Consider the following 56,191-nt stretch of genomic DNA (forward strand, 5'->3'; position numbering starts at 1 on the left):
AGAAGATCCACCAGCCGAACAGGAACACCGTCTTCTTGCGGTGCAGTTCGACAAACTTCGGGTTTCGGGCGATTGCCCCCCAGTCATACTGCCTTTCTGCCATGATAGTTACTCCTTTCGTCGCTAGGTAACAAGAGCCGGGGCGCGGCGTCCCACATCCCGGTATGAATTGAATGTCGGTTTTTCCCTCCTTTCTGTCGTAGTAAAATCTGTCGGAACCACCAGGAATGGCATCGATTGCTGATGGAACTCCGAGGCGTAGAGCACCTGCTTTTTTGTTAACGACTCAGGCGCAGGTCAACTCGGGAGTTCCATGGAATGGAGGGCGAGTATGAAGTGGGCGAAAACCGGTAACGGTCAAAAATGCTGCAAATAAAACAAGTGTATGCTGCAGGTGGTCAACGGTTCGATAACTGTTATGTTCAGCTATTTTAGAAATAAAATGAAGCAAACCAAAGTGTTATCGCAAATTGTACTGATATTGATAATTACTTATGTAAAAATATATAACGCGATTTGATTTATTGCAAGTTTTATTTCGGGTCGAAAGTGAGGGGTGCAGAAAAAAATCGTTCTAGAATGGCACGGGTCGTCTCATGAGGAATTTGATGTATGCATCAATGGTGATTCAGGAGAGAATCAGTGAGGTCTGCGCAGCCCGGTGCTCGGTGGTATCGAAGGGGGGATGATGTCAGGCGGATGGGGATAGGCATCCTGCGGCGGACAGGGGGCTTTCCCAGTGGACGCGGTCTTTGCCTTGCCGTTTGGCCTGGTAGAGGCAATGGTCGGCATGGGCAAGAATCTGGTCGGTGGTGGTGCCGTCGCTAGGGTAGCTGGCAACACCGAGGCTTACGCTGACCGTCTGTACAGCGCTTCTGCCGAGGAGCGGTGTTACTCCCTTACTGATCTTTTCGCGCAGGTTCTCAGCCACCATGAAGGCCCCTTCCAGTCGGGTTTCCGGGAGAACGACGGTAAATTCTTCGCCGCCGTAGCGAAACGAGAAGTCGGCGGCGCGCAGGGAACCGGCCAGGATATTGCCTACCGCTGCCAGAACCTGGTCGCCCTTGGGGTGCCCGTAGGTGTCGTTGAGTTTTTTGAAGTTGTCCACATCGATCATGACGAGGGAGAGTGGCTTCATGTAGCGACGGGCACGGATCAGTTCATGGGGAAAGACCTGCATGAAGTAGCGGTTGTTGTACAGCCCGGTCAGGGCGTCGGTGAGGGCCATCAGCTTAGTCCGGCTGTGGAGGCTCGCATTGTCGATGGCCATGGCGGCAAAGGAGGCGAGGAGTGCAAGAAGGTCAAGCTGCCGATCCTTGAACTGGCGCTCCTTAGTGTCGTAGAGGTACAGAATCCCGACCGGTTTGTTATGGGCTGCCAGCGGGACGCAGACAACGGCCCGGATCCCTTCCCGGCGGAGGATGTCGTCGACCGCTTCGCTGGTGCAGGTTATGTCACTGCGGTAACGGATGCTGAAATCGGACATCGCTTCCTGGGTGAGCCGGTCCCCCTTTCCCTGCAGTGGCCAGCATTCCTGGCGGACCACGTCGCTCGACAAACCGGTGTGAACATGAAGGATCATCCGGTCGCTGCTTTCGTTGTAGACCGCCAGCATGCCGGCCGGCATTCCCGTGAAGCTGCGGGCATTCTCCAGCACTGTCTGGAGAACCTGGTCGATTTCCAGGGTGGAAACGACAGTGCGGGCAACGCCGATGAGGTCGGTGAGATCCTGAATATGGGTTTCGAGCTGTCGCTGCTTTTCTACCATCGGAGGGCGCTCTGCTGGTACTGTTCTGTTGTTGCTCCATCGGGCGGCACATTGGGGAGGATGGCCAGCGTCTCTTCGACGGAGGCGCCGGAAATGAGGAGATGCATGGCGCGGCGACCGAGTTCGGCAATGGTCTCACTGCCGGAGAAAGCGTACGCTTCGGCGAGGATATAGGCTGCAGCACGTGGGTATTTCTGGCGCAGTTCCATGAGTCGAGTCGGCGGCAGACCGCGTTGCTGGTATTCGAGCATGAGGCTTGCCGATTTCTGGCAGGCGGCATAGGTATCTTCAGCGTCGCGCAGTTCCATGAGGCCTGGCAGGTTCTGCCACAAGCTGTGGATCATGGATGAGTTGCTCTGTTCGATTTTTTGTTTGGCCTGGTTCAGGGCAGACTGCCAGGCAGTGGCAGCCTCCTTGATGATGACATGGTTGCTGTGGCCGATGTTCAGGTACCGCTTCGGATCGCAGCCCATCATGCGCAGGTGCTTGGCGGCCAGGGCAGAGAGGGGAGTGAGCTCTTCCAGCGCCACATAGACACTGTTCGACCCTTTGACGATGCAGGCCTTACGGCTTTCCACGTCAACCAGGATCTGATAGTCGCTTTTGGTGAAAATCGGTTTCATGGTGAGCTCTGCCGTTTATGCGGGCCTGTTTCCCGCCCGATGTACTTCTTGATATATCGGCCCCGTGTTGGTGACGGTTAAGCATTTTTTCCGTTATTCGTCAGCACGATGGATGGCAGAATTGCGCAAAATGAAGCAATTGCGCTTGGCTTTCCCGCTGCAGGCTCTTGAGGGGGGCTGGCAATGGCACCCGCACAGATTCAGACCTCTGCGTGTTTGATCCGTTCATGGGGTGGGTGGATTTATGTGCATATGAACAAAATGCTTGACATGGTGGCGCCAGCGCAAGTATTGTGCATATGCAAATAATAAATCCAGGGGAGGTAATACCGATGAAGCTCTGTTTTCCGATCATGAAAAATCAGGGGCTCGATAGTGCCGTTTTCGACCACTTCGGTTCAGCGCCGCTGTATCTGGTCGTTGATTCCGAGTCGGAGCAGTTTTCCGTGCAGGAAAACTGCGACAAGGGGCATGCACACGGTGCCTGCAATCCTGCGCGTGCCGTGCAGGGATTGGGGGTGGACGGCATCGTCGTCGGGGGGATCGGCAGGGGCGCTCTCATGTCGCTCAATCGGGCAGGATACCGGGTGTTTCAGGCAAAGGGGCAACTTGTGCGAGATACCCTGGCAGATCTGAAGACCGCAGCACTGCAGGAATTCTCGCCCGCAAGCGTCTGTGGCGGCCATGCCTCCGGACATGGCGCAGGTCAGGGGCATGGCGGCGGTTGCTGCCACTGAAGCGAAGGGTAACCGATGGCGCGTCCCAGAAAACCACGACAGTGCAGTTGTCCCCACCGGGCAGCCTTTGCAGCGGTATTCAAGCCGGCCGGGACCCCTTTAGGGGAACTGGAAATGGTGGTACTCTACCACGACGAACTGGAAAGTCTCCATCTGTGCGATGGTGAGGGGATGACGCAGGCAGACGCAGGAGCCTGCATGGGGGTGTCACGGGGTACGGTGCAGCGGTTGCTGAGCGAGGCACGGCGAAAGGTTGCCGATGCCCTTGTGCATCAGAAGGCATTGGCGCTGACCCAACGGGAAGTGGCAGTCGATCGGTCTATACCCGATACTGCCACATCCTGAGGGTCAGAGCTGTTGTGTTTGCAGGGAAAACCCGGCCGGTCTTCGTTACTGTCCAAAGGTATAGAATACCGCCAGACCGCCTCCGACCTCGGGGCTGCCATCGCTGAAGCCTTTGGAGAAATAGCCTTCCAGCGAGGTGGTGGTCATGAACTGCCAGGCAAACTTCACCCTTCCCTCGAACGGTGCCGGCGAGCCGTCGGCCGGTGCCGTTGCCCCTTTGGCAAGAACCGCCCCGTAAAAACTGTCGCTGATCTGGTAACCGATGCCACCGTTGTAGTTCAGGTAGTCTTTGGTTGCATAAAGGTCTGACTCTCCCTGGAAGACATAGACCCCTTCCAGGAAAGGCTGCCAGTCACCCAGCCATTTGCTGAGTGCCAGACCGGGGCCTGCGTCGAATTCGCCGGTGCCGAGCCCCTTGTCCCTGTCAGCAGTCGGGAACTTGAGGTACAGGGTGCTGCGTAACCGCGGCAGCAGACCTGCGTCTTCCACCATCACATAGCCTGCGGTGAGGGTAATATCGCCGAGCCCCCCTTGCGAAGAGTCGGGATCGATGGTGCCGGAACCCGATGACTGACTCCCCGGGCCGGAAAGGAAGCGGCCATTCTGGACACCCGCGACCGTGGATGCACCGGCAACTCCGGACCGCCGGTAGGGCATGACGGTGCCATAAACCGTGGCACTGTTGCTTTGATACACATAGGGAATCGTCAGTTCGAGGTCGATCCGGTCAGTGGGGTAATAGTCGACGATCAAGGGTACGGCGAGGAAATCCGTCCGGGTGTCGGTGCCGTAGGTGCCGCTGGCATAATCGAAGCCGGTGCCGACGGAAAAGGGAGCGCCAGCGCCATCCGGTAACGTCCCGGCTTGGGCAGGTACTCCTGCTGTCTCAAAGGCCAGGCAGCAGAACAGCGCAACCAGGGTTACCCTTTTCCATGGAGATGCAATCATGGTCCCTCCGGACAGACATTCCCTGCCTCTGCGAAATTGTAAACGCTCTACCCACCTCATCATTTGCCCTGCCGCATCATCCGCTGGCCATCAGTAGCCGTGCCGGCACCTGCCGGGCTTCCCATGACGCGACGGAACTCCTGGTGTTTCAACATCTCGTGCTTCAATTCCTGGTTCTGCTGCATTTCCTGAGCCATTTCGCGATTGCGGGCCATCTCACGGCGCATCTGCTGATTCTGCATCATTTCCTGCATCATCTCGTGGTTCTGTAGCAGTGTCTGACGCAGCTCGCGGTTTTGCATCATCTGCCGCATGAAGAGCCGATGCTGGAAACACTCGGCACGGAGTTCGCTGTTCCGGAGCATTTCCCTGATCCGCTCCCGGTCCCTGAGCAGTTCCTGGCGCTTGGTCTTGTCCTGGATCTGCTGCCGGAGCTGGAGCCGTTCCTGGCTCATGGTGGTCAGCTGGGTCTGGTCGGCGCTCCAGCCAGTGCCGGCCGACATGAATACGGCCATGATCATTCCCGTTATTACGATTTTGAGTGCCCGCATGGCGTCTGTCCTTTCATTTCCAAGACCGGTTTCCAGCCGCTATCTGCCAACCCTGCCGTTTCGCAATTGCCGCATCTGCATGGGACGTTGACGTTCGGAGGCGCCACCTCCCCATGCGGGCTTACCGGAATCGGCGCGGAGGCGCGACTCGCCTCCGGTGGTGGAATTGCTTAACTGCTGGACAATGAGGTAGGTCTTGCCATCGCGTCCCAGGGCGATGGAGCCTCTGGCGACGATCTCGTCACCGAGTTTGAGGGGAATACCCTTGCTGCGCCAATAATTCTTCGGTCCGAGCACCAGATGAACATATTCGCCATCTTGCTGGAGAACTGCCAGTGCCGGTCCTGTAGTGCCTTCGATGTCGACTCGGGTGAGATGCCCGGTAATGGAGGTGACAGTATTCTGGTCATACCCCGCGGTGAGGTCGAGGCCGCTCTTCTCCCACTCGCTTTCCATGCCGAACCATCCTGCCGTTGCCGGTTGCGGGGAGAGCAGTGCAAGAATGATCAGGGCGAGCAGGATGAATGAGCGGCCTTTTTCCATGGTATCTCCTCGTTAATGCGTGGCTGGTGAGCCGTAGCCTGTCCCGTCCAGGGGCGGTACTACATTGCCGGTACCGTCGCCGGGGCCGAGGCGGCGCGCTGCGCCTTTGTCCGTATCAGTGCTGGTGGTGGTAAGGTCGGTGCTGCTGCCGTCCTTCAGCTGCTGCTTGGTCTGGGTCTTGATCTTTGCCTGGGTCTTCGTTTTCGTCTGGGTCTTCGTCTTTACCTGTGACTTCACCTGGGTCTTGATCTGCTGTCCGCTGCCGCCGACTCCTCCGCTTGCAAAGGCCTCGCAGCTGAACGCCAGGGCACATGCCGCTGCCAGGGTGAATACTGCCAATCTCGCTGTTTTCATGATGTCCTCCATGGGTCGTAAGTGTGGTGCCTCTATTCTACAGCTTCTCACAAATCGTACCAATCAGGGAGGTGCTGCTAACTATACTGAATCGTTGCTCTCTATCGGCCCGGTGCAGGCCTCTTGACGCCAATAATGATGCAGGAATTGCACCTGCAAGAACCGTCTTTGCACCATTGTAACATTATTCGCCGATCAGCCCGTAGCTTTTTAACCGGTACTGCAGGGTCCGCTTGGAGATGCCGAGTTGCTCCGCAGCAAGGCGGCGGTTGTTCCCGCAACTCTGCAGGGCGGCAAGGATGGTTTCGCGTTCGATCTCGTCGAGGACGTTCCCCGGCACCTGTTTCTGCCGCTGCTGCTGCAGCGACTCCGGCAGGTCGGCGGGTTGCAGTATGCCGCGGCCGAGGATGACGGCACGTTCCATGATATTCTGCAACTCACGGATGTTTCCCGGCCAGGGGTAGCTCTTGAGAACGGCAGCCGTATCCCGCGCGATGCCGGTTACCTGCTTGCCGGTGAGCCGGGCAAAGCGGCGGATGAAATAATCGACCAGGGCCGGCAGGACATCGGTTCTCTCCCGCAGGGGGGGGAGCGTCAAGGGAAACACATTGAGCCGGTAAAAGAGGTCTTCCCGGAACTGCCGAAGCTGGACCTCTTCTGCGAGGTTGCGGTTCGTCGCGACGATGATCCGCACATCAGTGCGGATCTCCTTGCTCCCCCCAACCCGCTCGAACGCTCTCTCCTGGATGACGCGCAGCAGCTTGGCCTGGAGGGTAAAGGGGAGCTCTCCGATCTCGTCGAGGAAGAGCGTGCCGCCGTTGGCCAGCTCGAACTTCCCCCGTCGGGCCTGTACCGCACCGGTAAAGGCACCCCGCTCGTGGCCGAACAGCTCGCTTTCCAGAAGATTTTCCGGAATGGCGGCGCAGTTGACCGCCACGAAACTGTGTTCGCGACGGGGGCTCAGCAGGTGGATGGAACGGGCCACCAGCTCTTTGCCGGTGCCGCTTTCCCCCTGGATCAGCACGGTGGCCTGGGTTGGGGCTACTTCTCCCACCAGGCGGCGGACTTCCCCCATTGCCACACCCGCAAAAATCAACTCCTCCGGCGGCAGCCCGGCTGCCTCGGTTTCTTTCAGCGCCAGATAATCGCGCTCGCGACGGGTTGCTTCCAGAGCCTTCCTCACCACCGCCCGCAGCGTGTCGGGGTCCTTGAGCGGCTTGGTGAGGAAGTCGAACACCCCCTCCTTGACCGACGTCACTGCCTCCTCGATGGTGCCAAAGGCGGTGATCAGGATGAACGGGGGGGGCGTCGCATCCGTGCGGATGGTACGAAACAGGTCGAGTCCGCTCATCCCGGTCATCTTGAGATCGGAGATCACCAGGTCGAAGTTCTCCCGTTTCAGCACGGACAGTGCCTCTTCGGCAGACGTTGTCTCGCGGGGGTCATGTCCTTCCCCGGCCAGAATCGTCCGGAGAAGACCACGAAAGGTGGTGTCATCCTCCACGATCAGAATGCGTGCGCCCATCTTGGTTCCTTTCCCATCCGTCACGAAGCTGACGGTAGTACCACCCTGAAGGTGCTCCCCTCACCTTGTGTGCTCTCCACGTAGATGGTTCCCCCCATCTCTTCGGCAAATTTGCGGCAGATGGCGAGGCCCAGGCCGCTGCCGCGCGCCCGGGTAGTGAAAAACGGTTCGAAGATCCGTTTCAGTTCATCCGGAGAGATGCCGTGACCGGTGTCGGTTACGGCTATTTCCGCATGCCTGCCGCGACGGCGGGCATGCACCGAAAGGCGGCCCCCTTCGGGCATGGCCTGCAGTGCGTTCTGCAGAAGGTTGAGCAAGATCTGCTCCAGCCGGTCACGGTCCCCGTTGACCGTCAGATCGCTGCTGTTGCCGTACTCGATGGAGACACCCTGGAGGGCAGCGGTCCTCTCCAGCAGCCCGACGCAGTGGGACAGCAGCTCGGACAACGCAACAGGCTCAAGGATCAGCGGCTCCTGTCGCGCATAGGCCAAAAGGTCGTTCACCAGCCCTTCCAGACGTTGGGCCTCGGTGACGATCAGGTTGGTGAAGGTCTTTTCTTCGTCCCCCTCAAGCTGTTCACCCAACAGCTGCGCGTATCCCTTGATTCCCGAAAGCGGATTGCGCACCTCGTGGGCCAGTATTGCTCCCATGGTGCCCAGTTGTGCCAGGCGTTCCCGGTTGGCCATCTCCTGGCGGTGCAGGCTCGCTCGCCGTGCCGCCCGATAGAGAAAGATGCCCATCACCCAGCCGGTGACCAGCAGGCTTATTACCACGACGATCCCCATCTTTGCCCGACGGACCATGGCATCGGCCCGGTAGGCATGGAGGGCGAGACGGAGTGCCAGGACCTTTCCTCCCAGATGCAGGGGGGTGGTGAGTTCGTAGACCTCCTCGCCGGTGCCGAGGAATACGCGGCTTTCCATGAAGCCATCGTCGACGAAGACCGGCAGAAAGCGCTGGTCTTCCACCACGCTGCCGACCAGGTCGGGGTTGGTATGGAAGAGCCGGGTGCCGTCCCGGTCGAGGATGGTGAAATAGGCGACGTCTCTGCTGTGCAGGCGGCGCAGGATGGCGAGCGAGGGGTCGCGGCTGGCCAGCGATTCGATGGCGGAGGTCAGGGAAAGACCGAGCCCACGCAGGCTTTCAGCCGCAACGGGAGTGGCCGTCCGGTAATTGTGGACAGCGAAAGCCGACAGCAGCAGCGAGAGGAGCACTCCTGCGGCTATCAACCAGATCATGAGCATTTTGTTGCGGATGATCTGCAGCCAGTCATTGATCGGTTGCGTCATGGCAGTACACGTGAGGTCATCTGGTCGTTCCGTCTCCTCAGCTCGTCCTGCGATCCAGTGTCCGGTACTGGATCGCCTCGGAGAGGTGCTGCTCGCGGATCTGTTCGGACCCTTCGAGATCGGCGATGGTCCGGGCCACCTTGAGGATCCTGGTGTAGCTGCGGGCAGAGAGTCCCAGTCGGTCGGTGACCAGCTCCAGCAGGCGATGGCCGGCTGCGTCGGGTTCGCAGTGCTTCTTGATGAACCGCGGCGGCATCTGGGCGTTACAGTGGACTCTGGTGTTGCGGAATCGCTCCTGCTGGAGCGAACGGCACTGTTCCACCCGGCGTCCGATGGCGGTCGAGCCCTCGCCTTCGCTCCGGTCGGCCAATTCCCGGTACTTGACCGCCGGTACCTCGATATGCAGGTCGATCCGGTCCAGGAGCGGCCCGGAGATGCGGGAGCGGTAGCGCTGGATCATGATCGGGGTGCAGGAGCAGGGGTGCTGCGGATCGCCCAGATATCCGCAGGGGCAGGGGTTCAGCGCCGCCACCAGCATGAAGCGGGACGGGTAGGTGATGGAGGTGAGTGCCCGAGAGATGGTGACCCGGCCATCCTCCAGCGGCTGGCGCAGGACCTCCAGGACATGCTTCTTGAACTCGGGGAGTTCGTCCAGGAACAGCACCCCGTTGTGTGACAGGCTCACCTCACCCGGCCTGGGGGAATTGCCGCCGCCGATCAGGCCGATATCCGAAATCGTGTGGTGGGGCGAACGGAACGGGCGTTGGGCTATCAGCGCCGTCTCCCGTTCCAGAAGACCCATGACGCTGTAGACCTTGGTGGTCTCGATGGCCTCCTCAAAGGACATGGGAGGGAGGATACTCGGGATGCGGCGGGCGAGCATGGTCTTGCCGGAGCCGGGCGGTCCGATCATGATGATGTTGTGCCCACCTGCGGCTGCCACCTCGATGGCCCGCTTGGCGTGCTCCTGCCCCTTGACCTCGGCAAAGTCCTCGCCATAGCCTTCGGGCATGCCGAAGAGCCCTGCCACGTCCACCCGGCTGGGGGGGATCTCCCTGGTGCGGTTCAAAAACTCCACCACCTCGGCCAGTTCACCGACGCCGATCACCTCGACCCCTTCCACCACCGCTGCCTCTCCGGCATTGTCAATGGGGAGGATGATGCCGGCAAGCCCTGCCTCGCGCGCGGCCACCGCCACGGAGAGCGACCCGCGCACCGGCTTCACCCGGCCGTCCAGGGAGAGTTCTCCCAAAAGGAGATACTCCTTGAGCCGGTCGGGTTTCACGGTGCCGGTGGCAGCCAGGATTCCGACGGAGATCGGCAGGTCAAAGGCGGTCCCTTCCTTGCGGAGGTCTGCCGGAGCCAGGTTGACGGTGATCCGCCGGCTCGGGTATTCATAGCCGGCATTCTTCAGCGCCGATTTGACCCGGTCCTTGCTCTCCTTGACCGCCCCGTCCGGCAGTCCGACGGTGGCAAACTGGGGGAGCCCCTGGGCGATATCCACCTCCACGTCCACCAGGATGGCATCGATCCCCAGGACCGCGCTGCTCAGGACTTTTGCAAGCATGGCCAAGTCCCCCGGTGCTGTCGGTCTGCTGTAAGTGGCGTTTTCAACCTCACCCCTTCTTGTGGGGGTAGGAATCGACGATCTCCTTGAGCTGTTGCGTGGCAGAAAGGAGCGATGCGATGGTGCTGTCCAGCTGCTGGAGGTCGTCGGAGCTGAGCTGCGTGGCGATGGTGCGCACTTCGGCAATTTTGAGATCCAGCGTTTCGTTGACCCAGTGGGTTTCCAGATGCGTCATGTTTGCCTCCTTGCGTGATGTTTGTGCCGATGATCAGCGTTTGAGTGTGTCCAGGTAGCGATCGGCATCCAGTGCGGCCATGCAGCCGGTGCCGGCCGAGGTGATCGCCTGTTTGTAGATCTCGTCCTGGACGTCTCCCGCGGCAAAGACTCCGGGGACGCTCGTTGCCGTGACATTCCCCTCGTTGCCGCACAGGGTGCGGATGTAGCCGTTTTCCATCTCAAGCTGCCCTTCAAAGAGCTGGGTGTTGGGTGAATGCCCGATGGCGATGAAGCAGCCATGCACCGGGATATCCTTGGTCGAGCCGCTGGTATGGCGGATCCGGATGCCGGTGACCCCACTCTCGTCTCCCAGAACCTCGTCCAGGACGTGATGCCACTCGATGGTGACATTGCCCCCTTTGGTCTTCTCGATGAGGCGGTCGGCAAGGATCTTTTCCGCGCGGAACTTGTCGCGGCGATGGATGACCGTGACGTGGCTGGCAATGTTGGCGAGGTAGAGCGCCTCCTCCACAGCAGTGTTGCCGCCGCCGATCACGGCGACCGGTTTTCCCCGGTAAAAGAAGCCGTCGCAGGTGGCGCAGGCCGAGACCCCTTTCCCCTTGAACCGGTCCTCGGACGGAAGCCCCAGGTATCTGGCCGAGGCGCCTGTGGCGATAATCAGGGCGTCGCAGGTATATTCGCCGGCATCGCCCGTAAGGACGAAGGGGCGCTGTGAAAGGTCGGCCTTGTTGATCTGGTCGAGGAGAAAGGTGGTGTTGAACCGTTCGGCATGCAGGCGCATCCGCTCCATCAATTCCGGGCCCAGCACGCCATTGGGATCGCCGGGCCAGTTGTCGACCTCGGTGGTGGTCATCAGCTGTCCACCCTGCTGGAGACCTGTGAGTAGCGCCGGTTGCAGGTTGGCGCGGGCTGCATATATGGCTGCAGTGTATCCAGCAGGGCCTGAGCCGAGGATCAGGAGCCGGTGGTGTGACGACATGGCAAACCTCCTGAAAGGATTCTCATTCTGTTCAAACTACATACCAGTGAATCCGCGAAAATGCAAGCGGACGAGACGAGAGCGCCATTGACCGCCTGCCAGGGCTCTGATACACTTCTTCTATGACGACATTTACTCTTGAGGAGGCCTTATGAAGCGGTTTTCCCTGATCATGATCGCTGCAATCGCATTGATGACGGGCGTTGCCGAAGCTGCGGACATAGGTTTTATTTCACCAATTGCCCAAAGCACCTTTCGCAGCTTGAGCAAAGAGGCGGGCATGGGGTTGGCCTATCGCTATGCGGCTCCACCGGAATCGCTCGGGATAACCGGTTTCGATGCCGGGGTGGGGGTGAGCCTTATCGACGTCGGCAGCTCCTACTGGAGCAACGCATTCAAGGGGCATTCCGCTCCCGATTACATCACCCTGCCGACCCTGCGCCTGCGCAAGGGGCTTCCCTTCGGGATCGACGTGGGGGCCATGTATGCCGATGTCTCCAACACCAACATCAGGCTCTACGGTGCCGAGATCAGCAAGGAGCTGCTTGAAGAGGGGACGGTTTCACCGGCGCTTTCGCTTCGTGCCAGCTATACCAAGCTGGATGGGGTCGACGACCTGGACATCCAGACCGTCGGGATCGACGCTGCCATCGGCAAAAGTCTGCTCATCGTCACACCCTACCTGGGTGGAGGGATGGTCTGGATCGACAGCCGTGTGAGCGGCAACCTGAAGACACTCGCGCCGACGCTGGAGAATGAAAGGATCTGGCAGCCCCGTCTTTTTGCAGGCCTGGAAGTGAAGCCGCTGCCGATGGTCAGGCTTCTCGGCGAGGTGGAATACGCCCTGCGGCCTATTTACACCCTGAAAGTGGCCATAGGGTTCTAGGAGGCGCATTCACGCACGACCATGCATGCCGACAGCCATTTTGACAACAGTATTGCAGGGCGGTTCTCCTATGCCATCGCCCTGACCGCTCTGACCCTTCTGGCCGAGGTGATCGGCGGGATCTGGACCAACTCCCTGGCTCTGCTTTCCGATGCGGCCCATGTCTTCCTCGACCTGTTCGCCCTGATCCTCTCCCTGGGGGCCATCCGCCTGGCAGCCGTCCCCGCTTCGGACACCCGGACCTTCGGCTGGCACCGGACCGAGGTCTTTGCCTCGTTCATCAATGGGGTCACGGTCTTCCTGATGGCAGCGGGGATCTTCTATGAGGCGGTCCTCCGCTTCATGCACCCCGAGGAGGTGAAGAGCCTCCCCATGTTTGTCATCGCGCTCATCGGCCTGGTGATGAACCTGGTGGCTGCCGGTGCCCTGCACCAGCATTCCCATGACGATCTCAACGTGCGCAGCGCCTTCCTCCACGTCATCGGCGATGCCGCCGCATCGGTGGGGGTCATCATCGGCGGTCTGGTCATGTACTTTACCGACTGGTACCAGCTGGATGCCTGCATTTCGGCGGTGATCGGCTGTATCATCTTCTGGGGATCGTGGCGGGTGATCCGGGAGTCGGTCCATATCCTGCTGGAGGGTGTGCCGCGGGGGATGAGCACTACCGAGGTAAGCGAATCGATCCGCGGGATCGAAGGGGTGAACGACGTCCATCACCTGAATATCTGGACCATCTGCTCCCATATCCTGGCGCTTTCGGCCCATGTCGACGTCAAGCCGGAATTCAAGGGGGAGCAGGCCGGGGTCCTGCGTCACATCGAGGAACTCCTCTTCGACCGGTTCCATATCTCCCACACCACCCTGCAGGTGGAGTGTACCCGGTGCATCGAGGGCCCGATCATCAAGGATATCCGCCATCGTCCGCGTTCCAGTTCCCGTCAGCAGTACAGTCACACCCATGGGCACGGGCACCAGCATCATCCCGGTGGTTGCGACCACGAGCACTGAACAGATGCGCACGTGGCAGGCACACGCCTGCCATATGTCGATAACGGAGCAGTATGGATCTCACCAGTCTCATCCATGAAGCCGAAGATCGCCTGAAGAAGCGGGTACGGCGCACCGAGATGATCCCGTCGCACCATTTCAGCGAAAAACTGGGGGTGCCGATCTGGTTCAAATGCGAGAACCTGCAGAGGACCGGTGCCTTCAAGATCCGCGGTGCCCTGAATTTCATGACCTCTCAGCCTCGGGAAGCCCTTGTCCGCGGCGTCATCACGGCTTCGGCGGGCAATCACGCCCAGGGGGTCGCCTTTTCCGCCGATCTCCTCGGGGTGAAGGCCACCGTCTACATGCCCGAGAGCACGCCGCCGCAAAAGGTCTTTGCCACCCGCGACTACGGCGCCGAGGTCGTCCTCACCGGCCGGACCTTCGACGAGGCCTATGCCGCGGCAGTGGAGGCCGGCGCTGCCAGTGGCGCGCTCTTCGTCCATCCTTTCGACGACCCTCTGGTCATTGCGGGGCAGGGTACCATCGGCAAAGAGATCCTCGAGGATCTGGCCGATGTGTCAACGGTGCTGGTTCCCATCGGCGGCGGCGGGTTGATCAGCGGGATCGCCACCGCCATCAAGGAGACCCATCCCCATGTCCGGATTATCGGGGTCGAGTCGGCCGCTGCCCCTTCCATGCATTTTTCCCTGCAGAAAGGGCGGATCCTGGCGGCTCCGGTGCATGTCAGCCTGGCCGACGGCATAGCCGTGAAGCGGGTGGGGAAGCGTACCTTTCCCATTGTGCGGGATCTGGTGGACGAAGTGGTGCTGGTGGAGGAGGAAGAGATCGCCCTGGCCATCGTGGCACTGTTGGAGCGGACCAAGCTGTTGGTGGAAGGGGCCGGTGCGGTGCCGCTGGCAGCGCTGTTGGGGGGGAAGGTGGCGAATCTGTCCGGCAAGACGGTCTGCGTCCTGTCCGGCGGCAACATCGACGTCAAGACCATCTCGGTGGTGGTGGAGCGGGGGCTTTTGGCCGCCGGCCGCTACCTGAAGCTGAAGGTCGAGCTGGACGACCTGCCCGGTGCCCTGGCCCGGCTCACCGCGGAGATTGCCCTGGTGCGGGCCAATATCTCCATCATCACCCACGACCGCCGTTCCAAGTCGCTTCCCATCGGCAAGACCGAGGTGCTCCTGGAGCTGGAAACCAGGGGCTACGAGCATATCGCGGATGTCATCAATCACCTGAAGGGGGTTGGTTACGAAGTAAACGTCCTCAAGTAGTGCCCATCCGGAAACCAAGTTGCCTTTGCGTCCTATTCCACCTTGACCAACCGTGTCGTTACCGCTTCCTTTGTCACCCTGACCAGCACGAAATGATGGACCGGCTCGCCGGGGAACTTGTCCCGGCCGTGCAGAGAGGCGCCGGCACCGCCGGTGACCACCATGGGATACCCGCGGCTGTTATCCCGCGCGTACTGGTGCACATGGGAAAAGAATGCCGTGGTGGGACGATGGATGGAGAGCATGGCCAGGAGTTCGGGCATGCCGCTCGTGAAGGTGAACCAGTTCCAGGTGGTCGAGTAGGGGGGGATGTGCATGGCAATGAATCGATAGCGACGGGACGAGGCAACGGCGCTTTTCAGGAAGTCCCGTGCCGGTTCCGACAGATCGAATTCGCTGTTGTCCACCGCTGCAAGTACGAAATTCAGGTGCGGTAGATCGAGGCGGAACAGCTGCGGGCCGATCATCTCCCTGAAGAGCTGCGGGTCTCGCTCATGATTGCCGCGCACCACGAACACCGGGATATTCGCCGCCTCCTGGGCAAGGGCGGTGAGAAAACGGGTGAATTCGGTACGGGTGCCACCGTCGGTAACATCGCCGTTGTGCAGGATGAAGAGGGGCTTGAAGGCGCACGATTGCCGCAGCACCTTTCGCAGCATCCGGATGTTTTCCTGGGAATCGCCCATAACCACGAAGGAGAAGTCCGCCGGATCGGCTGTTTTTGCGGTATGGGCGAGGAGTTCCAGCGAACGCTCGTGGAGTGTGGAGGCATCTGCCGGCGCAGCGACGGCTGCCATGAGCATGCACCAGATCAGGGTGCAGGCAAGGAGTGGTCGGCATCTCAGCATTAAGGTCTGCATGGGTGGATCCTCTGTGCCGGTTCAAAACCCGAGACGGTGCAGGTACTCCCTGGTGAGCGGTGCTGTATCCTGGTCGGGAAGGGCCATGAAGCGGTGCAGTTCGTCAACCGTATCGAGATCGAAATCGCCGGGGAGCAGGGTGGACCGCAGCCCGGCGGCCGCTGCCCGCGCCAGGCTCTCTTCGAGAACTGTGGCGCTGCTCCAGGGGATTGCCCGGAACAGTTCCGGGTGCTGCTGTTTCATGGCCAGCAGGTAGTAGCCGCCGTCATCGCTGGGGCCAAAGACCAGATCTGTCTCTCCCTTGGCCAGCAGACTGAATGCTGCGACGACCCGCGCGGTTGCCAGGTGCGGGGTGTCGGTACCGATTACGGCAATGGATGAAAAACCATTGCCGAATGCCTCGCCAAAGGCGCTCTGCAAACGTTCTCCCAGCCCTTCACCCTGTTGCCGCACCAGGCGCACCTCCGGGGCCAGCTCCCGGAAATGCTTCTCCTGTGCGCCTCCGTCATAGCAGAGGATCCGCGTAATGCCTGCCAGCGATCTGGTGGCGGCCAGAGTGTCCAGGAGCATGCATCGATAGAGGTTTGCCGCTTCTTCGGCGGTCAGCGGGGGCGAAAGACGGGTCTTTACCGCACCGGGAACCGGCCATTTGGCGAATATCAACAGTGCCGACAAAACGTTAGAAACCATTTATTATGCATTCTGGGGGATAGACGGCTTCTGGTGGTCAAAACATGCGCAAACGTGCGCCCCGTCTGCTTCCAACGTGTTTGATTGTTGTGAAAAGAAATAGATTTTTCCACAGTTTAGGCGTTTGTTCACAGGTTTATCCACAGGGCGGGAATTTCCGTCATATGCCCGTACTGCATTACCGCATGTCCCGTTCAATCTTGGCAAAGGCGGAATGCTTGTGGATCGATTCGAAGTTTTCCGCCGCCACGCTGAACCAGGTGATACTCTCCAGTGCCGAAAGTCGCTGGGTAACCTCCCGCACCATATCCTCCACGAACTTGGGGTTTTCAAAGGCTTGTTCGGTAACGAACTTCTCATCTTCCCGCTTCAGCAGGGAATAGACCGGGCTCGAGCCACAGCGCTCCACCAGCTCGATCAGGTCTTCGATCCAGATGAATTCGCGGTAGCGAACCTCGACGCTGACGATGCCACGCTGGTTGTGGGCGCCGTAGTCGGAAAGCTCCTTGCTGCAGGGGCAGAGCGAGGTCACCGGCACCTGGATACCCAGCACGAAGTCGAAGCGGTCCGACAGGGTGGCGCTGAAGCTGCAGGTATACTCCATCAGGCTGCGGGCCCGGGAAACCGGGGCGCGCTTTTCCACGAAATAGGGGAATTCCATCTCCAGGTGGGCCGTTTCGGCCCCGAGCTTCTTTTTCATGTCTGCGAGCATCGCTTCCAGCTTGTCGATGCCGATCTCTTCGCGGTAGGCGTTGAGCAGTTCGATGAAGCGGCTCATGTGGGTCCCCTTGAAGTGATGGGGGAGGTCCACGTACATATTGATGCGCGCCACTGTGTGCTGGAACTTCCGGTTCTTGTCCATCACCACGATGGGGTAGGAGATGTCCTTCACCCCCACCTTGTCGATGGGGATGCGGCGGGTGTCCCTGGTAGTCTGGACGTCGCTCAGCCGAGAGTCGTTCGCGTTCTTCTTCAGTGGTGTCATATCGCCGGATTCCGGTTTTTTCGCTCCCTGTTTCACGGTGTGCGCCCTGCGTATTGCGCCGGGTCGGTCATCCCTGCCTCGGCAAAACCCTTGAGGCGCAGCCTGCACGAATCGCAGAGGCCGCAGGCGAGGCCGTCTGAGTCTGGATCGTAGCAGGAATGGGTGCGGCCGTAGTCGACCCCCAGCTCATGCCCCCTCGTGATGATCTCTGCCTTGGTGAGGCTGATCAGGGGCGTATGGATGACGAAGCGCCCGCTCCCTTCCACCCCGGCCTTGGTGGCCAGGTTGGCCATGGTCTCGAAGGCGGCGATGTATTCCGGACGGCAATCGGGGTATCCCGAATAGTCCAGGGCGTTAACGCCGATGAAGATGTCGAAGGCCGACAGCACCTCTGCCCATCCGAGGGCAAAGGAGAGAAAGATGGTATTGCGGGCCGGCACGTAGGTGACCGGGATATCGTTGCCCACTCCCTCTTTCGGCACCGCCATGTCCGAAGTGAGGGCGCTCCCTCCTACCTGGCGGTAATCGAATTCAACTACCAGATGGTCCCTGGCGCCGAAATGGCGGGCATTGGCCCTGGCCACGTCCAGTTCATGGCTGTGGCGCTGTCCATAGGCAAAGCTCATGGCATAGGGCTCGTATCCTTGTGCCCTGGCAATGGCCATGCAGGTGGTGGAATCCAGCCCACCGCTGTAGAGTACGACGGCTTTCTTGGTCATATGTTACCCTTCTCCCGCTGTGAGGATTGACGGCAAACGCAGCAGGAGCAGCGTATCAAGAGCGGCACGATAATGCAACGGAGGATGTGCACAAGAGATTCCCCGGATGAAGTACGGGGTGACCTGCAACGGGAGGCGCATAGTTTTATTAGAATATTTTCCTTAAAATCGCAACCTTTCTTTTTCGTGTTGAATCATAATCCGAAACCGGTGCGGCATGCAACTGCCCGGAACAAAAGGAGCCCCCGCGTCTGGTGACTGCGGGGGCTCTGTCTGTGCGACGATCGGGTGCGCCCGATTGTGCTGGCTCCAGTCCTCTGGATGGCTATCCCCGGTACTCCGAGCTGTCAAAGCCGAGCAACGGGAAGAAGATGACCGGCAGGAAGAACAGACCGACGCCAAAGAGCGGTCCCTTGCCGAATCGTTCCGCCAGGGCAAGCATGGCCAGCAGGTAGATGACGACGCTGACGATGGGGATGAACATGAGGATGAGCCACCACCAGGGTTTCCCGGCAATAATGAGCAGCAGGTAGAGGTTGTAGATCGGGATCAGGCATTTCCAGCCAGCCACCCCTGCCTTTTCGAAGACCTTCCAGTTGCCGGCTATCACAAGGATAATCAGGGCAAGGATGATGAAGGCCGCGAGATAGAGCACAGTCGAACTTATTGCCGCCAGGTTGGGCAAATTCGGTGCCGGCTGGGGGAGCGACTGCCGTTCCTTCAAAGGCGGCGGAAGCGGGGACGGGGTGGTCGATGCCGGCGGTGGTTTTACCGGTGCAGGCTTGGTAACGGCTGGGGCGGGAACCGGTTTTCCTGGTTTCGCAGGTTGCTGTGCCGCCGGCTTGGCCGTGGCTGTTGTGCCGGCTGCTGTCGTTGCCGGTTGTGCAGCGGCCTTTGTCGTGGGTCCCTTTTTGTGCTCTGCAGCTGTTGGTTGTGCCGGGATTGCTGCCTTTGGTTCGGCGTTCACGGCCTGTTTTACCGATGCGGCATGCTTGACGGTCTTTTTCTTCTGCAGGCGCAGGGTTTTCTTCAGGTCGATCTCGTCCTTGCTGAAGGGGACCACCACGTCACGGTTCACCTTGACAAAGACATCATTCCCCTTGCGCCAGAACGATTCGCATTCCAGGATGCTGCCATCCTTCAGAAAGACCTGCCTGGCATGGCCGACGCCAGCCATGGCGAACAGGCATAGCAGGGTAAGAGTGGCTATTCCACGGATTATGCGCATGATCTTCTCCTTGGCTGAGTGCATGCTTTCGTAAATACTAGAATCTTTTCGGTCCGGGAACGAAAGCCTTTAGCCGGGGAGGCGACGTCGTTTCTTTCCCCTGCTTTGTCAGGGGTTGCGCGGTTTCTCTTCCTTTTTCTCAAATTTGATGGCGATCCCTTTTACATTGGTGCAGGTGTAGGAATAGACGTTGTAAATGGGGATGAAGCCGTACAGGCTGCTCGATACGGTTACGTTGAGCAGGGCATCGGCGTTATGTCTGTTGAGAGCGTCCTCAACAGCAGTGGAAAACGACGAATCGCCAAAAGGGAGCACAGCCAGGACGAAAAAGCGGCAAGCCTGACCTTCTGCCGGGCCGATCTCGGTGTAGGGCTGGCTGTTTCGCAGCAGCGCTCCCGGATCTCCCGTGCTTCTGGTGACCAAGCCCAGGTTCCCCACCGAAGTACAGCCGACCAACGTCATGAATGCCGTTGCCAGAAGCAGTAGTTTTGTCACGAACGAGTCCTTTCTGGATTCATTGTATCTCATCAACAAAATGAGGCCCGGTTGGAAATCCTCTATCAAAACAGGTAGTACAGTGCCAGTGCTCCACCGGCGGAATGCGTAGGACCGTAATGGGTTGTAGAATCCTTGCGGTCGAAACTTCCAGCCACGCTAACCCCGATTGATGGAATCAGGTAGAGGTTGCCATACATCTGCAAGTAAGTGGCAAGGTTGATCCCGTATTCGTCCGTGTTTTTCAGGTGGTCGTTGTTGGTAAGGAAATTAACCCCTGCCTCCACGACAGCGGTGACCCTGTTGGTGATGCCCTGCTCAACTCCAGCCATGATGGCGTGGGTGTCAGACGCGCCATGATTCCTCAGCACTGCTGCGTAGTAAGCGTAGACACGGGTATTTGGGGAGGCTTTGCTGCTCAGGGCCAGGTAGGGGGAGACGTTGGTCGTCCCGGTGCCGCCGTGGTCTGAGTCTTCCATGTCGAATTTCAGGTCCAGACCGGTGACCAGGGTGACCGGTGCCGTCTCTTCGTCGACCATCCGGTATCTGGCGCCTACAGTCAGGTCGCCGAGTCCGTCGCGCTTCGAACTTACGGAACTTGCCGGTGTGGTTTCAAATTTGTACGAGGAGTTCTGTGAGAGGAGATAGGGAATGGATGCCGATATCTGCAGGCCGTGTCCCAGTCCGGTGGCGGCGGAACAGGATGCTGAGGTGGTGTTGATTCTGGCAGTGCCGGATGGATATATTTTGGCATTATCGGAAAAATCGTACGAGGAGTAGTTGTAGGATATCGCAGTCGAGACTTCTGATTGTCCCAGATCGAGCACATCGGTAATGAGCAGTTTCTGTTCTGCATAGGCAGGTGCAGACATAAAGACAAGGGCAGATAGCATCACAAGGCTCTTTTTCATGTTGTCTCCGTTTCGTTTAAATGAATGTGGCAGTCCACCACACTGAGTTCAGTGCCGTACAGCATGCGGGATGTCGCTGCTGTCAATGTCGTCGAAGTGCTGATGCGCAGAAATCGGCTGGGGTGTGCTATCGGGGCGCATGATCCCGGCAAGGCTCGCCACAGCAGCCCACTCCATGGATTGATATCCCGTGAAGGCGCTACAGATCTGTGTATCCTATTCGGTTGGCAAAATCAATATGTATAACAAATGGTTACAGCGATTTTGGTGTAAAGAATATTTACACATGTAAAAAAATTTTACATGCGGGGTTGAAAAAAGCCCCCGGTTGCGTAACAGCCGGGGGCTTTTTGACAGAAGAAGAGACATCCGATTGTCAGACCTGGGAGAACTGCAAACGAACTGTTGTCAGCCCCGGCCCTACACGCTCTTGCCGGGTTCACTCCTTCTTCGCAGCGGCTGCAGGGAATGTGCTGATGGCGCTCGCCATGGCCTTGAGGGCATCTTCATCGGTTATATCGGGGAATACCCGCTGTTCGATGTGCACAACCTCCGAGGTTTTTGCGTCGATGACACACATCATGACAAGAGTCCCTGAGTCGGGAGCGAACGCAGATGGATCGTAGATGTGATGAAATCCCGTTCCTGCTGCCTGCGAATAGCCTGCTGTGGCGGCCCCCAGGAGGGAGAACAGGACATTTCCCACCTGACGCCCGGTGGTTTCCGTTATGCACTTGCTCCAGACATAAAGGAGATAGGGTTTGTCGTTTCCCTGCTGACTTCCGAGTCTCCCCAGGAACGATCCGAACCCTTCCACGTTGGTGGTTATGTACGGTGGGAGGCTGTAGTACGGCAGTCTGTTCGCGTCGAGTTTCAGGACATACTTGTTGAAATCCGGCGTAAGTGCCTTCCAGTCGGTTTTCAGCGGGGCGTCTATGGCTGCCGGATGGATGTGCGATTTGTTGCCGTCAAGGGATTTCAGCACCTCTGCCGTGAGTTCGTCCATTGCTTTTTGCGAGGCTTCCGGAGAGATATCCAGGCTGTCCAGTCTGCCGACGCCGGACCTGACATGGACCTCCACGTGGAGCGGCAAAAGGGAGAACTCTGCCGAGGGCAGGTCGTTTTTGTCGAATGTCGACTCGGGAACTCCGTCGATCTTTTGCAGAGCGAAATGAACCGTTTCTGCCGAGGTTTTGTCCAGATCGTACGAGGCGGAGGTATATCCCCTTTTTTCGGCGATAAGCGTTGCTTTCGTCGTGTCTGCCATGAACGTGATAGGAAGCGTTGTCGGGGTTTCGCAGAGAGGCGTGTCCCTGTAGACCGTGGCACCCTTGACGATGGGGTAGCCCTCCTTTGCTTTGGCCACCACCAGCGCCCCTTTCGGATTGGAATCCACGGCGAAGTTCTTTGTCGTGCCGCAGGCGGACAGCAGCATGGTGAGACTTCCGGCAACGACCAGGGCCGAAGCGTTCCAGTTGAACAGTTTCATTGTGATTCCTCCATTTGTTCATTGCAGAGTTGTACAGAGATACCCATGTAATAGATGCTATTCATGGATCCCTCATGCATATTTCATTTCACGCACGTCTCAGTAGCTACAGGATGAAAAAAGGTTAAAACCTGTTTATCTTGTTTGCATGGCAAAATCAAGAATAATTTCGTTATGTTATGGGCGATGTGTGTAAAGAGAATTTACACTGGGGCGAGGGTTTTGCTCATGAGAAATGAAACAAATCCGGTTACAGTGGTGGCCGATAGCGCTGTCCATGCGCCACCAGCCCCTATCATATTTTCCGTTGCACAGAGACAAAGTCTTGAAATATACCGATGGAATGGTACATATATGTACATGCCCGAGATGATTCAAGGAGTTCCATGACGCGAACAGTCTGTTCATCCTGGATATGCGCAGTTGCAGCCTGCTTCCTGTTCATGCATCCCGGCGCGGTTGCCCGTGCCGCGGCTATTACCTACACCCCCTCTCCCATCGAGCATATGGAAACAGCCGTTACCAGTCATGCCCCGTTTGCCGATCATCTCGCCAAGACTATCGGCCGGCCGGTCAAAATCCGTTACGAGCGGAAGCATGCCGACATCATCCGGCTCTTTCGGGAAAGGCAGATTGATCTTGCCCAGATGGGGCCACTCCCCTACGTGAAGCTCCGGGAACAGTTCCCCCAGGCCGTTCCCCTGGCCATTTTCAAGGAAGCGGATGGACGCTCTTCCTATAACTGCGCCCTGGTGTCCGCGTTCGACGGTCCGAAACGGGTGGGCGAACTCCGCGGGTCCATTGCCCTTGTGCAGCCCCTCTCGACCTGCGGCCAGTTGGGGATAGATTACATCCTGGGACGTCACGGAAAAGGTATCGGGCAATTCCCGCATGAATACCTGGGCAATCAGGACAATGTGGCCCTTGCCGTCATCAGGGGGGAATATGCCGCCGGGGGGATCAAGTCATCGATAGCTGCCAAATACGCCACGCTCTCCTTGCGGATCATGGAGGAGACGCCACCATTCCCCGGGCTGGTGCTGGTCGGCAACGGGGCAACCCTTTCCCGCGAGCAGCTTGAAGCCATACGGAAAGCGCTCCTGGAACTGTCGCCGGAAAGCAGCAAGAGGTTCATCGCAGGGAGATACGGGTTCGCTCCGGTAGTGGACCGGGACTATCAGGTAATTCGCGACTACTTGGGCGCACGGTAGGTAGAGATGCTGAAATCCAGAACGGGCAGCTACATGCTTCCGCTGTTTGTCTGTATTGTCTCTTGCCTGGTCTGGCTGACGGGATACATATTCCTGCGCCATGAACGCGACACCCATGTGGCGCTCAACCTGGCCAAGCAGACTGCCGCTCAGGAGATCGCCTGGAAGGCCGTGACCGTTTCCCATCGCCATACCATGGATGCCTATTTCCAGACGTATGTCATGAAGCCGGAGGTGCTCGAACTGCTCAAGGCGGCTGATACCAGCGATGCTGCCCGGAAGAATGTCGTCCGGGCCAAGCTGTACCGCCTGCTCTATCCGACCTACGAGCAGCTCAGCCAGCAGGATATCCGCCAGTTCCATTTCCATACGTCCGACAACCGGTCTTTTCTCCGGTTCCATGCCCCGCACAACAGCGGCGATTCCCTTGCCGACACCAGGCCATCGGTGGTCATGGCCAACTCCAGCCTCAAGCCGGTACATACCTTTGAAACCGGTCGGATCATGGTCGGTTTCCGCAACGTTTTCCCCATCGTCTGGAACGGCAAACACCTGGGGAGTGTGGAATTCAGCCAGCCCTTTGAGGCGATCCGGCGGGAGATGCACACCCTCGATCCCGGCTGTGAATATCTGCTTACCGTACATGACCAGGCAATGCTCCCCAAGTTGTTCGAAGAATACAAAGGGCTCTTTGCGCCGGCACGGTTCAGCCGGGAGTGGCTGGTGGAGGACCCCCAGCGGCAGCTTCCAGACAGCCCGCCGCCACTCTCGCCGTCGGTTCAGGCGGTGTACGAACGGCTGGGGACGTCGAAGGATTTCATGGCGCAACTCGCCAGCGGCAATGCCGGCTCCATTGCGCTCCGGCAGGGGAGCACCGCGGTCCGAGTCACCATGCTGCCTCTCAACGATGCCAAGGGGAGCTCCAAGGCTGTCCTGCTCGCCTTTTCCCGATCTCCTGAACTCGACGAGATATATTTCGGCCACCGCCTGCATCTGGCCATGTTCAGTGTCATGCTGCTTCTGGTGGGGATCGCATTCTACCTGTTTCTTCGGAGCGTGCAGACTGTACGAAAGCAGGAACAGCATCTGCGGCTGATTGCCGATACCATGGACGACAGCCTCTATGTCATGGACAAGGACGGTACCATCACCTTTGTCAACCAGGCTGCCGCGCATGTCCTCGGTCTCACCGGCACCGACCTGATGGGCAAGATTGCCCATTATCTATTCCATCACCACGGCTCCGGTGAAAAGACCCCTCTGACCGACTGCCCGATCTACAAGGTCATCCATGCTGGTGAGCGCTACAAAGGGGAAGAGTGGTTCTGCCGGGCCGACGGCAGCCCCTTCATGGTCGAGGTTGCCAGCCAGCCGATGCTGCAGGGGCGCAAGGTGATCGGCTCTGTCACGGTCTTCCGTGACATCACCGAGCGGAAACGGCTCGAATCGCAGTTGACCCTGCTCTCGGTAACCGACCCACTGACCGGCGCCTTCAATCGCCGGCATTTTCTGCAGGCGCTTGAGGCGGAGCTCCACCGTGCGGATCGTTATGGCACGCCGTTTTCGCTGGTCATGCTCGATGTGGACCGTTTCAAACGGGTGAACGACTCCTGTGGCCACGAGGCCGGAGACCGGGTGTTGCAGGAGATGGTGAAGCTGATCAGGGGAAGAATCCGCTCGTCAGACATCCTTGCCCGCTGGGGGGGGGAAGAGTTCCTGCTTCTCCTGGTCAACACGCCGCTGGAAGCAGCCGCGACACTGGCGGAAACCCTGTTGACGGAACTGCGCGGGCATGAGATCGAAGGGGTGGGAACCGTGACGGCAAGCCTCGGGGTGACCTGTCATCTGCCCGAGGATTCGGCTGATACGCTGCTGATACGTGTCGACCAGTTGATGTACCAGGCAAAAGCCTCCGGTCGGGACTGCATGTGCGTGGCTGCGCACGTGGAGCCCTCGCCGATTCCCGGCAGCCGCTCGCCGATCGAATGGGCCGAGTAGCGCTGTAACGCCACCGCTGCATATCCCTGCCCTTATTTCCCGCTACACTGACCCGAAATCAGGACTAGAGCCCGACATTTCCAGGCCGATGCTTCTGATTACCCCATACTCTCCACGATCCGCTCGACCGCCTCGAAATAGGCTGCAGCGTTCACCGCCATGATGGTGTTGTGATCGCCCCGGTCGAAGATCAGCCGCTCCTTAGGCTCATGAGCCCAGTCATAGAGCCGCTCGGCATGGGAGACGTCGACGAGGTCGTCGTTTCGGGTGTGCATGATCAGCACGCGGCCCCGGAACGCCCCGATCTTCTGCTGCTGGTTCAGGTGCCTGTCCACTGCGCTCCTGAGCGAATCCGGCGTTGCGCCGACCTGATACGGTTCGACCCGGACCAGAATCCGTTCCAGAGGGTCTGCCAGGCCGCTTTCGACGATCAGCCCTGCCGCCTGCGGGTAGAGGGATGCGCCGTGGACAGCGTACAACGAGCCGAGCGAACGGCCGAAAAAGATGATCCGTTCCGCAGGGGCTCCGCTCGCTTCGGTTATAAGCCGGACGTCTTCAAGCATGGCGACAAGCCCCGGCTCGCCGCTCGACATGCCGTATCCCCGGTACTCGGCAAGGAGCAGGTTGGCGCCCATGGCAACGATCCGTTCCTCAAAGTCGTCGAGATAGTCGGCTACCGTTTCGCCGTTGCCATGGAAGTGGATGATGGTCGGATAGTCGTCCGAAACGTGGCGGTAACGGCAGCCGAGCCGATAGCCGGGGCCGTTTACGAAGAACGGTTCTGCGAAGCGATTGGGCCAGGGGTAGAAATAGCGGGCCGAGAGAGCGGGATGGTCAAGGATCGGGTCGGTCATGCGAGCAGCTTGAGCAGCACCATGCCGGACTCCTCGTCAAGCTCGCGAATGGCATTCACGTCGAGTATCTCCGTGATGACCGCTTCCAGCACCAGGAAGGTCTCGCTCCCCTCGCGCAGGCAGCCCGATCTTACGCTATCCCCTTTGGCGAACGCACCGTGGAAGTGCACTTTTGGCTGGTCTCCGTGCCAGAAAACGGTTCCGAACCCTGCCGCTTCGTGGCTTTCTGCGAGTTCCCGCCAGACCGGCACCGGCGGCATCTCTTCCGACGCCGGGCCGACGACGTAGCGCCCCCTCCTGATGCCGCCGACGATGCTGAAACAGGCCGCCCTGATCCCTTCTTTGCGGCAGATATCCGCCAGCCCGGCCAGCAGATCGTCTCCATCGTTGAAGCGGGCAATAACGATTCTGCCCGGTTTCCCTACCTGGTACTCCATGGTCTGACCTCTCGCAACAGCGCCTTTCGGGCGGATATGGGGGAGGATCTTCCGATCCCGTTACGTGCGTCCGAACCGTTTACTCGCTCGATCAATTGCCTTTGCCCTCTCGGTTTCCCGGTCGCGCGGCGGCGCAGCCGTGGTGAGCGAGAAGAGGAGGGTCCGCGCGGCCTCGGCTACCTGCTCGACAGCCAGGTCGAAGGCAGCCTGGTTGGCTTTTGAAGGGGTGTTGAATCCGCTGAGCTTTCGGACGAACTGCAGCGCGGAGGCGCGAATCTCTTCGTCCGTAGCCGGCGGGTCGAAGTTGAAGAGGGTCTTGATATTCCGGCACATGCTTCCTCCGTTCTCCACACTGCCGCAATCCGCGATTCGAGGTGCGTGTCAATTGTTGAGACCTGATAATCATATAAAAGGCACCTCCCGGCATAACGAGAAGGCAAAGACTTCCTGATATGCTGTCAAAGAGACCAATCTCTAACATCAGGAGGCGCCCCTTTGGTGTGTGTGACCCCTTTGGTGTGTGTCTTCAGACGGTCACGCCATTTTACCCCGGTTTCAGGTGGGCCATTAGGCACTACCAACGGTGTACCGCAGGTGCCCGGCAAAATCAAGTTGCAAATCAACTGGTTATGGCATCTATAGTGTAAAGAAATTTTACACTCTGCCTGCTGCCCTGCCCGAATCGAAACAGGGGAAGCCGGCGGAGCGCTGCCGGGCAACTCAGTCTTTCCTCGTTTCCTGCATATTCCCGCCATTATTTCCCGCTACACTGATCCCACATTACAGTCTCGGGGTCTGCATCCCCACGGGGGACGCTTGCGTCCGGCCGGAAGAGACCTGCCCCGGACGCAGTGCCAGCACGGCCCGGCAAAAAGGAGAACGTTATGGTCATACACACGATGAAGCGGTTGGGTATCTTCTGTCTGTTTGCGGCGCTGGTGCCCTGCACCGCGGTTTGGGGCGACAACACCGACATGCAGCAGAGAAGGGGAGGAGGCCACCGGAAACCGCCCCAGGAGGCATACGATGCCTGCAAAGGGAAAAACGAGGGGACAGCGGTGGAGGTCACTACCCCACGGGGCACGATGAAGGCGGTTTGCAAATCGATGGACGGCCAGATGGTGGCCGTTCCCGAAGGTGCACCGCCGCCGCGGGACAATGCGGGCGGACAGCAGTAAGAGGGTCTTGTCCTGGAAAGCATGGAGGAGTCGGAAAGGGGCGGCGTCATGAAGCAGCGGGTTATCGCATGTGCAGTGGTGTTGGGGGTGTCGTTGTTCCTGTTGTTCCTGGTGACCGGTCCGTTGTTCAACTACCTGCTCTGATACAACGCCCACAGGTTGTCTTAGGGCTTCATATCCTTCGGCGTGGGCCACCCTCGCATGGCATTACAAGGGGTATATCGTTGAACGATCATTTTGCACCTATTCGTGTCAGGCGGGAGGAAATCTCGGTTTTTAGGGCCGCGAGGGCCGCAGATTTTGCTGATTTTATAATGCGCTTTTCGTCGATGAAGACAGCGGGTTTGATTTCCTTGGCAGTACCTTCGCTCTCTGCGGACAGGTAAAGGTACTGGTTGCGGACATCCCACATCGTGGCATTTGCCATAAAAAGACCATCAGCCTCAGTGCCGGGGATGAAGAAGGGGGTAATCAACAGGAAGTAGGTATAGCCGAGGGCATTATTGTATCGGTCAATGTCGCTCACCCCGTTGACTATTAACACGGCATCCGCTCCGGCACGAGCCGCTGCAAGGCGGATAGACTGATTGTCGCTTTCCTCGACGATCTGGCTACTGATTACGAAAACCTCCGATAGGATACCTTTGCCCTTCAATTCTGCCTCAAGCGACTGCAACGTATCTTTATCTTCACTGAGCCAGTTCCAGTTATTCCCATAACATGAACCTGTCGACGGTGATACGAAATAGATTGCGAGCGTGAATGGGGAGGGCAGTTGCGGTTTCAGTTCGAGAACTCTCTGTATATCTTCCTCTGTGACCCGTTGCTGGTCGGGAATCTGGCCCCGAAGATTCCCACGGTCAAAACCTCGACTTGAGGCGCATGCTGTCAACATGAGTACGAGCAAGACTGCCACTACGTTTCGCATACGATACTCCCTGATCGATGTTATCGGTCGTTCGCTGATGCCGGGCTTTCAGGTTGCCACCCGGGCAGTCCCAGTGGCAGAAAAACGAATAGGCCCATCTCAGCATGGTACTATCATGGGTGTATCGCATCCTATCGGCTAAATCAAGAGTTAAATCAATTGGTTATGTGGTTTTTCGTGTAAAGGAATTTTACACGTGTAAAGGAATTTTACACTTTTTCAACGGAAAGCCCCCGGTCGCTGGAGCGAACGGAGGGCTTTTGAGGGTAACGGACCTGGGGCGAGAGGCTGTGAAGCGCTGCCGGGCAACGATCCGCAGCTTGGGGCTAGAAGAGCGAGAATTTCACGTAGCGCTTGGGGTTGTCCTTGATGTCCTTCACCAGGGCGTTCATGTCGTCCATCACCCGGTTCATCTTGTCGTAGAGCTCTTTGTCGGAGATCAGTTTGCCGGCGGTTCCCTGGCCCTCCTGCAACCGCGTGGTGACAATCTCCAGCGACGTGAGCGAGGTCTCTGCCCGCTCCATCAGCGACATCCCCTTGTCGTAGAACTCCCGTTCCCCCAAAAGCTTGCCGATGGTGCCGTCGGTGGAAGTGAGCTTCTTGTTCAGCTGGCGGACGTCGTCGGCGGCCTGGTTGCTCTTGTCCGCCAGCATCACCAGCTTGTCGTAGAGCTGGCGGTCGCGGATCAGCCGCCCCATGGTGCCGTCGGCCGACTGGATGTCCTTCAGGGTGTTGTCGGCCCGGTCGAGGATGTCGATCAGTTTGTTATATGGTTCGGGGCTGCGGTTGAGCCTGCCCAGGGTCCCTTCCCCCTGGTTGACCGACTGGGCAAAGATCTTCAGCTCGCCGGTGAGCTTCACCAGGTTGTCGAACAGGACCGGGTCCTTGGCGAAACGCCCCAGGGAGCCTTCCCCCTTGTCCACCTTGTCCATGATGCCGTTCAACCGGTCAAAGGCGGAGCCCGCCTTGGCCATGACGTCGTCCAGCCGCGCCACCGGCGTCCCCTGGAGCACTGCCAGGGAGGTCTCGGACACGGTCATGCTCGGGGTGATATCCACGTACTTCTCACCCATCAGCCCCCGGGTCTTGATGGTGATGCGCGAGTCCTTGCCGATCTTCTTCAGCGCCTCCCGCTCCACCTCCAGGACGATCTCCACCTCGTTATTCTCCCGCGGGCGGGCAAAGTGGATCGACTGCACCAGCCCCACGTCCACTCCGGAGAGCCAGACCGGCGCACCTTCCTTGAGCCCGGCCACGTCATCCATGATGACCCGCAGCGTCCCCTTGGGGACGAAGAACTTGGTCTTTTCCCCCATGACGATGACCCCGCCGGCAAAGAAGAGCAGGGCCACCACGATGAAGATACCTCCCCGCAGCTGGGACCAGGAAATATTGTCGCTTCGCTTCATGGCTATGCCTTTAGTGTTTGATCGGCCGTTGCCGGGCCAGATGCGTCACGGCCCGCTCGTGCAGGAGAGGGTCGAGGTTGGTGATCCGGTCGTTGACGAACAGCGACTGCTCCGTCGGGCTGAAGAACTCCCTGATCCCCGGATGGTCGGCGGTCCGCAGTTCCTCCTCCGAGCCGTCGAAGATCAGTTGCGTGTCGTGCAGGAACGAGAAGCGCTGGGACACGGCAAAGGCCGTGTGCAGGTCGTGTGTCACCATCAGGGTGGTCTTCCCCTGCCGTTGCAGGGTCTGCATCAGGCTCCGGATGTTGTAGATGCCGATCGGGTCAAGGCCGGTGGTCGGCTCGTCGAAAAAGATATACTCCGGGTCGGCCGCAATGGCCCTGGCAATGGCGACCCGCTTCTTCATCCCGCCGGAGAGCTCCGCCGGGTAGAGATTGATGGTCTTTTCAAGCCCGACAAAAGAGAGTTTTTCCAGCACGATCCGCTCGATCTCCTTTTCCGGGAGTTCCCCCTCCTCCAGCAGCCGGTAGCCCACGTTTTCGCCAACGGTCATGGAGTCGAACAGGGCGCCGTTCTGGAAGACGATGGCGATGTTGCGGCGAAGCCTGGAGAGCTGGCTCTCCCGCAGGCCGGCAATGGACTGGCTGTTGAGGTAGATCTCGCCGGAATCGGGCTTCAAGAGCCCGAGCAGCAGCTTCAGGATGGTGGTCTTTCCCACCCCCGATACCCCGAGGATGGTCCGGTTTACCCCTTTTCCCAGGGACATGTCGAAGTCGGTGATGATCCTCCTTCCACCCACCGAGTAGGTGACCCGTTCCATCCGTATGCAGCTGTTCAGTTCCGTTCCGACATCCATTGCGTTGCCTGCCTCGCGTCTCAGCGGAAGACGATGAAGATCTTGGTCATGAAGAAGTCGGTCACCAGGATCAGCACCGACGAGAGCACCACGGCCCGCTTGACCGACGTGCCGACCCCTTCGGCACCGCCGCGGGTGGAGAGGCCGATGTAGCAGCTGATCATGACGATGATGAAGCCGAAGACCGCCGGTTTGACCACCCCCTCGATCAGGTCCTGGAAGACCATGAACTGGGGCAGGGACTTGTAGTACATGAGGAGGTTGATGTCGTACCCCATGGCGATCAGGTAGCCGCCTCCCAGGGCCACGGTGTCGGTGACAATGGTCAAAAGCGGCATCGCCACCAGGGTCGCCTTCAGGCGGGGCGTTACCAGGCGCTTGACCACGTCGGTCCCTTCGACCCGCATGGCATCCACCTGCTCGGTGACCACCATGGTCCCCAGCTCTGCGGTGATGGCCGATCCGACCCGGCCCGCCACCATGAGCGACGAGAGGACCGGGCCGAGCTCCTTGATCATGGTGACCGCCACCATCCCTCCCACGTAGCTGGTGGCGGCGAACGGCCTGAGCTGGATCAGCGCCTGCAGCGCCATGACCATGCCGGTAAAGAGGCCGGTCAGGCAGATGATGAAGAGGGAGTCGACGCCGATCTTGGCAAACTGGGTGGTGAACTCGCGGTAGTAGAAGGGAGGGGTGAAGCCGCGGAGCACGGCGCGGGCCGCCAGGGCGAAGAACTCCTGGATCTGCAGCAGCGCCAGCTTAGTGGCACGGTCGAAGATCGCGACGTTCATCGGGATGCGCCGGCCTCGGTCTGCAGGGCTGCCAGCAGCGCCTCGCCCACTTCCTCGATGAAGGTGAAGGTCAGTTCGCTCTTGATGGTTTCCGGGATGTCGTCCATGTCGTCGCGGTTGCGGGCGGGCACCACCAGGGCGCGGACCCCGGCGCGCCGGGCAGCCAGCGCCTTCTCCTTGAGCCCGCCGATGGGGAGGACCCGGCCGGTGAGGGTGATCTCGCCGGTCATGGCCACGTCGCGCCGGGCCGGCTGACCGGTCAGAAGCGACACCAGGGCCGTGACCATGGTGATGCCGGCCGAGGGGCCGTCCTTGGGGATGCTACCGGCAGGGACGTGGATATGGACGTTCCGGTCGGTAAAGGCGTCGTCGGGGATCTGCCATTCTTCCCGGTGCGACTGGACAAAGGAGAGGGCGGTCCGGGCCGATTCCCGCATCACGTCTCCCAAAGAGCCGGTGAGGATCAGCTCCCCCTTCCCCTTCATGCTGGTTGCTTCGACGAAAATGATGTCGCCGCCGCTCTCGGTCCAGGCAAGCCCCGTCACCACGCCGATCCGGTCCGCTTCGGCCGCCACTTCGTTGAAGAACTTGCGCGGTCCGAGGAACTCCTCCACCACGGCCGGCGTGATCTCGGTCCTGGCCGGTTTCCCCTGAGTGATCTCCTTGGTTACCTTGCGGCAGATGGCGCCGATGTTCCGCTGCAGGGTGCGGACGCCGGCCTCGCGGGTGTAGTTGGCGATGATGGCGCGCAGCGCCTCGTCGGTAAACTGCGGCGGCTGGTCGGCCAGTCCGTTCTCGTCCAGCTCCTTGGGGAGCAGGAAGCGGCTGGCAATGGATTCCTTTTCTTCCACGGTGTAGCCGGAGAGCCGGAGGATCTCCATCCGGTCCTTCAGTGCCGGCGGGATCGGGTCGAGCTGGTTGGCGGTGGTGATGAACATGACGTTGGAGAGGTCGAAGGGGACGTCCATGTAGTGGTCCGTGAAGGTGCTGTTCTGCTCCGGGTCGAGCACCTCCAGGAGGGCGCTGGCCGGGTCGCCGCGGAAGTCGAGGCCGATCTTGTCTATCTCGTCCAGCATGAAGACCGGGTTGTTGGTGCCGGCGCGGTAGATCTCCTGGATGATCCGGCCGGGAAGCGCGCCGATGTAGGTCCGGCGGTGCCCCCGGATCTCCGCCTCGTCCCGCATGCCGCCGAGCGACATCCGGATGAACTTGCGCCCCAGGGCGCGGGCGATGGATTTCCCCAGGGAGGTTTTCCCCACTCCCGGCGGGCCGACGAAGCAGAGGATCGGCCCCTTCATCTTCTCCTTGACGGTGCGGACCGCCAGGTATTCGATGATTCGCTCCTTGACCTTTTTCAGGTTAAAGTGGTCTTCGTCCAGCACCTGTTCGGCCAGGTTGATGTCCCGGTTGTCCGTCGTGGCGTTCTGCCAGGGCATACCGGCCAGGTAGTCCAGGTAGGTCCGGGCCACGGTGTATTCGGGGGACGAGGGGTTGATCCGCTCCAGCCGGCGCATCTCCCGGTCGGCGATGGAGCGCACCTCGGCAGGCATGGCCGCGGAGTCGATCTTCTTTTTCAGCTCGCTCAGCTCGGTGTTGCGCGGGTCTTCCTCCCCCAGCTCCTCCTGGATATGCTTCATCTGCTCGCGCAGGAGGTATTCCTTCTGCGATTTCCCCACCCGGCGGGTCACCTCGCTCTGCAGCTCACCCTTGACCTGCAGCCGCTGCACGTCGGCGGTCAGGTGCAGGTAGACCTTCTTCAGCCGTTCGATCGGGTCGATGGTTTCCAAAAGCTCCTGCAGTTCGTCGATGGGGGGGCTGCAATAGAGGGCGACCAGGTCGGCGAGCCGGGCCGGGGTATCGATATAGTCGACCAGCTTCATCACGTCTTCCGGCAGGGGGCGGCCATAGGAGAGGGCGATCTTGAGCAGGGCATTGAGGCTCGACACCAGGGCCTCGGTGACGAGCGATTTCTCCACGAATTCCGAGATCGCCTCCACCCTGGCCAGGGGGAACGGTTTGGTTTCGAGGATCTCCAGCAGGCGGAAGCGGACCAGCCCTTCCAGGGTCACCTTGGCGCTGCCGTCGGCGAGTCTCGTGAGCTGAACCAGCCTGCAGACCGTGCCGACCTCGTGCAGCGCCTCGGCCAGATCCTTGCCCGGCTCATGGCGCAGCTTGCAGATGGCCACCAGCTTGTCGTGCTCGTAGCAATCCTCAAAGAGGGGGAGATCGCCCTGTTTCAGGTAGATGGTGACCAGCATGTAGGGAAAGGCCACCAGCTCGGTCTGGGGATAGAGGACCACGTTCTCCGGAATGGCTATGGATTGGGTCATGGGCATAGTGTAAGGGTAGCGGCTCAGCTCGCTTCTGTCAAGGCTGCAAGCTCTTCCCACTCGGCATAAAGTGCCGCCAGCCGGGCCTCGATGGCAGCATGCTCGCTGCCCGCCTGCTGCAGGGCCGCATAGTCGGCGGCCATCTCCGGGGCTGCCAGCCGGGCCTCCACGTCCTGCAGCGCCTTTTCCTCCTGGCCGATGGCGGCCTCCAGCTCGCCGATCCGTTTGGTCCGCGCCCGCTCTAACTTCTGGCGCTGCTTCTCCTCCTCCCGCTGACGGAGGCGATCCTCCTTGGAGAGCTCGTAGCTCGGCAGCGCGGCCTCGGCTGCGCCCGCCGTTGCAACGGGACCGCTTGCCCGCACCTCGGCAGAGGTCTGCTGGCCGGACTTCTTCGCCAGGAAGTATTCGTAATCGCCCGGATAGGAAGTGAGTCCGCCCCCTTCCACCTCCACCACCCTGGTGGCAAGCCCGTCGATGAAGTAACGGTCGTGGGAAACGAAGACCAGCGTGCCCGGAAAGGAGCGGAGCGCCTCCAGCAGCACCTCCTTGCTGAACAGGTCCAGGTGGTTGGTCGGCTCGTCCATCAGGAGCAGGTTGGCCGGCTTGAGCAGCATCCGCGCCAGGGCCAGCCGGTTCTTCTCCCCGCCGGAGAGGACGCCGACCTTCTTATTGATGTCGTCGCCGGAAAAGAGGAAGGCGCCCAGAATATCCCGCAGCTGTGGCACCATGTCGTACGGGGCGGCAGAGAGCAACTCCTCGTAGGCGCTTTTGGTCTGGTCCATGACCTGGGCCTGGTCCTGGGCGAAATAGTCGAGCGACACGTTGTGGCCGATCCGCCGCTCCCCTGCCTGGTGCGGTTCGCCGTTCAGGATCCGCATGAGCGTCGACTTGCCGGCGCCGTTATGCCCCACCAGGGCGATCCGCTCGCCGCTCTCGATGGTCAGGTCGACGTGGTCCAGCACGGTCTTCTCGCCGTAGCGCTTGACGATGCCGGCAAGCTCCATCACGATCCGGCCGCTCTTGGGCGGGGCCGGGAAACGGAAGCGGATACGTTTACGTTCCGGCGGCAGCACGATCCGCTCCACCTTCTCCAGCTGCTTGATTCGCGACTGCACCAGCGACGCCTTGTTGGCGTTGTAGCGGAAGCGGCGGATGAAATCCTCCATCGCCTCCACCTCCTCGTCCTGGCGCCGCTTTGCCTCGCGCAGCGCCGTCACCCGCTCCTCCCGCTGCACGAGATAATTGCTGTAGGAGCAGTGGTAATCGGTGAGGGTATGGTTCCAGACCTCGGTGATCCGGTGGCAGACCTGGTCGAGGAAGAAGCGGTCGTGGGAGACCAGGATCACCGAATAGGGGTAGCTGCAGAGGTACTCCTCCAGCCAGTTGCGCGCCTCGATGTCCAGGTGGTTGGTCGGTTCGTCCAGAAGGAGGATGTTGGGCTTCTGCAAGAGCAGCCGGGCCAGGGCGATCCGCATCTGCCAGCCGCCGGAGAAGTCCCCGCAATCCCGCTCCCAGTCCTGCCGGGAAAAGCCGAGGCCGCGCAGCACCGTCCCCACCTCCGCCTCCATGGCGTAGCCGCCGCGGATGCGGAACTCCTCCTGGCGCTGGCCGTAGCGTTCCAGGATCGCCGCGTGCTCTGGGGCGTCGTGCGGCACGGTTGCCAGCCGCCCCTCCAGCTCTTTCAGCTCGGTCTCTATCTGCCGCAGGTCGGCCAGCGCCGACAGTGCCTCGTCGAACAGGCTTTTGCCCTGTGAGACGATCCCTTCCTGCGGCAGGTAGCCTACCGTCGCACCCTTGGCAAGGCGGAGCTCGCCGGACGACGCCTCCACCTGGCCGGCGATGATCCGCATCAGGGTCGACTTGCCGGCGCCGTTCTCCCCCACCAGGCCGACCCGCTCCCCCTTGGGCAGATGCCAGCAGATGGCGGTGAAAAGCGGTTTGGCGGCGAATTCCTTGGTCAGGTTGTCGAGCTGCAGCATGCAATACCTCGTTGGGGATCGATAACCGCTCTATTTAGCGGCAATCAGCGTCGGATGTCAATGTTGCAGCCGCTGGACCGGCTGCTGCGGGCCGCTCAGCAGGGTAAGTGTAAAATTTCTTTACACTAAAAATGTTATAACCAGTTGATATGCAACTTGATTTTGCCGGGTGTCTGCGGTACACCCTTGGTAGTGCCCAATGGAGGATGTGCATGTTGAAGGATATGAAGGCGTATGCCCATTTAAAGCCGGGTCAGGACGGGACCAAGCGGCTGGTGGAGCAATACGGCGATGCCTTGCTCTGCGTCCGTTACCGCTTTGATGAAGTGCGCGGCGTGAAGCTGAAGACGGTTGAGATCATCGTCGACGAAAAGCCGCTGCAGTCCCCGCGCTTCAAGCATGATGACCTGGTGCCGGTTCGCGTTGCTTATGACGAGGTGGAGCTGCGGCAGCAGTTGCGCGCCATGCGGGGGCGATGGGATGCGGAAAGGAAGTTGTGGTACGTCCGATATGGATTGATCCGCGGTACTCCGCTGGAAGAGCGGCTTGCGGAGCTGTACGAATAGCTGCGAGATTACCGATATAAGTAACTTAGAAGATTACTTATATCGATAATAAATTACCTATATTGGTAATAAATTACTTATATCGTGAAACTTGCTAATAACTAGTTGTCCGAGGAAATATGAATAGAGAAGATTTTCAGGATCGGTTTTCGAGTGCGACAGATTCGGCTGTCTCTTTTGCGCGGAGCTATGTCTTAAACGAGTTGCCAAACCAAAGAGTATTCCTGATTTTTCCAAATCAGTCCTTCGATGGCAATCCCCTTGAAGCTGACGAGGAAACCTATCCGAGTGACACTCAAATCGATGACAAACCAATTGTTTTTGCGACGGCTGAGGCCGTCGTTGATTATCTCTGGAGAGACTTCAAGGTTCCAGAGTGGATCGACGTAAGTGTTGGAGGAGCAGACGGTGAGCGCACGTATATTCACCTTCTATGCTGTGGCCGATTTACTGCAACTAGCGAGTTACTGTACCACCGCGATGGAGGCGTTTCCCCATTTTCTGTCAAGAGCCCAATCCTTCCACCAGGCTACGATGACGCTGCAGAAGCTGATACTCAGAAATTCGATGTAAATTGGCGAGAAAAGGCAAAGAAGGAATTTCAAGAAAATCAAAAAAACGAGGGCGGATTGCTTCATCGTCTACTGCACTCGACGCAATCATTATTCCGAAGCCAGTGAATGAGAAGAAAACGGCCAACCATCGGCAAGACCCGCCGAGGGCGGGTCAGCCTCACCACCGTTATGCAGCAAGAAAATTAAGGGATAATCTAATGACTGAACTCGACGAAAAATATGAATGCCTCAGAAAAACTTACGCAGACGGCAATCTGGATAAATTGTCTATAGAACAGTTGAAAGATTATCACTCAATGGTAATGACACACGGAAACCGAAACCAACTAAACCAAGACACCTATAATCATTTAATCAATGAAATTAGCAACATAAAAAGACATAAGGAAACCCAAGAGAAACTTAAAGAACTTAAAAAGCCGCATTGGACAGTAAACCCTACTTTTTGGGTCAGTCTTATTGCAATGACAGCCGCCTGTATTGCAGCGTTTTTCACTGTTTTCCCTCGATCTTCTCAACCCGCAAACGGAGGTCAGAAATTTCTTGGGACAAAACAGACCGTTCAAAGTGTTGCCGCCGATTTACAACAGCAGTTATCAAGTTCACAACAAGTATCAAACAAAGAAAAGCAAAAGTAGCAATAGCATAGTGTCTGTCTGAAGATGAAAATTTCATAAAACCTCCTACATGTCCTAACAAAATTCGATCCTAGAAACGAGGTAAACATGAAAAACCATCAGCTATTAATTGCCATTTCGTCATTTCTTGTGCTGACTATTGCGACACCTCTTCTAGCGGCTGACGGATGGTATTTGCTTGTCCCACCGAGAAGTAAGTACGATAAAAATGCCGAATACTTGAGCGGATACAAAATATTAGACAGTAAACCGTTATCTCAGTGGCATCAGCAGGGCGCGTATGACTCTGCTTCTGAATGCGAAGATGTGAAACATAATCTGACCATGATTGAGCAAAATACTTATTCCAAGACATCTGAAAATTATATTGACGCAGTTCGTTCCGAGAAATCGAAAGCTGTGTTGGAGTTCCAACGCGCCAGTGTAGAGGCATTAAACGCCAATGTTTTTGCTTTTATGGCAAGTCGTTGCATTAAAAGTAGCGACCCAAGATTAAAACAGTAGACCGGGATGCCATCCAGAAAGATGCACTCAGTCGGACGCGGAAGAAGCCCCGCGCCGCTGGTGATTTCCCGGCCCGTTGTGTGAATAAAAGGAAAACTATGCCCAAAACTAAGCATGACGACATAGTCGATTATTGGTCGGAGCACCAAGATGAATGCGGATTGAGCGTCGATTGGGCAGAAGCGCATGAGCGTTGTTGGAGATGCGGCTATAAAAGCAAGCTCGAACGTTGCCACATTATTCCAGATTCAATGGCTGGGCCTGATGAACCGTCAAATCTTGTGCTCCTTTGTCATCGCTGCCATAGAGAAGCACCAAACGTGAAGGACCCAAGATTCATGTGGATTTGGATTCGTGCATACGGAACGTCATTTTACGATACGTTCTGGACTCTCCGCGGAATGGAAGAATTTGAAAAGATGTTCAAACGCAAGCCATTTGCCGAATTTGAAGCAAGAAATATTTCACAGGAAGTAATCAGAGCGGCAATGTTTGAAGCAATGCAGTCAGCAACTATTCATTTTGGCGAGGGGAGGATGAATCCTTCCACAATTGCTTGCGTTCTTTATCAAGTTGAAGAAAAGCTCCTCAAATAAGCACACAACCAGGCCCTTGGACGCCGACCGGGGCTGAGAAGCGCCCCGGTGCGGGTCATGGCCCGGCCCGTTGTGCTTAGAAAGTGAAATATGACTCCAATTCAAGAGGCAATTACCGGCAAAGAAGACCTGGGGCAGTTGAATTCTCCATTCCTTGCACTGGCCCAGTTTTATCGCGCCTTCAATGCACGCGATATGGATATGATGTCCGAGAATTGGGCTCAGTCGGACGACATCTCCATGGATAACCCGCTTGGCGGCATCAAACGCGGCTGGGATGAGATACGAGCCGTCTATGAACGTATTTTTCATGGAGCTGCAGAAGTCTCTGTGGAGTATTATGATTACACCATCCACGAGACAGCTGAGATGTTTTATGCCGTGGGAAGGGAGCGGGGGTATTTTCGCCTGGGCGGCACTGAGATTAAACTCGCCATTCGTACCAGCCGTATTTTCAGAAAAGCGGAAGGTCGCTGGCGGCAGGTACACCATCATGGCTCAATCGAAGACCCGCATCTGTTGGCACACTATCAATCCGCCGTAATGGGCAGTACATCGTAACTCGCCTTACCATCGGGTGGCGCGGAAATTCCATACTACCTCAAGTCAAAAGCCCCAGACTGAAAGCGAACTATCCGGATGAACATAACCAACCTCCTGATCCATCTGCACCACAACGTCGATGCCTTTTCCTTCAAGCAGCGCCACCTGGACCAGCTCCGCGTAGCGCTCCCCGATACCCGGATCACCGTGGCCAGCGACAATCGCGATTTCATGGCCCGCCTTCCCGATGCCGATGCCGTCATCGCCTGGCTATTCAAGGCGGAATGGTACGACGAGGCCCGGAAACTGAAGGTGGTGTTCACCCCTGCTGCCGGTCGCGACTGGGTTGACGGAGACCCCTCCGGCAGGGTGGCGACGCGCCACGGCAGCTTCCACGGCCGCATCATGCGTGAAAGCCTCCTGTCGATGATGCTCTACTTCAACCGCCGCGTCGGCATGTCGCTTGACGACCAGCGGAACAGGCACTGGGGCCGGCTGGACTACAGCTCGTGCGTGGCGCTCTTCAGCCAGCAGGTGCTCCTGGTCGGCTACGGTTCGCTGGGCCGGTCGATGGCGGAGCTGCTGCGGGCGTTCGGGGCCGGGGTGACGGGGGTCAGGCGCAGCATGATCGGGTCCGGCGCCGATCCCGTCGTCGAGCGGGTCGTCCCGTTCGACCGGCTGGAGGAGGAGCTGCCCCATGCCGATCACGTCGTGCTGCTCCTGCCGGGCGATGCGACGACCGACGGGATCTTCACGGCGCGGCATTTCAGCGCCATGAAGCCGGGGGCCTGCCTCTACAACCTGGGCCGGGGAAACTGCTACCGGGAGGAGGACCTGCTGCATGCCCTGCAACAGGGACCATTGGCCGGCGCAGGCCTGGATGTGTTCGCCGAAGAGCCGCTGCCGCCCGAATCGCCGCTCTGGAGCCAGCCGAACGTGCTGATCACACCGCACTCCAGTGCCATCAGCCGCGAATATGTCGATCTCTCCATCGAGGAGATGATCGCTGCCCTGCGGGAGATGTGATATTACGGGAATTGATGGCGATAACGCTACGCTGAAGCAGGAGGCAACCATGTCCTACTGGCTGTTCAAGTCCGAACCGGGCTGCTTTTCGTTCGACGACCTGAAGAATCGCCCCGATATGACCGAGCATTGGGACGGGGTGCGCAACTACCAGGCGCGTAATTTCCTGCGCGACCGGGTGCAGCCGGGGGACCTGGTGCTGTTCTACCACAGCAATATCCCCGAGCCGGCCGTGGTGGGTCTGGCGGAGGTGGTGCGAGGAGGCTACCCCGATTTCACCGCCTTTGATCCGGCCAGCGAGCACTTCGACCCGAAGTCGTCCCCTGCCGCCCCGGTCTGGTTCATGGTCGACGTCCGGTACGTGGCGCCGCTGAAACAGCAGGTCACCCTGGAACGGATCAGGTCCAACCCGCTCCTGGCCGACATGCCGCTCGTCAGACGGAGCCGTCTCTCCATCCAGCTGGTGACGGAAGAGGAGTGGCGCATGATTCTCAGCATGGGCGGGATGGAAAGCTGACCGGCTGGCCAAGGTGACAAATGTCCGTAATGCAGCGGTTGCCGGGGGCTAACGCGCCGGAATCGCCCTGCCTGATCCCATTCTCCTGCAGTGCCCGTCAATTCCGCCGCTGTTTTTCATGGATTCACGCCGATTCTCTGGTATAGTTGCTGGTGTTTTCCGTTCATGAGCGCCGTGCGGCGCCTGATATAGAAAGAACCGGTCGAGGGTCGCGGCTCTCCCGGTACCACAGAGAGATTGAAGAGGGAGATTGAATGTCGAAGAAGATGCTGATCAATGTGATGCACCCGGAGGAGGCCCGGGTGGCAATCGTCCAGGACGGCCGGCTGGTCGAGCTGGATATCGAGATCGCCGGGAGCGAACAGACCCGGGGAAACGCCTACAAGGGAGTGGTGGTCCGGGTCGAGCCGTCGCTGCAGGCCGCTTTCGTGGATATCGGGATGAAGAAGCTCGGCTTTCTCCAGATGGGGGAGCTGCACCCCGACTACTGGCAGTGGCGCGACGACGTCCCCGAGGAGCACCGCAAGCGCAGGCCCCGCATCCAGGAGGTCCTGCGCCGTGGCCAGGAGCTCATCGTCCAGGTGGAAAAGGGTGAACGGGACATGAAGGGGGCGGCGCTTACCACCTACCTCTCCCTGCCGGGGCGCTACATGGTCCTGATGCCGGGGAGCGACTCCGCCGGCGTCTCCCGCAAGGTGGAGGCCGAGGGTGAGCGGAAGAAGCTGAAGGAGACCATCGCCAAGCTGGAGATCCCCGAGGGGATCGGCTACATCGTCCGGACCGAGGCGGTGGGAAAGACCAAGACCGAGCTGCAGAAGGATCTGCAGTACCTGCTCAAGCTCAACGCCAGCATCAAGGAGAAGGCGGCCGGGGTCAAGGCGCCTGCAGCCGTCTACCAGGAGACCGACCTGGTGACCCGGATGCTGCGCGATTACTTCACCGCCGAGATCGACGAGGTGCTGGTCGACAGCCAGGAGGTCTACAAGCAGATCAAGGCCTTCTTCAAGGAGACCATGCCCAAGTTCGAGAAGCTGGTCAAGCTCCACCTTGAGAAGCGGCCGATCTTTTCCCGCTACCAGCTTGAGGAGCAGATCGACCTGATCTACGAGAAGAAGGTGCCGCTCCCTTCGGGCGGCTCCCTGGTGATCGAACCGACCGAGGCCCTGGTTTCCATCGACGTCAACTCGGGCAAGACCACCGGCGAGAAGGGGGTGGAGGATACTGCCTACAAGACCAACCAGGAGGCGGCCGAGGAAGCTGCCCGCCAGCTCCGGCTGCGCGACCTGGGGGGGTTGATCGTCATCGATTTCATCGACATGCGCGACCGCAAGCACATGGCCGAGGTGGAAAAGACCCTGAAGAACGCCCTCAAGATGGACAAGGCGCGGGTCACCGTGGGGAAGATCTCCCAGTTCGGCATGCTGGAGATGTCGCGCCAGCGGATCAAGCAGACCCTGGACCAGGCGATCCACCTGGAGTGCCCCCACTGCGGCGGCCGCGGCAAGGTGAAGAACGTGGAGAGCATGGCCCTCTCCTTCCTGCGCAAGGTCCATGGCGCTGCTGCCAAGGGGACCGTTTCCGAGGTGCGCGGCGGGCTGCCGCTGGAGGTCGCCTACTATCTCCTCAACCGGAAGAAGCGGGAGCTGGGGCAGATCGAGGACGACTACGACATTGCCGTCACCATCAAGGGGAAGCCGTCGTTCCTGATGAACCAGCTTGAGATAGAACTGATCAAGCGGGAGCGGCCGGCGCACGACGAGCACCACCACGCCGAGGAGGCCGAGACCCTGCTTCCTCCGGGCGAGCAGCTCTCCGGACCTGCCGCAGCCGGAGAGATCGCCGGCGAGGAAGGGAAAGGGAAGAAGAAGCGGAAGCGGAGCCGGAAGAAGAAGGCACCCGAGGGGGGCGAGGCCGGCACCGATCTGCAGGCCGGGGAGACGGCCGCTGAGCCGTCAGCCGCTTTTGAAGGACCGGAAGAGGAGCATGAGGCCGGGGAAGAAACGGCCGATGCGGCGGAAGAGGCCGAGGGCGCCGAGGCTGAGGGTACCGAGGGTGTCGGCGAGGCGAAGAAGAAGCGCCGCCGGCGCCGGAGGAAGAAGAGCAAGCCCGGCCTGGCCCCGGAAGGTGCTGCTGGCGAGGAAGCAGGAGAAGGGGCTGTTGAGTCCGACGAAGATCAGCCGGCGGATGAGGCTGCCGAGACGGCAGGGGAAGCACCGGCAGAACTGGAGGCCCACGCCGAGGCGAAGAAGAAGCGCCGGCGTCGGCGGAAAAAGAGCACGAAACCTGCGGGCGAGGCAACGGACGCGGCTGAGCAGGCGGGCGAGGAGCTTCCTCCCCCTGCGCCGATCGAACCGTCACCTGTGGTCACTCAGGAAGCGGAGCCGGCAGCCGAACCGGCAAAGCCTGCCCGTCGTCGGGCACCGCGCCGGAAGGCCGAGCCGGCGGCAGCCGAGGTCGTCCCTGTCGCTGCACCGGCCGTAGAGGCTCAGCCGGCGCCGGAAACGGTTGCGGCAGCCGAGCCGAAAAAGGCTGCCAGGCCGCGCCGTGCGACGAAAAAGAAAGCGGGAGAGGGTACTGAGCCCGTGGCAGCCGCAGCCGCTGAAACGCCTGCTGCAGAGAAGCCGAAACCGGTCCGCAAGCCGCGGGCGCGCAAGAAAACCGCTGACGAGGGAGGGGAGTCATGAAACGGACCGTCCTGGCGTTGATGGCGATGCTGATCCTGGCCCAGACTGCGCTGCTGGCCGAAGCGGCAGACTCCGGCCCGATCAGGGAGCTGTCGGTCTATCCTTTTATCCAGTATTTCACCTGGGAGGAGTTCAACGGAACGACCGGCAGCCGACTGCTCAAGGAGAGCGGCCCGCAATACGGCGTCGGCGGCGACATCATGCTGCATCTGGCCGAGGGGAAGGCCGGAGCCATGACCTTCAGGGGGAAGGTGGAGCTTTTCGGTGGCGTGGTGGACTATGACGGCCAGTTGCAGGACGGGACCCCCCACAAGACCGATGTGACCTACTTCGGAACCCAGGAGCAGGCTACCCTCGGCTGGGCTATCCCCTACCGCGATCTCACGGTCGAGCCGTTCGGCGGCCTGGGTTACCGCTGGTGGCTGCGGGACCTGCAGGGGAGCGGCGGCTATACCGAATACTGGTCCTCCCTGTCTGCGCTGCTTGGGGTCAGGGGGAACTACAAGGTCGGCCCCGACACGAGCTTGTTCGCGATGGGTGGAGGGAAATACCCCTTTTACAACCGGAACGATGTTGAGAACTATCCCGGCGTCGGCAGGATCGAGCTGGAGCCGGGGAGCGACTGGTCGGCCATGGCCGAGGCGGGGATACGCCACGAGCATATGAAGGTGTCGTTCTACTACGAAAGTTACCTCTTTCCCCAGTCGCCGGAAGTGGCGCGTTACAACTATGCCAATGCCAGAACCGAGTACTTTGTCCAGCCCAGGTCAGAATCGGAGATCTTTGGCCTGAAATTCGGGTGGATGTTCAAGTAGGATGGGGTTTCTGTGACGACCGTTCTCGCCATAGCCGTCTGCGGCGCCATTGGCTGCCTGGCGCGGTACTGGCTCTCCGGCTGGGTCTATGAAGTTGCGGGCCGGGCCTTTCCCTGGGGGACCCTGGCGGTGAACGTGGTGGGGGCCTATCTCATCGGCCTCATCATGGAGTTTGCCCTCCGGAGCACCCTCATCTCCCCAACCCTGCGCGTTGGCCTCACCATCGGCCTTCTCGGGGGGCTCACCACGTTTTCGACCTTCAGTTACGAAACCTTCCGGCTGCTTGAAGACGGCGAATTCTTCACTGCGGCGGTCAACGTCACGGCCAGTGTTCTGCTCTGCCTGGCATTCACCTGGCTCGGGATCTACTCGGCCCGGCACCTGTAGGGGGTTTGCATGGAACATTTCCGCGGCGAAAAGGTGCTGATGCGGATCTTCATCGGCGAGAGCGATAAATTCGGCCGGCTGCCGCTCTATGAGGCCCTGGTGGAGCTGTTCCGCAAGGAAGGGTGTGCCGGCGCCACGGTCTTTCGGGGGGTGGCGGGTTTCGGTGCCCACAGCGTCTATCACAGCGACAAGCTGCTCCGGCTCTCCACCGACCTTCCCATCGTGGTGGAGGTGGTGGAGAGCCAGGAACGGATCGACGGCTTGATGCCGCGGCTGGACGAGATGATGAGCGGCGGGCTGATAACCATGGAGCGGGTGCAGGTGGTGCATTACAGCCACCGCCATGAACGGTGAGAAGCAAAACCCTTCGGATTCAGGCCCCTTTGATGAGCTGTTCCGCCCGTTCGGTTTCGCTGGGGGAGAGATCCCTGGGCATCTTCGATTCTCCCAGGGCCTTGTAGATCATGTAGCGGGCGCAGGCTTCAAACGAGTGCCTGCAGTAGCTGTTTTGCACCAGTGTTGCCGTTGACGGGCTGTTCTTCATGTTGTCGATGAAATACCTGCATTTTTCGTAATTCACGCATTCGGTCATGCAACTTCCTCTCTCTTTCTCAGTTCTCAGCCTTTTCTGACCAGCTCTGTCGCCTTGTCTGCCTGGTTGGGGAAGAGGTCTGCCGGGACCCTCTCACGGCCAAGGGCCCTGACGACCATCATCCTCGCGCATTTCGAGCTGTCATCCCTGCAGTAGATCGTCTTGAAGATCTCTACCGTCGAGGGCATGTCTGCCATTTTGTCGTTGAAGAAGATACAGGTCTGGGTCAGTTCGCATTCTGCCACGATGGGCCTCCTCATGTCGGGTTAGTCGATTTATTTTTATCGGCGATAACGTAGAAAACTTGAATATGTAAACAATTGGATTTGTCCCGCCCCGCCGGTTCTCGTTGCAGAGCAGGCCGGCTCTGGTATACTTCCTGACACGTAAGGAGCTGCGGTTTGATTGCCGCGGTACTACCGCGGGAGGGCTGCATGTCGTTCGTCGATGGACTCGATCCCCACTGGCTTGAGGAACAGTACAACCGCTGGCAACGGGAGCCGGACAGCGTAACGCCTGATTGGCAGGCCTTCTTTGCCGGATTCGCCCTGGGACAGGAAGGTGCAGGTCCGATTGCCGGTTCAGGACGGTGTCACGACTGCTCGCTCAAGCTTTCCGGCGTCAATTCGCTCATCTATCGTTACCGCGACATTGGCCACCTCCTTGCCTGTACCGATCCGCTCTCCCCCTGCCCACTCTCCCACCCCCTGCTCGACCTGGCCGAATTCGGCCTCTCGGCCGCGGACCTGGAAACGGTCTTCCCCACCCGCAGGTTTCTCAACGAATCCGCGACCCTGGCCGAGATCCTGGCGACTCTGCGCGATACCTATTGCCGCTCCGTCGGCGTCGAGTTCATGCAGATCACCGAGCCGGCCGAGCGCCAATGGCTGATCGACCGGATGGAGCCTGTCCGCAACTGCCCCTCGGTTGACCGCGCAGAGCGGATCGTCCTGTTGCGCCTCTTGACCGAGGCTGCCCTGTTCGAATCCTTCCTGCATCGGCGGTTTCCCGGCCAGAAGCGCTTTTCCCTGGAAGGGGGGGAGTCGCTCATCGTCCTGCTCGACCGGCTCGCCCATCACGCTGCCAGCGGCGGCATGACCGACCTGGTCCTGGGGATGGCGCACCGCGGAAGGCTCAATGTCCTGGCCAACATCATGGGGAAACCGCTGGCCAACATCTTTGCCGAATTTGCCGACAATCTGGAGCATGGTTTCGTGGGAGAAGGGGATGTGAAGTACCACAAGGGGTTCTCAGCCGAGCGGGAATATCCGGACGGCCGCCTTCACCTGACCCTTGCCTTCAACCCCAGCCATCTGGAGGCGGTCGACCCGGTGGTGGAAGGAAAGGCGCGCGCCCGCCAGGATCAGATGGGCCCGGACGGCGCAAAACGACTGCTGCCGGTACTGGTGCACGGCGATGCGGCCTTTGCCGGCCAGGGGATGGTGGCGGAGACCCTCAACCTCTCACAGCTGGAGGGGTACCGGACCGGCGGCACCATCCACGTGGTCCTCAACAACCAGATCGGCTTCACCACCCTGCCGGCCGATGCCCGCTCCACCCGCTATGCCACCGACGTGGCCAGGATGCTGATGGTCCCCATCTTCCACGTCCACGGCGACGACCCTGAGGCGGTGGCGTTCGTGGCGCAGCTGGCCCTGGACTACCGCAACGCCTTTGGCCGCGACGTTGTGGTGGAGGTGATCTGCTATCGCCGTCATGGCCACAACGAGGGGGACGAGCCCTATTTCACCCAGCCCCTCATGTACGAGCAGATCAAGGCGCGGCCGCCGGTGCACAAACTCTATGCCGACGAGCTGGCTGCCGGCGGCGAACCGGAGGAGACGGCCGCGGCCCTGGTGCAGGAGGTTACCGCCCGCCTGGAGCAGGCCATGGCCCAGACCCCGGACCCCACCGTGGATCTCGGTTTTGCCAGCGACTGGCAGGGAATCCAACGCGGCTTTGAGCCGGTTGCCGTACTTACGGCCGTGAAGCAGGAGCGGCTTCAGGCGCTGGCCGAGCAGCTTGCCGTGCTGCCGCCGGGCTTCACGCCCCATCCCAAGGTGGCGGCCCTGTTGCAGCGCCGGCTGGATGCGGTCCGGGCTGGGAGCGGCATCGACTGGGGCAACGCCGAGGCGCTCGCCTGTGCCACGCTGCTGGCGGACGGCATCCCGGTCCGGCTGTCCGGGCAGGATTCCCGGCGGGGCACCTTCAACCACCGTCATGCCGTGCTGCACGACATGGCATCCGATGCGACCCACACCCCCCTTGCCGGTGTTGTGGATTCCGGCGCGGCCTTTCACGTCTACGACAGCATGCTCTCGGAAAGCGCCGTGCTCGGCTTCGAATACGGCTATGCCGTGGCGTCCCCTTGTTCCCTGGTCATCTGGGAGGCCCAGTTCGGCGACTTCGCCAACGGCGCCCAGGTGATCATCGACCAGTTCATCGCTGCCGGCGAGACCAAGTGGGACCGCTCCAGCGGCCTGACCCTCTTTCTTCCCCACGGCTACGAGGGGCAGGGTGCCGAGCATTCCAGCGCCCGCATCGAGCGGTTCCTCCAGCTCTGCGCCGAGGAAAACCTGCTGGTGGCCTATCCGTCGACCCCGGCGCAGCTCTTTCACCTCTTGCGCCGCCAGGTGCTGCAGGCGTTCCGCAAGCCCCTGGTGGTCTTCACCCCCAAGAGCCTGTTCCGCCATCCCGACTGTATCTCGATGCTGGAGGAGCTTGCCTCGGGCGGTTTCCGCGAGGTGATTCCCGATCCGGTTCCGGCCGGGGAGGTGAGCCGGGTCCTGGTCTGCTCCGGCAAGGTCTTTTACGATCTGCAGGAATACCGCCGCGAAGAAGGGCGGGGGGATGTGGCGATCATCCGCGTCGAGCAGCTCTATCCGCTGCGCCGCGACCTGCTGCAGGAGGCGATGGCGCCGCTTTCTCATGTCACGGATTGGCGCTGGGTCCAGGAGGAGCCGGCCAACATGGGGGCCTGGCTCTTCGTCGGACAGCAGCTGGCAGAGGTTGCCGGCAAAGAGTTCCGCTTCGTGGGGAGAAAGCCTGCCGCTGCGCCGGCTGTCGGCTCCCACCGTCTCCATGCCGAGGAGCAGAAAGGGCTCATTGCCGCGGCATTCTCCTGAAAGAGGTCGATCATGGAAATCAGAATCCCCGAAGTTGGCGAATCGGTGCGCGAGGCGCTGGTGGCCAGATGGCTCAAGGATAACGGCGCCGCGGTCCGGAAAGACGAGCCGCTGTGCGAGCTTGAGACCGACAAGATCACCCTGGAGCTGAACGCCGAGGTCGACGGCATCCTTGCCATTGTTGTCCCTGCCGGCCAGACGGTGAAGATCGGCACGGTCATCGGCACGGTCGCCGAACAACCGGTGACGGCGCCGGCGAAAGCGGCTCCGGCCGAACCTCCTCCCGGTGGCAAGCCCCCCCTCTCCCCGGCGGTGCGCAAGCTGGCTGCCGAGCGGGGGGTGGCTGCCGATGCCATCGATGGCACCGGTCGCGGCGGCAGGGTGACGGTGGAGGATCTGCTGCAGGTCGGGTCCGGTGGCAAGGCGCGGGCAACAGAGGAAAAGGGGGCGCCGCCGGCCGTGCATTCCGAGGAGCAGGCAGCCTACGGCGGAGGAGCCGCGGTTTCCCTCCGGCCGGCCGGCGACGAGCAGCGGACCGCCCGCGTGCCCATGTCCCCCATCCGGAAACGGATCGCCGAGCGGCTGCTGGAGGCGCGCAACCGGACCGCCATGCTGACCACCTTCAACGAGGCGGACATGGGGCGGATCAACGAGCTGCGCGCCCGCCACAACGAACAGTTCCAGAAGCGGCACGGCATCAAGCTCGGCTTCATGTCGTTCTTTGTGAAGGCGTGCTGCGAAGCGCTCAAGGAGTATCCGGCGGTGAACGCCAGGATCGACGGCACCGACTTCGTCTATCACCACTACTGCGACATCGGCATCGCCATCGGCGGCGAAAAGGGGCTGGTGGTGCCGGTGCTGCGGGATGCCGACCGGCTCCACTTCCACGAGATCGAGCAGGGAATCGCCGAATTCGTGGCCAAGGTACGGGAAAACCGCCTGGCCATCGCCGACCTGGAGGGGGGGACCTTCAGCATCAGTAACGGCGGCGTCTATGGCTCGCTCCTCTCCACCCCCATCCTTAACCCGCCCCAGAGCGGTGTGCTCGGGATGCATGCCGTGCAGGAGAGGCCGGTGGCGCGGGACGGCCAGGTGGTTATCCGCCCGATGATGTACCTGGCCCTCTCCTACGACCACCGGATCATCGACGGCCGCGAGGCGGTCGGGTTTCTCAAGCGGGTCAAGGAATATGTAGAAGAGCCGGAAGAGTTGCTCCTGGAGGGTTGACGGCTTCGCCAAAGGTCCATCTGCGTTGTTGCCCTTCGTCGCGCAACGCTCAACGTACCTCCGGTACGCCTCGCGCCCCGCTTCTCGGTCGCCTAGCAGCTGGAGCCTTTTGCTGTGCCGTTGATGTTTCCTCAAGAAACTTGAACTCATGAACAAAGGGAGGTTATTTCCATATGTCTGACCAGATATTCGATCTCATCGTCATCGGCGCCGGGCCGGGGGGGTACGTGGCGGCGATCCGCGCCGCCCAGCTCGGCATGGCCGTGGCGGTGGTGGAGGAGCGTCCGGCCCTGGGGGGGGTCTGTCTCAACGAGGGGTGCATCCCGAGCAAGGCGCTTCTGGACTCGTCCGAGTATTTCGCCCTGGCCCGCGACAAGTTCGCCGGCCACGGCATCGAGATCGAGCCCCCCCGGCTCAACCTTGGCAGGATGATGCAGCGCAAGGACGACGTGGTGAAGAAGCTGACCGACGGCGTGGCCTATCTGTTCAAGAAGAACCGGATCGCCCTGGTGCAGGGAAAGGGCCGTCTGGCGGGCCGTGACGGCGATATCCACCGGGTCGCGGTCGCAGGCGGGGCGGGCGAAGAGCTCCTCTCCGGCCGCAGGGTGCTGCTGGCGACCGGGAGCAGGGCCGCGGAGCTTCCCGGCATCCCCTTTGACGGAGAAACCGTGGTGACTGCCCGCGAGGCGCTTGCGTTTGCCGCGGTTCCGAAACACCTGTTGGTGGTGGGGGCCGGCTACATCGGCCTGGAGCTCGGCTCGGTCTGGCGAAGGCTCGGCGCACAGGTAACCGTGGTGGAACTCCTGCCCAAGATGCTCCCCACCATGGACGGCCAGGCAGCCGACACCCTGATGCGGTCGCTGAAGAAGCAGGGGATCGCCTTCCGGATGGAGGCCAGGGTGACCGGCATCGAGAAGCGGGACAGCCAGGCAGTGGCTCTCCTCGAAGGGAGTGACGGCACTGGGGAACTGGCCTGCGACAAGGTGCTGGTGGCGGTGGGCCGCCGGCCGCTCACCGATGGCCTGGGGCTTGACGAGGCCGGGGTTGCGCTCGACCCCCAGGGGCGGGTGACGGTTGACGACAACTACCTGACCACGGCAGCGGGGATCTACGCCATCGGCGACCTGATCGCCGGGCCGATGCTCGCCCACAAGGCGATGGAGGAAGGGGTGGTCTGCGTGGAGCGGATGCATGGCGAGGCGTCGCAGGTGGATTATGCCTACCTCCCCGGCATCTGCTATACCTGGCCCGAGGTCGCGTCGGTAGGGAAGACGGAAGAGCAGCTGAAGGGGGAGGGAATTCCCTATGCAGCGGGGAAGTTCAGCTTCATGGCCAATGGCCGGGCCAAATGCATGGATGAGACCGACGGTTTCGTCAAGATCCTGGCCCATGCCGAGACCGGCCGGGTGCTCGGGGTGCATATCGTCGGCCCGCGGGCCTCGGATCAGATCGCCGAGGCGGTCACCGCCATGACCTACGGTGCCACGGCCCAGGATATCGCCATGACCTTCCACGCCCACCCGACCCTGTCGGAGGCGATGAAGGAGGCGGCGCTGGATGTGGAAAAACGCGCCATCCATTCTTGAACGGCTTCGCCAGAGGTCCATCTGCGTTGTTTGCTTTCGCCTGGCAGCTGGAGCCTTTTGCTGTGCCGTTATGAATGAAAAACGTTGTCATGCTTGTCTTTCTTAGTGACCTTAGTGTCTTAGTGGTGGAATAAGGGGGTAGAATATGGCAAAGAACCTTGCAACCAAGATACTGGAAGCGCATCTGGTGGAGGGCGAACTGATCCCCGGCCGGGAGATCGCCCTCAGGATCGATCACACCCTGCTGCAGGACGCCACCGGCACCATGGCCATGCTGGAGTTCATCGCCATGGGCGTGCCGCGGGTGAAGGTGGAGCTGGCTGCCCAGTACATCGACCATAACCTGCTGCAGACCGACAGCAAGAACGCCGACGACCATGTCTTCCTGATGACCGCGGCGGAGAAGTTCGGCATCCATGTCAGCAAGCCGGGCAATGGCGTCTCCCACCAGGTCCACCTGGAGCGGTTCGGCGTGCCGGGTAAGACCATGCTCGGCGCCGACTCCCACACCACCTCGGCAGCCGGGCTCGCCATGATCGCCATGGGCGCCGGCGGCCTGGACGTGGCCCTGGCCATGGCCGGCCACCCGTTCCATCTCCCCTGTCCGAAGATCTGGGGGGTGAAGCTGACCGGCCAGCTCTCCCCCTGGGTCTCGGCCAAGGACGTGATCCTGGAGATGCTCCGCCGCCATTCGGTGAAAGGGGGGGTGGGGAAGATCATCGAATACTACGGCCCCGGCATTGCCACCCTCTCTGCCACGGACCGGGCCATCATCGGCAACATGGGCGCGGAACTGGGTGCCACCACCTCGGTCTTCCCGTCGGATGCACGGACCAGGGAGTTCCTGGAGGCCCAGGGGCGCGGTGCCTCATGGGTCGAGCTTGCCGCCGACCCCGGCTGCAGCTACGACGAGTACGACGAGATCGACCTCGCCACGGTGGAGCCGCTCATCGCCTGCCCGTCGTCGCCGGACAACGTGGTGCGGGTGGCTGATCTCGAAGGGCTGAAGGTGGACCAGGTGCTGGTGGGGAGCTCGGCCAATTCCGCCTTCCGCGACCTGATGACCGTCTGTCGCATCCTGGACGGCCGGCGCATCGCGCCCCACCTCTCCTTCAACGTCAACCCCGGCAGCCGCCAGGTGCTGGAGAACGTGGCAGACAAGGGGGGGATCATGATGCTGCTCCTGGCCGGGGCGCAGATCCACCAGCCCGGCTGTCTCGGTTGCATCGGCATGGGGCAGGCGCCGGGGACCGACCAGGTGAGCCTTCGCACCTTCCCGCGCAACTTTCCCGGCCGTAGCGGCACCAAGAACGACCGGGTCTATCTCTGCTCCCCCGAGACCGCGGCCGCGGCCGGCCTGTTCGGTGTGGTCACCGATCCGCGCAAGCTGGAGGAGCTGATGCCGTGGCCTAACGTACAGAACCCTGAGAAATACGTGCTGGACGATTCCAGCATCATCTATCCCCTGGCCGACACCAGCGGGGTGGAGATCGTCACCGGCCCCAACATCGTGCCGTTCCCGGATTTCGAGGAGCTGCCCGACGATCTGGACATGGAGGTGATCATCAAGGTGGGGGACAATATCTCCACCGACACCATCATGCCGGCCGGGAACAAGGTGCTCCCCTTCCGCAGCAACGTACCGGCCATCAGCCAGTTCGTCTTCGAGATCCTCGATGCCGACTTCCACAAGCGGGCCAGGGAGAAGGGGAACGGCGCCGTGGTCGGCGGCGAGAACTACGGCCAGGGGTCGAGCCGGGAGCATGCCGCCCTGGCGCCCCGCTACCTGGGGATCCGGGCCAAGCTGGCCAAGGGATTCGCCCGCATCCACAAGGCGAACTTGGTGAACTTCGGCATCCTGCCGCTCGTTTTCCGCGACCCGGCCGACTACGATGCCCTGGCCCAGGGGGATAGACTGCAGCTCAAGGGGGTGCGGGGCCTGGTCGCCTCCGGCGCCACCGAGATTCCGGTGGAGGCGAACGGCCGGACCATCGTCACGCTCCTGGAGGTCTCCGAGCGGCAGCGCCAGGAGCTTCTGGCCGGCGGGACCCTGAACTACGTGAAGAAGGGGGGGTAGCCATGGAAACGAAACTTCGGGCGGTCCTGCCCGACAACGAACTGCTCAGGCTCCATGAACAGATGCTCCTTTCCCGCGAGTTCGAGGAGTCGTGCGCCGAGCAGTACACCAAGGGGCATATCACCGGCTTCCTCCACCTCTACAGCGGCCAGGAGGCGGTGGCGGTGGGAGCCACGGCCGGGCTCCACCTGGACGACTACATCCTCTCCGCCTACCGGGAGCATGCCCAGGCCATCGTCCGCGGTGCCGAACCGCGGCGGGTGATGGCAGAGCTGTTCGGCAAGGCGACCGGCGTCTGCAAGGGGAAGGGGGGCTCCATGCACCTCTTCGATCCATCCCTCAACTTCATGGGGGGATACGCCATTGTCGGCGGCCAGTTCCCGGTGGCGGTCGGCCTCGCTTTCAGCGCTAAGTACCGGGGCGAGGACCGGATCGCCGCCTGCTTCTTCGGCGATGGCGCGGTCAACCAGGGGACCTTCCACGAATCCCTCAACTGGGCGCGGCTCTGGGAGCTGCCGGTTCTGTTCATCTGCGAGAACAACTTCTACGGCATCGGCACCGAGGTGCACCGCTCCTCTGCCCTCTCCTCCATCCACCGCCGCACCTGCGGCTATGACATCCCCTCGGAAAAGGTGGACGGCATGGACGTGATCGCGGTCTACAAGGCAGTGAAGTACGCGGCGGAAAAGGTGCGGGAGACCGGCCGCCCCCATTTCATCGAGGCGGTCACCTACCGCTTCCGCGGCCACTCCATGGCCGATCCGGCCAAGTACCGCTCCGCGGCCGAGCATGAGATGTGGAAAGCGCGCGACCCGATCCCCGCCTTTGCCAAGCGGCTCCTGGAAGAAGGGATCGCCACGCAGGCGCAGCTCGACGCCATTCTGGCAAAGGCTCAGGCCACTGTCGCCGATGCGGTCCGGTTCGCCGAGGAGTCCCCCTGGCCGGACGCATCGGCAGTATGGGAAGATATTTACGTCTGAATGGATGACCATCTACCACGGAGACACGGAGACTCGGAGAAAGTCATGGATCGAAACAAGGCCCAAAATCGGGATGTAACTTCAAAGGATGGAGAAGCCACTGAGGTTTTCTCGGTGACTCCGTGTCTCTGTGGTGGATTCGGTTGGAGGTTTATGCAATGTCAGAGATGACCTATCGCGATGCACTGAACCTGGCGATGAAGGAGGAGATGCGGCGCGACCCTTCCGTGGTGGTCTGGGGGGAGGACGTGGCGCTTTACGAGGGCTCGTTCAAGGTGACCCGCGGGCTTCTGGCCGAGTTCGGCGAGCAGCGGGTCCTTGATACCCCTATCTCCGAGAACACCATTGTCGGCGTGGCCGTCGGGGCGGCCATGGGGGGCCTGCGGCCGGTGGCCGAGCTGATGACGGTCAACTTCGCGCTGCTGGCCATGGACCAGATCATCAACCACATGGCCAAGATCCGCTTCATGTTCGGTGGCCAGACCTTTTTGCCCATGGTGGTGCGGATGCCGGGTGGAGGGGGGAGCCAGCTGGGAGCCCAGCATTCCCAGAGCCTTGAGAGCTATTTCATGCACTGCCCCGGCCTTCGCATCGCTTATCCCACTACCCCGGCCGATGCCAAGGGGCTCCTGAAGAGCGCCATCCGCGACAACAACCCGGTGATCTTCCTGGAGCACGAACTGCTCTACAACAGCAAGGGGGAGGTGCCGGAGGACCCGGAATACCTGGTGCCGTTCGGCAAGGCGAGCGTCATGCGGGAGGGAACGGACGTGACCATCGTCGCCTACGCCCGGATGTCCTTGCTGGCGCTGCAGGCGGCCGATGTCCTGGAGAAGGAGGGGGTTTCCTGCGAGGTGATCGACCTGCGGACCCTGAACCCGCTGGACACGGAGACCTTTCTCGCCTCGGCGAGGCGGACCGGCCGGGCCGTGGTGGTGGAGGAGTGCTGGCGGACCGCGGGGCTTGGCGGCGATATTGCCCACCGGATCCACGAGGCCTGCTTCGATACGCTGCTGGCACCGGTAGGCCGGGTCGCCGGCCTGGACGTGCCGATGCCCTATTCACGGGAGATCGAGAAGCTCTGCATCCCACGGGTGGAGACCATCACCCAGGCGGTAAAGGGGGTCATGCAATGGCAGCCGACATAATCATGCCCAAGCTCTCCGACACCATGACCGAAGGGAAACTGGGGGCGTGGAAGAAGAGCATTGGCGATCAGGTGCAGCGGGGGGACGTCATCGCCGAGGTGGAGACCGACAAGGCGGTGATGGAGCTGGAGGCGTTCACCAGCGGGACTCTCCTGGAGCAGCGGGTGAAGCCGGGCGAACTGGTGGCGGTCGGCACGGTGATCGGCATCGTCGGCGCACCGGGCGAGTCTGCGGTGCCGGGCACGGCCATCCCTGAAGCGCCTGCGGTTGCGGCGCCGCAGGCGGAGCCGGTTTCGGCACCAACGCCGGCTCCGGTGCCGGACGAGGCAGTCCCTCAGCCACCCCGGCATGCTCCGGCAGAGGCGGAGGACCTGCAGCAAAAGGCTGCACCGGTGGTCAGAAGGCATGCCCGCGAGCTGGGGATCGACCTTGACCAGGTAACGGGGAGCGGCCCCGGCGGGAGGGTCCTGTTGGAGGACCTGCAGCGGTTCAGCGGGGTCATGCTTTCGGCGGAGCCCTCCGTGGCAGAGCCGTCGGCCACTTTGGCCGGTGAGCAGGCCTCACCGGAGGTCCCACAGGCCGAGGGAGGGGTGGTGCCCCTGTCGCGGATGCGGGCGGCCATCGCCAGGACC

Annotated in this window: 58 protein-coding genes (1 of these 58 cut by a window edge); 27 read left to right on the forward strand and 31 right to left on the reverse strand. The window is 60.5% G+C overall.

The window, feature by feature from the left end:
* From GJT30_18105 to GJT30_18115, 3 genes are all read right to left on the reverse strand, one after another.
* A partial coding sequence (locus tag GJT30_18105) for a DUF485 domain-containing protein (GenBank protein ID MSM41532.1) occupies positions 1 to 103 on the reverse strand: 103 nt, incomplete at its 3' end.
* A 588-nt stretch (positions 104 to 691) separates the two neighbouring features.
* Positions 692 to 1,768, reverse strand: a complete 1,077-nt coding sequence (locus tag GJT30_18110) for a diguanylate cyclase (protein MSM41533.1) — start codon at positions 1,766 to 1,768, stop codon at positions 692 to 694.
* On the reverse strand, positions 1,762 to 2,391 hold the full coding sequence (locus GJT30_18115) for a hypothetical protein (GenBank protein MSM41534.1): 630 nt from the start codon (positions 2,389 to 2,391) through the stop codon (positions 1,762 to 1,764). The genes GJT30_18110 and GJT30_18115 overlap by 7 nt, the downstream gene beginning before the upstream one ends.
* A 332-nt stretch (positions 2,392 to 2,723) precedes the next feature.
* Here GJT30_18115 and GJT30_18120 point away from each other — a divergent pair, with 332 nt between their 5' ends.
* Positions 2,724 to 3,128: a diguanylate cyclase gene (locus GJT30_18120; GenBank protein MSM41535.1), complete on the forward strand. Its 405-nt coding sequence runs from the start codon at positions 2,724 to 2,726 to the stop codon at positions 3,126 to 3,128.
* A 15-nt stretch (positions 3,129 to 3,143) separates the two neighbouring features.
* The gene (locus GJT30_18125) at positions 3,144 to 3,473 is read left to right on the forward strand and encodes a DUF134 domain-containing protein (protein ID MSM41536.1); all 330 of its coding nucleotides are present in this window, start codon (positions 3,144 to 3,146) and stop codon (positions 3,471 to 3,473) included.
* A 45-nt stretch (positions 3,474 to 3,518) separates the two neighbouring features.
* Here the strand turns inward: GJT30_18125 and GJT30_18130 are convergent, their stop codons facing one another.
* From GJT30_18130 to trxB, 9 genes are all read right to left on the reverse strand, one after another.
* On the reverse strand, positions 3,519 to 4,484 hold the full coding sequence (locus tag GJT30_18130; protein MSM41537.1) for a hypothetical protein: 966 nt from the start codon (positions 4,482 to 4,484) through the stop codon (positions 3,519 to 3,521).
* Complete coding sequence (locus GJT30_18135; GenBank protein ID MSM41538.1) at positions 4,481 to 4,972, reverse strand: hypothetical protein; 492 nt, start codon at positions 4,970 to 4,972, stop codon at positions 4,481 to 4,483. The genes GJT30_18130 and GJT30_18135 overlap by 4 nt, the downstream gene beginning before the upstream one ends.
* Before the next feature lie 39 nt (positions 4,973 to 5,011).
* Positions 5,012 to 5,515, reverse strand: coding sequence for a hypothetical protein (locus tag GJT30_18140; GenBank protein ID MSM41539.1), 504 nt, complete (start codon positions 5,513 to 5,515; stop codon positions 5,012 to 5,014).
* A gap of 12 nt (positions 5,516 to 5,527) precedes the next feature.
* Positions 5,528 to 5,869 carry a hypothetical protein gene (locus GJT30_18145; GenBank protein MSM41540.1) on the reverse strand — a complete coding sequence of 114 codons (342 nt, stop codon included), beginning with the start codon at positions 5,867 to 5,869 and terminating at the stop codon, positions 5,528 to 5,530.
* A gap of 184 nt (positions 5,870 to 6,053) precedes the next feature.
* Positions 6,054 to 7,394: a response regulator gene (locus tag GJT30_18150; GenBank protein ID MSM41541.1), complete on the reverse strand. Its 1,341-nt coding sequence runs from the start codon at positions 7,392 to 7,394 to the stop codon at positions 6,054 to 6,056.
* A gap of 20 nt (positions 7,395 to 7,414) precedes the next feature.
* Positions 7,415 to 8,650 (reverse strand): histidine kinase, encoded by a 1,236-nt coding sequence (locus GJT30_18155; GenBank protein MSM41542.1) that lies wholly within the window; start codon positions 8,648 to 8,650, stop codon positions 7,415 to 7,417.
* 70 nt (positions 8,651 to 8,720) lie between these two features.
* Entirely contained in the window at positions 8,721 to 10,250 is a 1,530-nt protein-coding gene (locus tag GJT30_18160) for a YifB family Mg chelatase-like AAA ATPase (GenBank protein MSM41543.1), read from the reverse strand.
* 49 nt (positions 10,251 to 10,299) lie between these two features.
* Positions 10,300 to 10,485 carry a hypothetical protein gene (locus GJT30_18165; GenBank protein MSM41544.1) on the reverse strand — a complete coding sequence of 62 codons (186 nt, stop codon included), beginning with the start codon at positions 10,483 to 10,485 and terminating at the stop codon, positions 10,300 to 10,302.
* A 33-nt stretch (positions 10,486 to 10,518) separates the two neighbouring features.
* Positions 10,519 to 11,466, reverse strand: a complete 948-nt coding sequence (gene trxB / locus GJT30_18170) for a thioredoxin-disulfide reductase (GenBank protein MSM41545.1) — start codon at positions 11,464 to 11,466, stop codon at positions 10,519 to 10,521.
* A 151-nt stretch (positions 11,467 to 11,617) separates the two neighbouring features.
* On the opposite strand from trxB, the gene GJT30_18175 reads away from it, so the two are divergent.
* The 3 genes from GJT30_18175 to GJT30_18185 are packed head-to-tail and all read left to right on the forward strand — an operon-like array spanning position 11,618 to position 14,625.
* On the forward strand, positions 11,618 to 12,352 hold the full coding sequence (locus GJT30_18175) for a hypothetical protein (protein ID MSM41546.1): 735 nt from the start codon (positions 11,618 to 11,620) through the stop codon (positions 12,350 to 12,352).
* A 21-nt stretch (positions 12,353 to 12,373) separates the two neighbouring features.
* Positions 12,374 to 13,363, forward strand: coding sequence for a cation diffusion facilitator family transporter (locus GJT30_18180; GenBank protein ID MSM41547.1), 990 nt, complete (start codon positions 12,374 to 12,376; stop codon positions 13,361 to 13,363).
* A gap of 53 nt (positions 13,364 to 13,416) precedes the next feature.
* Positions 13,417 to 14,625 (forward strand): threonine ammonia-lyase, encoded by a 1,209-nt coding sequence (locus tag GJT30_18185; protein MSM41548.1) that lies wholly within the window; start codon positions 13,417 to 13,419, stop codon positions 14,623 to 14,625.
* A gap of 32 nt (positions 14,626 to 14,657) precedes the next feature.
* Here the strand turns inward: GJT30_18185 and GJT30_18190 are convergent, their stop codons facing one another.
* The 8 genes from GJT30_18190 to GJT30_18225 all read right to left on the reverse strand — a co-directional run bounded on the left by GJT30_18190 (position 14,658) and on the right by GJT30_18225 (position 22,002).
* Positions 14,658 to 15,485 carry a phosphoesterase gene (locus GJT30_18190; protein MSM41549.1) on the reverse strand — a complete coding sequence of 276 codons (828 nt, stop codon included), beginning with the start codon at positions 15,483 to 15,485 and terminating at the stop codon, positions 14,658 to 14,660.
* 21 nt (positions 15,486 to 15,506) lie between these two features.
* Positions 15,507 to 16,175 carry a DUF2064 domain-containing protein gene (locus GJT30_18195; GenBank protein MSM41550.1) on the reverse strand — a complete coding sequence of 223 codons (669 nt, stop codon included), beginning with the start codon at positions 16,173 to 16,175 and terminating at the stop codon, positions 15,507 to 15,509.
* Positions 16,176 to 16,353: 178 nt separating this feature from the next.
* Positions 16,354 to 17,124 carry a GTP cyclohydrolase I FolE2 gene (locus tag GJT30_18200; GenBank protein ID MSM41551.1) on the reverse strand — a complete coding sequence of 257 codons (771 nt, stop codon included), beginning with the start codon at positions 17,122 to 17,124 and terminating at the stop codon, positions 16,354 to 16,356.
* Between the two features lie 68 nt (positions 17,125 to 17,192).
* Entirely contained in the window at positions 17,193 to 17,879 is a 687-nt protein-coding gene (gene queC, locus GJT30_18205; protein ID MSM41552.1) for a 7-cyano-7-deazaguanine synthase QueC, read from the reverse strand.
* Between the two features lie 325 nt (positions 17,880 to 18,204).
* Positions 18,205 to 18,534, reverse strand: coding sequence for a signal peptidase I (locus tag GJT30_18210; GenBank protein MSM41553.1), 330 nt, complete (start codon positions 18,532 to 18,534; stop codon positions 18,205 to 18,207).
* Positions 18,535 to 19,215: 681 nt separating this feature from the next.
* Entirely contained in the window at positions 19,216 to 19,602 is a 387-nt protein-coding gene (locus tag GJT30_18215; protein ID MSM41554.1) for a hypothetical protein, read from the reverse strand.
* Positions 19,603 to 19,667: 65 nt separating this feature from the next.
* Positions 19,668 to 20,513, reverse strand: a complete 846-nt coding sequence (locus GJT30_18220) for a hypothetical protein (protein MSM41555.1) — start codon at positions 20,511 to 20,513, stop codon at positions 19,668 to 19,670.
* 439 nt (positions 20,514 to 20,952) lie between these two features.
* Positions 20,953 to 22,002 (reverse strand): hypothetical protein, encoded by a 1,050-nt coding sequence (locus GJT30_18225; GenBank protein ID MSM41556.1) that lies wholly within the window; start codon positions 22,000 to 22,002, stop codon positions 20,953 to 20,955.
* A 338-nt stretch (positions 22,003 to 22,340) separates the two neighbouring features.
* Here GJT30_18225 and GJT30_18230 point away from each other — a divergent pair, with 338 nt between their 5' ends.
* The gene (locus GJT30_18230; protein ID MSM41557.1) at positions 22,341 to 23,213 is read left to right on the forward strand and encodes a PhnD/SsuA/transferrin family substrate-binding protein; all 873 of its coding nucleotides are present in this window, start codon (positions 22,341 to 22,343) and stop codon (positions 23,211 to 23,213) included.
* A gap of 6 nt (positions 23,214 to 23,219) precedes the next feature.
* A complete protein-coding gene (locus tag GJT30_18235; GenBank protein MSM41558.1) occupies positions 23,220 to 25,211 on the forward strand; it encodes a diguanylate cyclase in 1,992 nt (663 codons plus the stop codon).
* Between the two features lie 98 nt (positions 25,212 to 25,309).
* Here the strand turns inward: GJT30_18235 and GJT30_18240 are convergent, their stop codons facing one another.
* The 3 genes from GJT30_18240 to GJT30_18250 are packed head-to-tail and all read right to left on the reverse strand — an operon-like array spanning position 25,310 to position 26,835.
* Entirely contained in the window at positions 25,310 to 26,065 is a 756-nt protein-coding gene (locus GJT30_18240; protein ID MSM41559.1) for an alpha/beta hydrolase, read from the reverse strand.
* The gene (locus tag GJT30_18245) at positions 26,062 to 26,502 is read right to left on the reverse strand and encodes a DUF296 domain-containing protein (GenBank protein ID MSM41560.1); all 441 of its coding nucleotides are present in this window, start codon (positions 26,500 to 26,502) and stop codon (positions 26,062 to 26,064) included. Before GJT30_18245 ends, GJT30_18240 begins: the two co-directional genes overlap by 4 nt.
* A gap of 60 nt (positions 26,503 to 26,562) precedes the next feature.
* Entirely contained in the window at positions 26,563 to 26,835 is a 273-nt protein-coding gene (locus tag GJT30_18250) for a DUF2277 family protein (GenBank protein ID MSM41561.1), read from the reverse strand.
* 551 nt (positions 26,836 to 27,386) lie between these two features.
* Between GJT30_18250 and GJT30_18255 the strand changes: the two genes are divergently transcribed.
* The gene (locus GJT30_18255; protein ID MSM41562.1) at positions 27,387 to 27,680 is read left to right on the forward strand and encodes a hypothetical protein; all 294 of its coding nucleotides are present in this window, start codon (positions 27,387 to 27,389) and stop codon (positions 27,678 to 27,680) included.
* A gap of 232 nt (positions 27,681 to 27,912) precedes the next feature.
* On the opposite strand, the gene GJT30_18260 is transcribed toward GJT30_18255, so the two are convergent.
* The 6 genes from GJT30_18260 to GJT30_18285 all read right to left on the reverse strand — a co-directional run bounded on the left by GJT30_18260 (position 27,913) and on the right by GJT30_18285 (position 35,973).
* The gene (locus tag GJT30_18260) at positions 27,913 to 28,608 is read right to left on the reverse strand and encodes a hypothetical protein (protein ID MSM41563.1); all 696 of its coding nucleotides are present in this window, start codon (positions 28,606 to 28,608) and stop codon (positions 27,913 to 27,915) included.
* 326 nt (positions 28,609 to 28,934) lie between these two features.
* On the reverse strand, positions 28,935 to 30,017 hold the full coding sequence (locus GJT30_18265; GenBank protein ID MSM41564.1) for an MCE family protein: 1,083 nt from the start codon (positions 30,015 to 30,017) through the stop codon (positions 28,935 to 28,937).
* A 10-nt stretch (positions 30,018 to 30,027) separates the two neighbouring features.
* Complete coding sequence (locus GJT30_18270) at positions 30,028 to 30,837, reverse strand: ATP-binding cassette domain-containing protein (protein MSM41565.1); 810 nt, start codon at positions 30,835 to 30,837, stop codon at positions 30,028 to 30,030.
* Between the two features lie 56 nt (positions 30,838 to 30,893).
* The gene (locus tag GJT30_18275) at positions 30,894 to 31,664 is read right to left on the reverse strand and encodes an MlaE family lipid ABC transporter permease subunit (GenBank protein ID MSM41566.1); all 771 of its coding nucleotides are present in this window, start codon (positions 31,662 to 31,664) and stop codon (positions 30,894 to 30,896) included.
* Complete coding sequence (gene lon, locus GJT30_18280; GenBank protein MSM41567.1) at positions 31,661 to 34,000, reverse strand: endopeptidase La; 2,340 nt, start codon at positions 33,998 to 34,000, stop codon at positions 31,661 to 31,663. The genes GJT30_18275 and lon overlap by 4 nt, the downstream gene beginning before the upstream one ends.
* A gap of 17 nt (positions 34,001 to 34,017) precedes the next feature.
* On the reverse strand, positions 34,018 to 35,973 hold the full coding sequence (locus tag GJT30_18285) for an ATP-binding cassette domain-containing protein (GenBank protein ID MSM41568.1): 1,956 nt from the start codon (positions 35,971 to 35,973) through the stop codon (positions 34,018 to 34,020).
* A gap of 212 nt (positions 35,974 to 36,185) precedes the next feature.
* Between GJT30_18285 and GJT30_18290 the strand changes: the two genes are divergently transcribed.
* The 12 genes from GJT30_18290 to GJT30_18345 all read left to right on the forward strand — a co-directional run bounded on the left by GJT30_18290 (position 36,186) and on the right by GJT30_18345 (position 45,178).
* Positions 36,186 to 36,539, forward strand: coding sequence for a hypothetical protein (locus tag GJT30_18290; protein MSM41569.1), 354 nt, complete (start codon positions 36,186 to 36,188; stop codon positions 36,537 to 36,539).
* A gap of 119 nt (positions 36,540 to 36,658) precedes the next feature.
* Complete coding sequence (locus GJT30_18295; protein MSM41570.1) at positions 36,659 to 37,219, forward strand: hypothetical protein; 561 nt, start codon at positions 36,659 to 36,661, stop codon at positions 37,217 to 37,219.
* A gap of 92 nt (positions 37,220 to 37,311) precedes the next feature.
* Positions 37,312 to 37,752, forward strand: a complete 441-nt coding sequence (locus tag GJT30_18300) for a hypothetical protein (GenBank protein ID MSM41571.1) — start codon at positions 37,312 to 37,314, stop codon at positions 37,750 to 37,752.
* Positions 37,753 to 37,839: 87 nt separating this feature from the next.
* On the forward strand, positions 37,840 to 38,256 hold the full coding sequence (locus GJT30_18305; protein MSM41572.1) for a hypothetical protein: 417 nt from the start codon (positions 37,840 to 37,842) through the stop codon (positions 38,254 to 38,256).
* Positions 38,257 to 38,354: 98 nt separating this feature from the next.
* Positions 38,355 to 38,852, forward strand: a complete 498-nt coding sequence (locus GJT30_18310; GenBank protein MSM41573.1) for an HNH endonuclease — start codon at positions 38,355 to 38,357, stop codon at positions 38,850 to 38,852.
* A gap of 90 nt (positions 38,853 to 38,942) precedes the next feature.
* Positions 38,943 to 39,413, forward strand: coding sequence for a DUF4440 domain-containing protein (locus GJT30_18315; GenBank protein ID MSM41574.1), 471 nt, complete (start codon positions 38,943 to 38,945; stop codon positions 39,411 to 39,413).
* Positions 39,414 to 39,491: 78 nt separating this feature from the next.
* Positions 39,492 to 40,421 carry a D-2-hydroxyacid dehydrogenase gene (locus GJT30_18320; protein ID MSM41575.1) on the forward strand — a complete coding sequence of 310 codons (930 nt, stop codon included), beginning with the start codon at positions 39,492 to 39,494 and terminating at the stop codon, positions 40,419 to 40,421.
* Positions 40,422 to 40,470: 49 nt separating this feature from the next.
* Positions 40,471 to 40,938 carry an EVE domain-containing protein gene (locus GJT30_18325; GenBank protein ID MSM41576.1) on the forward strand — a complete coding sequence of 156 codons (468 nt, stop codon included), beginning with the start codon at positions 40,471 to 40,473 and terminating at the stop codon, positions 40,936 to 40,938.
* Positions 40,939 to 41,192: 254 nt separating this feature from the next.
* A complete protein-coding gene (locus GJT30_18330; GenBank protein MSM41577.1) occupies positions 41,193 to 43,622 on the forward strand; it encodes an Rne/Rng family ribonuclease in 2,430 nt (809 codons plus the stop codon).
* Complete coding sequence (locus GJT30_18335; GenBank protein MSM41578.1) at positions 43,619 to 44,437, forward strand: hypothetical protein; 819 nt, start codon at positions 43,619 to 43,621, stop codon at positions 44,435 to 44,437. Before GJT30_18330 ends, GJT30_18335 begins: the two co-directional genes overlap by 4 nt.
* Before the next feature lie 12 nt (positions 44,438 to 44,449).
* Positions 44,450 to 44,824 carry a fluoride efflux transporter CrcB gene (crcB, locus tag GJT30_18340; GenBank protein MSM41579.1) on the forward strand — a complete coding sequence of 125 codons (375 nt, stop codon included), beginning with the start codon at positions 44,450 to 44,452 and terminating at the stop codon, positions 44,822 to 44,824.
* A gap of 9 nt (positions 44,825 to 44,833) precedes the next feature.
* On the forward strand, positions 44,834 to 45,178 hold the full coding sequence (locus tag GJT30_18345; GenBank protein MSM41580.1) for a DUF190 domain-containing protein: 345 nt from the start codon (positions 44,834 to 44,836) through the stop codon (positions 45,176 to 45,178).
* A gap of 19 nt (positions 45,179 to 45,197) precedes the next feature.
* Here the strand turns inward: GJT30_18345 and GJT30_18350 are convergent, their stop codons facing one another.
* Entirely contained in the window at positions 45,198 to 45,416 is a 219-nt protein-coding gene (locus GJT30_18350; protein ID MSM41581.1) for a hypothetical protein, read from the reverse strand.
* A 26-nt stretch (positions 45,417 to 45,442) separates the two neighbouring features.
* On the reverse strand, positions 45,443 to 45,661 hold the full coding sequence (locus GJT30_18355) for a hypothetical protein (protein ID MSM41582.1): 219 nt from the start codon (positions 45,659 to 45,661) through the stop codon (positions 45,443 to 45,445).
* A 189-nt stretch (positions 45,662 to 45,850) separates the two neighbouring features.
* Between GJT30_18355 and GJT30_18360 the strand changes: the two genes are divergently transcribed.
* The 7 genes from GJT30_18360 to GJT30_18390 all read left to right on the forward strand — a co-directional run.
* Positions 45,851 to 48,541: a 2-oxoglutarate dehydrogenase E1 component gene (locus GJT30_18360; GenBank protein ID MSM41583.1), complete on the forward strand. Its 2,691-nt coding sequence runs from the start codon at positions 45,851 to 45,853 to the stop codon at positions 48,539 to 48,541.
* 12 nt (positions 48,542 to 48,553) lie between these two features.
* Positions 48,554 to 49,768 carry a 2-oxoglutarate dehydrogenase complex dihydrolipoyllysine-residue succinyltransferase gene (gene odhB / locus GJT30_18365; protein MSM41584.1) on the forward strand — a complete coding sequence of 405 codons (1,215 nt, stop codon included), beginning with the start codon at positions 48,554 to 48,556 and terminating at the stop codon, positions 49,766 to 49,768.
* Between the two features lie 173 nt (positions 49,769 to 49,941).
* Positions 49,942 to 51,354, forward strand: a complete 1,413-nt coding sequence (lpdA, locus tag GJT30_18370) for a dihydrolipoyl dehydrogenase (GenBank protein MSM41585.1) — start codon at positions 49,942 to 49,944, stop codon at positions 51,352 to 51,354.
* Between the two features lie 145 nt (positions 51,355 to 51,499).
* Complete coding sequence (locus GJT30_18375; GenBank protein MSM41586.1) at positions 51,500 to 53,431, forward strand: aconitate hydratase; 1,932 nt, start codon at positions 51,500 to 51,502, stop codon at positions 53,429 to 53,431.
* 2 nt (positions 53,432 to 53,433) lie between these two features.
* On the forward strand, positions 53,434 to 54,411 hold the full coding sequence (pdhA, locus tag GJT30_18380; protein MSM41587.1) for a pyruvate dehydrogenase (acetyl-transferring) E1 component subunit alpha: 978 nt from the start codon (positions 53,434 to 53,436) through the stop codon (positions 54,409 to 54,411).
* 158 nt (positions 54,412 to 54,569) lie between these two features.
* Positions 54,570 to 55,559 carry an alpha-ketoacid dehydrogenase subunit beta gene (locus GJT30_18385; GenBank protein MSM41588.1) on the forward strand — a complete coding sequence of 330 codons (990 nt, stop codon included), beginning with the start codon at positions 54,570 to 54,572 and terminating at the stop codon, positions 55,557 to 55,559.
* Positions 55,544 to 56,191: the 5' portion of a 2-oxo acid dehydrogenase subunit E2 gene (locus GJT30_18390; protein ID MSM41589.1), read on the forward strand. It continues 624 nt past the right edge of the window; the window shows 648 of its 1,272 coding nt (coding positions 1–648); it begins with the start codon at positions 55,544 to 55,546; its stop codon lies beyond the right edge, outside the window. The genes GJT30_18385 and GJT30_18390 overlap by 16 nt, the downstream gene beginning before the upstream one ends.

It is taken from the genome of Geobacter sp., from assembly GCA_009684525.1.
In the GTDB taxonomy this organism is placed as follows: domain Bacteria; phylum Desulfobacterota; class Desulfuromonadia; order Geobacterales; family DSM-12255; genus Geoanaerobacter.

Coding starts and splice junctions, on each gene's coding strand:
- GJT30_18110 (MSM41533.1), bottom strand. CDS start 1,768: ATGGTAGAAAAGCAGCGACAGCTCGAAACCCATATTCAGGATCTCACC.
- lon (MSM41567.1), bottom strand. CDS start 34,000: ATGCCCATGACCCAATCCATAGCCATTCCGGAGAACGTGGTCCTCTAT.
- odhB (MSM41584.1), top strand. CDS start 48,554: ATGGAAATCAGAATCCCCGAAGTTGGCGAATCGGTGCGCGAGGCGCTG.
- trxB (MSM41545.1), bottom strand. CDS start 11,466: ATGTCGTCACACCACCGGCTCCTGATCCTCGGCTCAGGCCCTGCTGGA.
- pdhA (MSM41587.1), top strand. CDS start 53,434: ATGGAAACGAAACTTCGGGCGGTCCTGCCCGACAACGAACTGCTCAGG.
- GJT30_18225 (MSM41556.1), bottom strand. CDS start 22,002: ATGAAACTGTTCAACTGGAACGCTTCGGCCCTGGTCGTTGCCGGAAGT.
- GJT30_18165 (MSM41544.1), bottom strand. CDS start 10,485: ATGACGCATCTGGAAACCCACTGGGTCAACGAAACGCTGGATCTCAAA.
- GJT30_18265 (MSM41564.1), bottom strand. CDS start 30,017: ATGAAGCGAAGCGACAATATTTCCTGGTCCCAGCTGCGGGGAGGTATC.
- GJT30_18190 (MSM41549.1), bottom strand. CDS start 15,485: ATGCAGACCTTAATGCTGAGATGCCGACCACTCCTTGCCTGCACCCTG.
- GJT30_18270 (MSM41565.1), bottom strand. CDS start 30,837: ATGGAACGGGTCACCTACTCGGTGGGTGGAAGGAGGATCATCACCGAC.
- GJT30_18320 (MSM41575.1), top strand. CDS start 39,492: ATGAACATAACCAACCTCCTGATCCATCTGCACCACAACGTCGATGCC.
- GJT30_18310 (MSM41573.1), top strand. CDS start 38,355: ATGCCCAAAACTAAGCATGACGACATAGTCGATTATTGGTCGGAGCAC.
- GJT30_18330 (MSM41577.1), top strand. CDS start 41,193: ATGTCGAAGAAGATGCTGATCAATGTGATGCACCCGGAGGAGGCCCGG.
- GJT30_18130 (MSM41537.1), bottom strand. CDS start 4,484: ATGATGAGGTGGGTAGAGCGTTTACAATTTCGCAGAGGCAGGGAATGT.
- GJT30_18140 (MSM41539.1), bottom strand. CDS start 5,515: ATGGAAAAAGGCCGCTCATTCATCCTGCTCGCCCTGATCATTCTTGCA.
- GJT30_18260 (MSM41563.1), bottom strand. CDS start 28,608: ATGCGAAACGTAGTGGCAGTCTTGCTCGTACTCATGTTGACAGCATGC.
- GJT30_18240 (MSM41559.1), bottom strand. CDS start 26,065: ATGACCGACCCGATCCTTGACCATCCCGCTCTCTCGGCCCGCTATTTC.
- GJT30_18135 (MSM41538.1), bottom strand. CDS start 4,972: ATGCGGGCACTCAAAATCGTAATAACGGGAATGATCATGGCCGTATTC.
- GJT30_18315 (MSM41574.1), top strand. CDS start 38,943: ATGACTCCAATTCAAGAGGCAATTACCGGCAAAGAAGACCTGGGGCAG.
- GJT30_18375 (MSM41586.1), top strand. CDS start 51,500: ATGGCAAAGAACCTTGCAACCAAGATACTGGAAGCGCATCTGGTGGAG.
- queC (MSM41552.1), bottom strand. CDS start 17,879: ATGACCAAGAAAGCCGTCGTACTCTACAGCGGTGGGCTGGATTCCACC.
- GJT30_18285 (MSM41568.1), bottom strand. CDS start 35,973: ATGCTGCAGCTCGACAACCTGACCAAGGAATTCGCCGCCAAACCGCTT.
- GJT30_18150 (MSM41541.1), bottom strand. CDS start 7,394: ATGGGCGCACGCATTCTGATCGTGGAGGATGACACCACCTTTCGTGGT.
- GJT30_18175 (MSM41546.1), top strand. CDS start 11,618: ATGAAGCGGTTTTCCCTGATCATGATCGCTGCAATCGCATTGATGACG.
- GJT30_18230 (MSM41557.1), top strand. CDS start 22,341: ATGGAATGGTACATATATGTACATGCCCGAGATGATTCAAGGAGTTCC.
- GJT30_18235 (MSM41558.1), top strand. CDS start 23,220: ATGCTGAAATCCAGAACGGGCAGCTACATGCTTCCGCTGTTTGTCTGT.
- GJT30_18120 (MSM41535.1), top strand. CDS start 2,724: ATGAAGCTCTGTTTTCCGATCATGAAAAATCAGGGGCTCGATAGTGCC.
- GJT30_18125 (MSM41536.1), top strand. CDS start 3,144: ATGGCGCGTCCCAGAAAACCACGACAGTGCAGTTGTCCCCACCGGGCA.
- GJT30_18245 (MSM41560.1), bottom strand. CDS start 26,502: ATGGAGTACCAGGTAGGGAAACCGGGCAGAATCGTTATTGCCCGCTTC.
- GJT30_18180 (MSM41547.1), top strand. CDS start 12,374: ATGCATGCCGACAGCCATTTTGACAACAGTATTGCAGGGCGGTTCTCC.
- GJT30_18115 (MSM41534.1), bottom strand. CDS start 2,391: ATGAAACCGATTTTCACCAAAAGCGACTATCAGATCCTGGTTGACGTG.
- GJT30_18290 (MSM41569.1), top strand. CDS start 36,186: ATGTTGAAGGATATGAAGGCGTATGCCCATTTAAAGCCGGGTCAGGAC.
- GJT30_18300 (MSM41571.1), top strand. CDS start 37,312: ATGACTGAACTCGACGAAAAATATGAATGCCTCAGAAAAACTTACGCA.
- GJT30_18360 (MSM41583.1), top strand. CDS start 45,851: ATGTCGTTCGTCGATGGACTCGATCCCCACTGGCTTGAGGAACAGTAC.
- GJT30_18345 (MSM41580.1), top strand. CDS start 44,834: ATGGAACATTTCCGCGGCGAAAAGGTGCTGATGCGGATCTTCATCGGC.
- GJT30_18385 (MSM41588.1), top strand. CDS start 54,570: ATGTCAGAGATGACCTATCGCGATGCACTGAACCTGGCGATGAAGGAG.
- GJT30_18295 (MSM41570.1), top strand. CDS start 36,659: ATGAATAGAGAAGATTTTCAGGATCGGTTTTCGAGTGCGACAGATTCG.
- lpdA (MSM41585.1), top strand. CDS start 49,942: ATGTCTGACCAGATATTCGATCTCATCGTCATCGGCGCCGGGCCGGGG.
- GJT30_18195 (MSM41550.1), bottom strand. CDS start 16,175: ATGGTTTCTAACGTTTTGTCGGCACTGTTGATATTCGCCAAATGGCCG.
- GJT30_18335 (MSM41578.1), top strand. CDS start 43,619: ATGAAACGGACCGTCCTGGCGTTGATGGCGATGCTGATCCTGGCCCAG.
- GJT30_18325 (MSM41576.1), top strand. CDS start 40,471: ATGTCCTACTGGCTGTTCAAGTCCGAACCGGGCTGCTTTTCGTTCGAC.
- GJT30_18220 (MSM41555.1), bottom strand. CDS start 20,513: ATGAAAAAGAGCCTTGTGATGCTATCTGCCCTTGTCTTTATGTCTGCA.
- GJT30_18350 (MSM41581.1), bottom strand. CDS start 45,416: ATGACCGAATGCGTGAATTACGAAAAATGCAGGTATTTCATCGACAAC.
- GJT30_18250 (MSM41561.1), bottom strand. CDS start 26,835: ATGTGCCGGAATATCAAGACCCTCTTCAACTTCGACCCGCCGGCTACG.
- GJT30_18305 (MSM41572.1), top strand. CDS start 37,840: ATGAAAAACCATCAGCTATTAATTGCCATTTCGTCATTTCTTGTGCTG.
- GJT30_18255 (MSM41562.1), top strand. CDS start 27,387: ATGGTCATACACACGATGAAGCGGTTGGGTATCTTCTGTCTGTTTGCG.
- GJT30_18160 (MSM41543.1), bottom strand. CDS start 10,250: ATGCTTGCAAAAGTCCTGAGCAGCGCGGTCCTGGGGATCGATGCCATC.
- GJT30_18185 (MSM41548.1), top strand. CDS start 13,417: ATGGATCTCACCAGTCTCATCCATGAAGCCGAAGATCGCCTGAAGAAG.
- GJT30_18145 (MSM41540.1), bottom strand. CDS start 5,869: ATGAAAACAGCGAGATTGGCAGTATTCACCCTGGCAGCGGCATGTGCC.
- GJT30_18275 (MSM41566.1), bottom strand. CDS start 31,664: ATGAACGTCGCGATCTTCGACCGTGCCACTAAGCTGGCGCTGCTGCAG.